The 57077-nt window shown below is 68.1% G+C and carries 47 protein-coding genes and 2 pseudogenes (1 of these 49 running past the window's edge); 22 read left to right on the top strand and 27 right to left on the bottom strand.

Annotated features, from left to right (window positions below; all coding sequences use genetic code 11):
- The 3 genes from GLA29479_RS17235 to GLA29479_RS17225 form a co-directional block, all read right to left on the bottom strand.
- On the bottom strand, window positions 1–767 hold the 5' portion of the coding sequence (locus tag GLA29479_RS17235; RefSeq protein WP_082638774.1) for an endonuclease/exonuclease/phosphatase family protein. 487 nt of this gene lie to the left of the window's left edge; 767 of the gene's 1254 nt are visible here — the first part of the coding sequence; the start codon lies at window positions 765–767; its stop codon lies off the left edge, out of view.
- 166 nt (window positions 768–933) lie between these two features.
- Window positions 934–1365: a hypothetical protein gene (locus tag GLA29479_RS25610; RefSeq protein ID WP_211264998.1), complete on the bottom strand. Its 432-nt coding sequence runs from the start codon at window positions 1363–1365 to the stop codon at window positions 934–936.
- 126 nt (window positions 1366–1491) lie between these two features.
- Window positions 1492–2256 carry an arginyltransferase gene (locus GLA29479_RS17225; RefSeq protein ID WP_425478837.1) on the bottom strand — a complete coding sequence of 255 codons (765 nt, stop codon included), beginning with the start codon at window positions 2254–2256 and terminating at the stop codon, window positions 1492–1494.
- Between the two features lie 131 nt (window positions 2257–2387).
- On the opposite strand from GLA29479_RS17225, the gene GLA29479_RS17220 reads away from it, so the two are divergent.
- Complete coding sequence (locus tag GLA29479_RS17220; protein ID WP_057972325.1) at window positions 2388–3008, top strand: EF-hand domain-containing protein; 621 nt, start codon at window positions 2388–2390, stop codon at window positions 3006–3008.
- Between the two features lie 84 nt (window positions 3009–3092).
- On the opposite strand, the gene GLA29479_RS17215 is transcribed toward GLA29479_RS17220, so the two are convergent.
- The 4 genes and pseudogenes from GLA29479_RS17215 to GLA29479_RS17200 all read right to left on the bottom strand — a co-directional run bounded on the left by GLA29479_RS17215 (window position 3093) and on the right by GLA29479_RS17200 (window position 7244).
- Window positions 3093–4376 (bottom strand): RNA polymerase sigma factor, encoded by a 1284-nt coding sequence (locus GLA29479_RS17215; protein WP_057972324.1) that lies wholly within the window; start codon window positions 4374–4376, stop codon window positions 3093–3095.
- A 214-nt stretch (window positions 4377–4590) separates the two neighbouring features.
- Window positions 4591–5442 (bottom strand): hypothetical protein, encoded by an 852-nt coding sequence (locus GLA29479_RS17210; RefSeq protein ID WP_057972323.1) that lies wholly within the window; start codon window positions 5440–5442, stop codon window positions 4591–4593.
- A 127-nt stretch (window positions 5443–5569) separates the two neighbouring features.
- Window positions 5570–6433, bottom strand: a pseudogene (gene tesB, locus GLA29479_RS17205) (acyl-CoA thioesterase II); the annotation flags it as partial.
- A gap of 250 nt (window positions 6434–6683) precedes the next feature.
- A complete protein-coding gene (locus GLA29479_RS17200; RefSeq protein ID WP_082638771.1) occupies window positions 6684–7244 on the bottom strand; it encodes an N-acetylmuramoyl-L-alanine amidase in 561 nt (186 codons plus the stop codon).
- A 39-nt stretch (window positions 7245–7283) separates the two neighbouring features.
- Between GLA29479_RS17200 and GLA29479_RS17195 the strand changes: the two genes are divergently transcribed.
- The 6 genes from GLA29479_RS17195 (at window position 7284) to GLA29479_RS17170 (ending at window position 13859) form a co-directional block, all read left to right on the top strand.
- Window positions 7284–7823: an MOSC domain-containing protein gene (locus tag GLA29479_RS17195; protein WP_057972321.1), complete on the top strand. Its 540-nt coding sequence runs from the start codon at window positions 7284–7286 to the stop codon at window positions 7821–7823.
- Between the two features lie 22 nt (window positions 7824–7845).
- Complete coding sequence (locus GLA29479_RS17190; protein ID WP_057972320.1) at window positions 7846–8376, top strand: alpha/beta hydrolase; 531 nt, start codon at window positions 7846–7848, stop codon at window positions 8374–8376.
- A 12-nt stretch (window positions 8377–8388) separates the two neighbouring features.
- Complete coding sequence (gene rlmKL, locus GLA29479_RS23860; RefSeq protein WP_082638770.1) at window positions 8389–10701, top strand: bifunctional 23S rRNA (guanine(2069)-N(7))-methyltransferase RlmK/23S rRNA (guanine(2445)-N(2))-methyltransferase RlmL; 2313 nt, start codon at window positions 8389–8391, stop codon at window positions 10699–10701.
- A gap of 58 nt (window positions 10702–10759) precedes the next feature.
- Window positions 10760–11353 (top strand): class I SAM-dependent methyltransferase, encoded by a 594-nt coding sequence (locus GLA29479_RS17180; protein WP_057972319.1) that lies wholly within the window; start codon window positions 10760–10762, stop codon window positions 11351–11353.
- Between the two features lie 1130 nt (window positions 11354–12483).
- Window positions 12484–13344, top strand: coding sequence for a pirin family protein (locus tag GLA29479_RS17175; protein WP_057918669.1), 861 nt, complete (start codon window positions 12484–12486; stop codon window positions 13342–13344).
- Window positions 13345–13598: 254 nt separating this feature from the next.
- Window positions 13599–13859, top strand: a complete 261-nt coding sequence (locus GLA29479_RS17170) for a hypothetical protein (RefSeq protein WP_057918668.1) — start codon at window positions 13599–13601, stop codon at window positions 13857–13859.
- Window positions 13860–13936: 77 nt separating this feature from the next.
- On the opposite strand, the gene aqpZ is transcribed toward GLA29479_RS17170, so the two are convergent.
- From aqpZ to GLA29479_RS17130, 8 genes are all read right to left on the bottom strand, one after another.
- Window positions 13937–14647 carry an aquaporin Z gene (gene aqpZ, locus GLA29479_RS17165; protein WP_057918667.1) on the bottom strand — a complete coding sequence of 237 codons (711 nt, stop codon included), beginning with the start codon at window positions 14645–14647 and terminating at the stop codon, window positions 13937–13939.
- Window positions 14648–14864: 217 nt separating this feature from the next.
- Entirely contained in the window at window positions 14865–15332 is a 468-nt protein-coding gene (locus GLA29479_RS17160; RefSeq protein ID WP_144436587.1) for a hypothetical protein, read from the bottom strand.
- A 95-nt stretch (window positions 15333–15427) separates the two neighbouring features.
- Window positions 15428–16288 carry a pirin family protein gene (locus GLA29479_RS17155; protein ID WP_057918665.1) on the bottom strand — a complete coding sequence of 287 codons (861 nt, stop codon included), beginning with the start codon at window positions 16286–16288 and terminating at the stop codon, window positions 15428–15430.
- A 127-nt stretch (window positions 16289–16415) separates the two neighbouring features.
- Window positions 16416–16823, bottom strand: coding sequence for a hypothetical protein (locus tag GLA29479_RS17150; RefSeq protein ID WP_057972318.1), 408 nt, complete (start codon window positions 16821–16823; stop codon window positions 16416–16418).
- 89 nt (window positions 16824–16912) lie between these two features.
- The gene (locus GLA29479_RS17145) at window positions 16913–17431 is read right to left on the bottom strand and encodes a SixA phosphatase family protein (RefSeq protein WP_057972317.1); all 519 of its coding nucleotides are present in this window, start codon (window positions 17429–17431) and stop codon (window positions 16913–16915) included.
- Window positions 17432–17450: 19 nt separating this feature from the next.
- Window positions 17451–17939 (bottom strand): GlcG/HbpS family heme-binding protein, encoded by a 489-nt coding sequence (locus GLA29479_RS17140; RefSeq protein ID WP_057918662.1) that lies wholly within the window; start codon window positions 17937–17939, stop codon window positions 17451–17453.
- A 183-nt stretch (window positions 17940–18122) separates the two neighbouring features.
- Window positions 18123–21605, bottom strand: a complete 3483-nt coding sequence (gene mfd / locus GLA29479_RS17135; RefSeq protein WP_057972316.1) for a transcription-repair coupling factor — start codon at window positions 21603–21605, stop codon at window positions 18123–18125.
- Between the two features lie 341 nt (window positions 21606–21946).
- Window positions 21947–22567, bottom strand: a complete 621-nt coding sequence (locus GLA29479_RS17130; protein WP_082638769.1) for a GNAT family N-acetyltransferase — start codon at window positions 22565–22567, stop codon at window positions 21947–21949.
- A gap of 444 nt (window positions 22568–23011) precedes the next feature.
- Here GLA29479_RS17130 and GLA29479_RS17125 point away from each other — a divergent pair, with 444 nt between their 5' ends.
- The 4 genes from GLA29479_RS17125 (at window position 23012) to GLA29479_RS17110 (ending at window position 27843) form a co-directional block, all read left to right on the top strand.
- Entirely contained in the window at window positions 23012–25069 is a 2058-nt protein-coding gene (locus GLA29479_RS17125) for a TonB-dependent siderophore receptor (protein ID WP_248842752.1), read from the top strand.
- 215 nt (window positions 25070–25284) lie between these two features.
- Window positions 25285–26199 carry a cation diffusion facilitator family transporter gene (locus GLA29479_RS17120; RefSeq protein ID WP_057918660.1) on the top strand — a complete coding sequence of 305 codons (915 nt, stop codon included), beginning with the start codon at window positions 25285–25287 and terminating at the stop codon, window positions 26197–26199.
- A 151-nt stretch (window positions 26200–26350) separates the two neighbouring features.
- On the top strand, window positions 26351–27358 hold the full coding sequence (locus tag GLA29479_RS17115; RefSeq protein WP_057972314.1) for a YwqG family protein: 1008 nt from the start codon (window positions 26351–26353) through the stop codon (window positions 27356–27358).
- Complete coding sequence (locus GLA29479_RS17110; RefSeq protein ID WP_211264997.1) at window positions 27355–27843, top strand: GNAT family N-acetyltransferase; 489 nt, start codon at window positions 27355–27357, stop codon at window positions 27841–27843. The genes GLA29479_RS17115 and GLA29479_RS17110 overlap by 4 nt, the downstream gene beginning before the upstream one ends.
- A gap of 94 nt (window positions 27844–27937) precedes the next feature.
- Here GLA29479_RS17110 and GLA29479_RS17105 read toward each other — a convergent pair whose 3' ends face one another.
- Entirely contained in the window at window positions 27938–28144 is a 207-nt protein-coding gene (locus GLA29479_RS17105; protein WP_031373318.1) for a hypothetical protein, read from the bottom strand.
- Between the two features lie 296 nt (window positions 28145–28440).
- Window positions 28441–29301 (bottom strand): 23S rRNA (adenine(2030)-N(6))-methyltransferase RlmJ, encoded by an 861-nt coding sequence (locus GLA29479_RS17100; protein ID WP_057972313.1) that lies wholly within the window; start codon window positions 29299–29301, stop codon window positions 28441–28443.
- A 220-nt stretch (window positions 29302–29521) separates the two neighbouring features.
- On the opposite strand from GLA29479_RS17100, the gene creB reads away from it, so the two are divergent.
- From creB to GLA29479_RS17075, 5 genes and pseudogenes are all read left to right on the top strand, one after another.
- Window positions 29522–30196 (top strand): two-component system response regulator CreB, encoded by a 675-nt coding sequence (gene creB, locus GLA29479_RS17095; RefSeq protein WP_057972312.1) that lies wholly within the window; start codon window positions 29522–29524, stop codon window positions 30194–30196.
- A 12-nt stretch (window positions 30197–30208) separates the two neighbouring features.
- On the top strand, window positions 30209–31651 hold the full coding sequence (gene creC / locus GLA29479_RS17090; protein ID WP_057972311.1) for a two-component system sensor histidine kinase CreC: 1443 nt from the start codon (window positions 30209–30211) through the stop codon (window positions 31649–31651).
- A gap of 121 nt (window positions 31652–31772) precedes the next feature.
- A pseudogene (gene creD, locus GLA29479_RS17085) lies at window positions 31773–33137 on the top strand (cell envelope integrity protein CreD); the annotation flags it as partial.
- Between the two features lie 461 nt (window positions 33138–33598).
- Window positions 33599–34207 (top strand): GNAT family N-acetyltransferase, encoded by a 609-nt coding sequence (locus tag GLA29479_RS17080; RefSeq protein ID WP_057918655.1) that lies wholly within the window; start codon window positions 33599–33601, stop codon window positions 34205–34207.
- Window positions 34204–35091 carry a carbon-nitrogen hydrolase family protein gene (locus GLA29479_RS17075; RefSeq protein WP_057918654.1) on the top strand — a complete coding sequence of 296 codons (888 nt, stop codon included), beginning with the start codon at window positions 34204–34206 and terminating at the stop codon, window positions 35089–35091. The genes GLA29479_RS17080 and GLA29479_RS17075 overlap by 4 nt, the downstream gene beginning before the upstream one ends.
- A 718-nt stretch (window positions 35092–35809) precedes the next feature.
- On the opposite strand, the gene GLA29479_RS17070 is transcribed toward GLA29479_RS17075, so the two are convergent.
- Together GLA29479_RS17070 and GLA29479_RS17065 are read right to left on the bottom strand one after the other, a co-directional pair.
- Window positions 35810–36361: a phosphatase PAP2 family protein gene (locus tag GLA29479_RS17070; RefSeq protein WP_057918653.1), complete on the bottom strand. Its 552-nt coding sequence runs from the start codon at window positions 36359–36361 to the stop codon at window positions 35810–35812.
- Window positions 36358–37542, bottom strand: a complete 1185-nt coding sequence (locus GLA29479_RS17065) for a glycosyltransferase family 4 protein (RefSeq protein WP_057972310.1) — start codon at window positions 37540–37542, stop codon at window positions 36358–36360. The genes GLA29479_RS17070 and GLA29479_RS17065 overlap by 4 nt, the downstream gene beginning before the upstream one ends.
- Before the next feature lie 235 nt (window positions 37543–37777).
- On the opposite strand from GLA29479_RS17065, the gene GLA29479_RS17060 reads away from it, so the two are divergent.
- Together GLA29479_RS17060 and mdoH are read left to right on the top strand one after the other, a co-directional pair.
- Entirely contained in the window at window positions 37778–39301 is a 1524-nt protein-coding gene (locus GLA29479_RS17060; protein WP_144436586.1) for an OpgD/OpgG family glucan biosynthesis protein, read from the top strand.
- Window positions 39298–41217 carry a glucans biosynthesis glucosyltransferase MdoH gene (mdoH, locus tag GLA29479_RS17055; protein WP_057972309.1) on the top strand — a complete coding sequence of 640 codons (1920 nt, stop codon included), beginning with the start codon at window positions 39298–39300 and terminating at the stop codon, window positions 41215–41217. Before GLA29479_RS17060 ends, mdoH begins: the two co-directional genes overlap by 4 nt.
- 590 nt (window positions 41218–41807) lie before the next feature.
- Here mdoH and GLA29479_RS17050 read toward each other — a convergent pair.
- The 6 genes from GLA29479_RS17050 to GLA29479_RS17025 all read right to left on the bottom strand — a co-directional run bounded on the left by GLA29479_RS17050 (window position 41808) and on the right by GLA29479_RS17025 (window position 50220).
- The gene (locus GLA29479_RS17050; protein WP_144436585.1) at window positions 41808–42086 is read right to left on the bottom strand and encodes a hypothetical protein; all 279 of its coding nucleotides are present in this window, start codon (window positions 42084–42086) and stop codon (window positions 41808–41810) included.
- A gap of 305 nt (window positions 42087–42391) precedes the next feature.
- Complete coding sequence (gene ppx, locus GLA29479_RS17045; RefSeq protein ID WP_057972307.1) at window positions 42392–43921, bottom strand: exopolyphosphatase; 1530 nt, start codon at window positions 43919–43921, stop codon at window positions 42392–42394.
- A gap of 15 nt (window positions 43922–43936) precedes the next feature.
- Complete coding sequence (ppk1, locus tag GLA29479_RS17040; protein ID WP_057972306.1) at window positions 43937–46021, bottom strand: polyphosphate kinase 1; 2085 nt, start codon at window positions 46019–46021, stop codon at window positions 43937–43939.
- 18 nt (window positions 46022–46039) lie between these two features.
- Window positions 46040–47398 (bottom strand): phosphate regulon sensor histidine kinase PhoR, encoded by a 1359-nt coding sequence (phoR, locus tag GLA29479_RS17035; protein ID WP_057918648.1) that lies wholly within the window; start codon window positions 47396–47398, stop codon window positions 46040–46042.
- A gap of 9 nt (window positions 47399–47407) precedes the next feature.
- The gene (phoB, locus tag GLA29479_RS17030) at window positions 47408–48115 is read right to left on the bottom strand and encodes a phosphate regulon transcriptional regulator PhoB (protein WP_031373561.1); all 708 of its coding nucleotides are present in this window, start codon (window positions 48113–48115) and stop codon (window positions 47408–47410) included.
- Window positions 48116–48582: 467 nt separating this feature from the next.
- Window positions 48583–50220, bottom strand: a complete 1638-nt coding sequence (locus tag GLA29479_RS17025; protein ID WP_057972305.1) for a M48 family metalloprotease — start codon at window positions 50218–50220, stop codon at window positions 48583–48585.
- A 363-nt stretch (window positions 50221–50583) separates the two neighbouring features.
- Between GLA29479_RS17025 and grxC the strand changes: the two genes are divergently transcribed.
- The 4 genes from grxC to GLA29479_RS17005 all read left to right on the top strand — a co-directional run bounded on the left by grxC (window position 50584) and on the right by GLA29479_RS17005 (window position 54481).
- Window positions 50584–50865, top strand: a complete 282-nt coding sequence (gene grxC, locus GLA29479_RS17020) for a glutaredoxin 3 (RefSeq protein ID WP_057918646.1) — start codon at window positions 50584–50586, stop codon at window positions 50863–50865.
- Window positions 50866–51157: 292 nt separating this feature from the next.
- Window positions 51158–51493, top strand: a complete 336-nt coding sequence (locus tag GLA29479_RS17015; protein ID WP_082639039.1) for a carboxymuconolactone decarboxylase family protein — start codon at window positions 51158–51160, stop codon at window positions 51491–51493.
- A gap of 389 nt (window positions 51494–51882) precedes the next feature.
- Window positions 51883–52896: an isocitrate dehydrogenase gene (locus GLA29479_RS17010; RefSeq protein ID WP_057972304.1), complete on the top strand. Its 1014-nt coding sequence runs from the start codon at window positions 51883–51885 to the stop codon at window positions 52894–52896.
- A gap of 235 nt (window positions 52897–53131) precedes the next feature.
- Entirely contained in the window at window positions 53132–54481 is a 1350-nt protein-coding gene (locus GLA29479_RS17005) for a Na+/H+ antiporter NhaC family protein (protein WP_057972303.1), read from the top strand.
- 188 nt (window positions 54482–54669) lie between these two features.
- Here the strand turns inward: GLA29479_RS17005 and GLA29479_RS17000 are convergent, their stop codons facing one another.
- A complete protein-coding gene (locus GLA29479_RS17000) occupies window positions 54670–55923 on the bottom strand; it encodes a lytic transglycosylase domain-containing protein (RefSeq protein WP_057973243.1) in 1254 nt (417 codons plus the stop codon).
- Window positions 55924–55976: 53 nt separating this feature from the next.
- Entirely contained in the window at window positions 55977–56762 is a 786-nt protein-coding gene (gene gloB, locus GLA29479_RS16995) for a hydroxyacylglutathione hydrolase (RefSeq protein WP_057918642.1), read from the bottom strand.
- Between the last annotated feature and the right edge of the window lie 315 nt (window positions 56763–57077).

Here is a 57077-nt window from a genome sequence, read left to right as displayed (position 1 = left end):
ACCGGCGGGGTCGGATGCGCGGCGAGCAGATGCAATACGCCGAGCGGCGTGCGCACCGGCACGTCCCAGTGGGATTTCGACGACAGCCGCATCTGCGGCCATGCGGCGGCCGAATACCACGGTTTGCCGGTGTCGGGATGGCGCGGCTGGCGCGCGCCGGGCAGGGCGCTCCATTTGAAGGTCTGGAACGTGCGCACCGCGGCGGCGTCGATCGGATAGCGCGACAACACCAGCATGCCGTATTGGCCCGGATGCAGGCCGTAGCCCCAGGCGTCGTTGCCGCGCGCGCGGTCGCCGCGCTGGGCGTCGCCGGCCAGGCCGTCGCCGTCGAGGTCCAGGCCGCTCGGCACGCCGGTGTTGACCGGGGCCAGATAGCGGTACGGGTAAGACAGCGCCGCGCCGCCGCCGTCCTGCGCCACTTCGAGGTAGTCGCGCTGGAACAGCTCGGCCGCGCGCTGCGGCGCGTCGTAGTCGAATTCGTTGAGCAGCACCACGTCCGGACGCACCCGTTGCAGCACTGCGGCGATCTTGCGCGCGTTGCCGTCGCCGGCTTCGAGGCGGCGGATCAGGCCGCCGTCGGCGTCGTCGTAGAGCGAGGTGTTATAGGTCGCCACGCGCAAGGGCGCGGCGGCCGACGCGTCTGCCTGGTCGCGGACCCAGGCCTTGGGATCGCCGTGTACGTTCACCTGGGTGCAGGCCGTCATGAGCAGCGCGGCAAGGGCGGCGCCAGCGTGGAAGGGAAGTCGGGAGGCGGGGAGTCGAAGCATGCGCGCATGATGGCATGGCCTCGCCGCGGCATCGTTACAGGCTCGGGCGGAATCGTAGAGCGTAGCGGGCCCGGTCTGTGCATCGGTCGCACCGACCTGCACCGCAAACAACGACGCCCCGGCGAGCCGGGGCGTCGTGTCGAAACGAAGAGCGTGTTGCGAAGTATTACAGGGTGCAACCGAACGCGGCGTACTGAGCCTTGCTCTGGTCCAGCGCGGTCTTGCACGCGGTGGCCAGGCTGGCCTTGCCTTCCGGCGTGCCGGCGGCCTGCTTCCAGGCGCTGCGGCTCGAATCGATGCCGCTCTGGAACGCGGCGCGCTGGGCTTCCGGCACCTTCTCGGTCAAGCAGGCCGAGATCTTGTTGAGGTAATCGTCGCACTCGGCCACGCCGACGCTGTCGACGGTCGGAGCGGCAGCGGCCGGATCGGCCGGTGCAGCGGCCGGATCGGTCGCCGCCGGAGCGGCGGTATCGGCCGGCGCGGTGGCAGCCGGTGCGTCGGCCGCCGGAGCGGCGTCGGCGGGCTTGTCGGCCGGCTTGTTGCAAGCGGCCAGCGCGAGGGTGATCGCGGCAGCCAGGAACAGGGTGTTCAATTTCATTGCGGACTCCATGTGGCGGTGAGTTGAATGGGTGGCGGCTCCATTGCCATGCCTTGAGCGGCGCCGTTCCCGCACGTCGTTGGTTACGACCGGGCTACGAGATACACGACCTGAACGAGACGAGTGTTACAAATGTGTAAAAACCCGCCAATCGCGACCATCGAAAGCTTCGAGCGGACGGAAACGGCGCTTGTAATCCATCTTCGGATGCCCGGCGATCCAATAACCGAGATAGAGATGGCTGCGGCGCTCGCGGCGGGCCCATTCGATCTGGCGCAGGATCGCCAGGGTGCCGAGGCTGCGCTCGGCCAGGTCGGGGTCGTAGAAGGTGTAGACCGCCGACAAGGCGTGGTCGACCACGTCGGTGACCGCGACGGCGAGCAGGCGGCCATGGCCGCGCGGCGCGGGTTCGCGTAACTCCAGGAAGCGGTTTTCGCTCCAACTGCCGATCAGGAACTGGTCGAACTCGATCGCGCCGTGGCCGTCCATGCCGCCGCCGGCGTGGCGGGAGGCGAGGTAGCGCTTGTACAGGTCGAGCTGCTCCTCGTTGCGTTCGGCCGGATGCACGCGCATCTCGACCTGCGCATTGCGCGCCAGGCAGCGGCGTTGGCTGCGGTCGGGCACGAATTGCTCGACCGGGATGCGCACCGCGACGCAGGCCCGGCAGCCGCTGCAATGCGGCCGGTAGACGATGTCGCCGGAGCGGCGGAAGCCCCAGCCCAGCGCATGCGGATACCACTCGCGCAGGCGCGGATCGCGCGGGTCCAGGACCAGATCGCGGGCGACGCGCTCGGGCCAATAGCCGCAAGCGTGCTCGCCGGTGTGAAACAGGCGGAGGTCGTCGCTGTCCGGCTGCGGTTGCGTGCCCATGGGGCCAGCATAGCGCCGCATCCGTGCCCTGCGCATGGGGTCCGGTCGCTGTCTTGCCACTGAACCGGAACAGGGGCTTGTCAACCGCCCCGGGCCGGGGGCGTTGATCCGGTCATCGGCGCCACGGTGGCGCCTGCCGCAGGAGTCAACGCATGAACCGTTCCCCCCTTTATGCCGCCTTGTTCGCCGCGGTCGCGTTGGCCGGCACGGCCACGGCCTCGCCCCCGGACGGCACCGCGACACCGCGCACGCACCTCAAGATCGACGCCAATCAGGACGGTGCGATCAGCCGTGAGGAAGCCGCCAAGCACCCGCGCCTGGCCGAAAAATTCGACAGTCTCGACAAGAACCGCGACGGCAAGCTCGACGCCAGCGAGCGCCCGCAGCATCGCGGTGGCCGCGAGCACGGCGGCGGTCGCGGCGGCATCGCCGGGCTCGACAGCGACGGCGACGGACGCATCAGCGCGGCCGAAGCGGCGAAGTCGACGCGTATCGGCGAGTCCTTCGCCAAGATCGACCGCAATCGCGACGGTTATCTGGTGCGCAGCGAATTGCGTGCCTACCACGAGAGCGAGCGCCCGAAGCGCGAAGCCGAGCGCGCCAAGCGCTTCGACGAGCACTTCGCCGCCGCCGATCTCAATCGCGACGGTAAGTTGAGCAAGCTCGAAGTCGAGGAGAAGATGCCGCGGCTGGCGCGCAACTTCGCCTTCCTCGACGAGGACCGCGACGGCTTCCTGAGCAAGGCCGACCTCAAGCCGATGCCGCATCGCTGAGCGAGGCTCGGTCCGGCTCGCGCTGGACGAATCACGAAAGGGCGCACTTCGGTGCGCCCTTTTCGTTTCGGTGGCGCAGACGACTTAGCCGAAGCGGCCTTCCCAATGCAGGATGCAGGCCACCAGGGCGACCATCAGCAGCGAACTCCAGACCATCGCCTGCGTGCTGAGCAGCCAGCGATAGGCGGTGGACGCGCGCGGGTCGCGGCCGGTCTCGCGCTGGATGCGGTCCAGGCTCGGGCCCAGACGGCGCGGCGCGGTGATCATCCATTGCGACACTGCCGCTACGGCGATCATCAGGCTCACGGCCATCGGCACCTGCCAGCCGCGGCTGAGTTCGAACGCCAGCAACAAAGCGATGTTCATCAGCGCGCCGCAAATGGCGGTCAAGCGCAGCAAGCCGGCGATAGCGCGGTGCTCGGCCGGCGTGCCGGCGAACGACAGCAGGTAGCGGCCGAACAATAGGAAGACCACACCGCCGCCGATAGTGCCGCCGACGATGCCGCCGAGCACCAGTCGCATGTTCGAGACGAACGCGACGGTATCCATCGGCGCGCCGATGACCGCCTCGGAGACCGGCGACAGCACGCGCTCGGCGATGAAGGCCAAACTGCCGCCGAACACGCCGCCGGAGGCGCTGGCGGTGCCCAGGCCGCCGGCGCCGAACTTGCCGGCCAGGCTCGAACCGATCGAGCTCGCCGCGACCACGGCGGTGGTGGTGCCGGTCGGCGCGATCACGCCGAGCGCGCTGGCGACCATGGTGGTGAAACCGACCGACGGCGCGCTGGCGCGGGCGAACACGGCGAAACGATCGAGCAGTTCGCTGCGCACCGTGCTGCGCGCACGCGACAGACGCTTGCGCACGGCGGCGTCGCTGAGGCCCAGCAAGGCCGCGACCTGCTGCGAGCTCTGGCCTTCGCGGTAATACAGCAACAGCACTTCGCGGCTTTCGTCGGGCAGGGCCGAGATCAGTTCGGCGGCAACTTCGGTGCGCTCGGCTTCGATCAGTTGTTCGACCGTGCTGGGCTCGGGATCGGCCGCGGCGGCGATCGCCGCCTCGACGTCGTCGACGCCGCGCGGCTGGCGCTGGCGCGAGCGCAGATGGTCGTTGGCGAGGTTGCGGGTGATCTGCCGCAACCAGGGCAGGAAGCTCGATGGGTTCTGCAGTTTGCGGATGTTCTGCCAGGCGCTGAGGAAGGCCTCCTGGGCGATGTCCTCGCTGGCGTGCACGTCGCGCACCATCGCCAGGGCGATCGAGGTGACCGAGTTCTGGCAGGCCGAGACGATGCGCGAATACGCGGCGCGGTCGCCGCCGGCCGCGGCCGGCAGGTCGTGGTCGATGATCGAGGACAGGACTTCGGCGTTCATGCGGCGCTCCGCTGCCGGCGAGAAATCGGTCTGGAGGAGGTCGTGGGGCCTGCGGCTGGACCACGGGACAGGCATCGGGCGGGACGTCATGCGGGCTCTCCGGGCGGCGGCATCGTGGCGATGCCTATCGACCAAGACGGCGCGCCGCCGGAAATGTGACCGGACTGGGCGCGACAGTCCGCGAGCCGCCCGGGGCCGCCCGGACTGGACGGCCTCAGCCCATCGCGCGCACGGTCTTGAGCACTTTCACCACCGTCCACTGGCCGCCGACCCGCTTGACCTCCAGGGTCTTGTACACCGCCGCCAGGCGGTGGTGATAGGCGGTGTATTCGATGGTGCCGCCGTCGATGCTGGTGGGCCGGAAGGCGTGGACCTGGATCAGCTCGGCCGGTTTGCCGTCGCGGGCGCGGCTGCCCTGGTCCTCGTCGGCGATCTCCACGCACTGGCTCATCGGCAGTAGGCGCAGGCCCGGGCGGGCGAGGGCGGTCAGCAGCTTGCGCGGGGCGTCGCGGCGGTCGATACGCAGGCACTGGGTGGGCTGGTCGGCTTCGGCCAGTTGCTGGGCGAACACCGCGCTGGCGAGCGCGTCGGGCACCGCGGCGACGCTGCCGTCGAACTTGTGTTTCTGCAGCGCGACTTCGGCCGCGTCTACCGGCGGTGCGGCGGCCGGGCGGTTGCGCAGGTTATGGATCATCGCCAGGCCCAGGACGATGGCGATGCACAGCAGCAGGCCGATCTTGATGCGGAAGGCGCGTTTCTGCCCGGGCGTGCGGGTCTGGTCGATGCGCGACTCGAAGCGGAACGGCGCGTGGCTGGGTTCCTCGGCGCGGGTGCTGTCGATCAGCCCGGCCTCGCGCAGCAGGTCGCGCGCGCGCAGCTGATCGCTGGAGCGCACAACCCACACCGCCGGACGCTCGGCGCCGGGTTCGCTGTACTTGAAACTGGAGCGGCGATTGCCCTTGTACGAGCGATCGTTGGTGACGCGCACTTCGATGCCGGCGTCGCGCAACAGCTGCGCCACGCCTTCGACGTTTTCCAGACGCGGACTGCTGAATACCTGTCTCATGTCAGTCCTTCGCCGGGACGTTGCGGGCCGCGGCGGCGGCGTCGCTCGCGCCTGCCGCATCCTTGGGTTGATCCGCTACCACGCGTGCATCTTTGTTGCGATCCGCTACCACGCGCACATCCTTGTTCTGATCCGCGACCACGCGGATCAGGCCTTCCTGCGCGCTGCTCGCGACCAGGCGGCCGTGGCGATCGAAGATCTGCCCGCGCGCCAGGCCGCGCGCGCCCTGCGCGCTGGGGCTGTCGATCGAATACAGCAGCCAGTCGTCGGCGCGGAACGGGCGGTGGAACCACAGGGCGTGATCGAGCGAGGCCATCTGCACGTTCGGCTGGTAATAGCTGATGCCGTGCGGAAAGGTCGCGGTGCCGAGCAGATGGAAATCCGAGGCGTAGGCGAGCAGAGCGCGATGCAGCTCCGGCGCGTCGCCGACCGGTTCGCTCAGGCGGAACCAGACCTGCTGATACGGCGGGCGCTTGGGCGGGTTGAGCTCGTCGCGCGGATAGACGTGGCGGAACTCGAACGGCCCCTGCCGCGACAGCCAGCGCTGCACCTTGGTCGGTAAGGTCGCCATGACTTCGGCCGGCACCGCCGGTGCGGGGTCGATGTCTTCGGGCTTGGGCACTTCCGGCATCGACAGCTGATGCTCGCCGCCTTGCTGCGCTTCCTGGAACGAAGCGGCGAGGAAGAAGATCGGTTGGCCGTGCTGGATCGCGGTGACCCGGCGCACCGAGAAACTGCCGCCGTCGCGGGTGCGGTCGGCCTGGTAGACGATCGGCGCTTCGATGTCGCCGGCCTTGAGGAAATAGGCGTGCAGCGAGTGCGCGTCGCGGGCGCTGTCGAGGGTCGCCTGAGCGGCCGACAGCGCCTGGCCCAGCACTTGCCCGCCGAATACGTATTTGGTGCCGATATCGCGGCTCTGGCCGCGGAACAGGTTGTCTTCCAGCCGTTCCAGCGACAGCAGTTCGATCAGTTCGGAAACGGGGGAACTCATGCGGCCGGACCTGCGAAAAACGAGGGCGGCAGTATAGCGGAGGGCCGCAGGGGGCTTGGACGGGCGCCGAAACGAAGGGCCTGCAGCCGGGCACTTCGGGGTCGTCTCGCCCTTGAGCAGGCTGAGGGCGGAGCGCTCGGGCGGGCGTCGGAGAGGTAGGCCCCGGTCGGACGCGCCCGCGATCGGCTTGCCCGAGCCGCGGCTGCGATGGCCGGCCGGTTCCTGCCGGCTCGGGGCAGCGCTCAGGCGCTCAAGGCAGGCGTTGCAGCCCGCAGGCGTCGAGCACCTGCGGCCACGGAAAGCGCGGGCCGGGGTCGAGTTTGCGGCGCACCTGGCGCGTCGGGTCGTCGCTGGCCTCGACCTGCGTCGTGTCCAGGTCTTCGTGTCCGGCGATCAGGCTTAGCGAGGGCAGTTGTGCGCGCAGAGCCGCCAGCAAGGCCTGCAAGGCGTCGATCTGCGCCGGCGTATAGGCCTCGTCCATGGCCTGGTGGCGCGAATCCAGCCAATTCGGATAACGCCCGGTGTTGACCAGTTCGATACCGATCGAACGTTCGTTGTAACCGCGGGTGTGGTGGGCGATGCGCTCCGGCGCAACGTAGCGCGAGACGCTGCCGTCGCGGTCGATGTAGTAGTGGCCGCTATTGCCGGTGCCGGACTGCGGGTAGAGCACGCGTTCGCCGTATTCGCGCGCGGTGGCCAGGTCCGGCAGCTCGGTGCAATGGATCACGACCAGATCGATCGTCGCGGGGTCGCGCGCCTGCAACCGCGCTTCGTAGGGCAGGGGGGCGAGGACGAGGTTCAGGGGCGGCATGAGGGCGGATGCTACCATTCGCCCTCACACGGAGCCCCCATGACCCTGCCGCCCGCCGACTCCGCGCTAGGAAAACTCATGGCTACGCTGCCGCGTCCGGGCCGCGTGGAATGGATCGGTATCCGCCCCGCGCGGGGCACCGCGATGCAGGCGCTCGAGGAAGTCCTGGCCCAGGCCGGCGCCGGTCTGGCCGGCGATCGCTACAAGGGCAGCAGCGGCGAGCGCGGCATCACTCTGATCCAGGCCGAACACCTGCCGGTGATCGCGGCCCTGGCCGGGCTGGACGCGGTCGAACCGGCGCGCCTGCGCCGCAATATCGTCGTCTCCGGGTTGCCGTTGATCGCCCTCAAGGGCCGGCGTTTCCGTATCGGCGAGGTCTTGCTCGAAGGCACCGAGTCCTGCGATCCGTGCTCGATGATGGAAGCCGCGCTCGGCGCCGGCGGTTTCAATGCGATGCGCGGCCACGGCGGCCTGTGCGCGCGCATTCTCGAAGGCGGCACGATCCGGCGCGGCGATGCGCTGGTCGCCTTGACCGATGCGCAAGCGCTCGCGGCCGCGAACGATCGCGCAGCGGTCTGATTTTCTCTCTCGATCTGAGCGCATGGCTACTTCCGGACACTGCATCCTTTCCCATGGCTTCGAAAGCGGCCCCGACGCGACCAAGGTCACCGCCCTGGCCGAGGTCGCCGCGCGTTACGGCTGGACCCACGAACGTCCGGACTACACCGACCTGGACGCCAATCGCGAAGTCAGCGAACTTGGCGACGTGCCGGCGCGCATGCAGCGCCTGCTCGCCCTGACCCGCGCCGCGGCCGCGCGCGGCCCGGTGCTGCTGGCCGGCTCCAGCCTCGGCGCCTACATCTCCGGATGGGTGTCGCTGCAGGTGAAGCCGGCCGGCCTGTTCCTGATGGCGCCGCCGATCCGCATGGGCCACGCCGAACCGATGCAGGCCGCCGACGTACCGATCAGCATCATCCACGGCTGGGACGACGAATTGATCCCCGCCGCCGACGTCGTCGCCTGGGCCCAGCCGCGCCGTGCGCGCCTGCTGCTGGTCGACGACAGCCACCGGCTTTCGGCGCATGTCGAAGGCAGTGCGGAAGCCTTCGCGCGTCTGCTCGAACGAATCTGAGTAAGCACCACCATGAGTAAGTTTTACGCAAGCTGCGGCAAGGGCCTGGAATACCTGCTCGCCGACGAATTGATCGCGCTGGGCTGCCAGCGCGCGACCGCCGCGACCGCAGGCGTCAACGTCGAAGGCGAACTGGCCGACGCCCAGCGCGCAGTGCTGTGGTCGCGTTTGGCCAGCCGCGTGCTGTGGCCGATCGCCGAATTCGATTGCCCCGACGAACATGCCTTGTACGCCGGAGTCGCCGCGGTCGAGTGGCCGGAGCACATGGAGAGCGTGCACACGCTCGCGGTCGATGCGCACGTCTCCGGCGAAGCCATCACCCATGCGCGCTACGCCGCGCAGCGGATCAAGGACGCGGTGGTCGACGTGATGCGCGCGCGCACCGGCGCACGCCCCGACGTCGACACCGACGCACCCGACCTGCGCCTGAATTTCGTCCTGCGCAAGGGTCGCGGCATCCTCTCGATCGATCTCGGCGGCGGCTCGCTGCATCGGCGCGGCTGGCGCCAGAAGCAGGGCGAGGCGCCGCTCAAGGAAAATCTCGCCGCGGCGGTGTTGCTGCGCGGCGGCTGGCCGAAGGTCTACGCCCAGGGCGGCAGCCTGTTCGACCCGATGTGCGGCAGCGGCACCTTGCTGATCGAAGGCGCGCTGATGGCCGCCGACGTCGCGCCGGGCCTGCTGCGTCATGGCGCTTTGCCGCCGACGCGCTGGCGCGGTTTCGATTTCGCCGGCTGGCGCGCGCTGTGCGAGGAGGCGCGCACGCGCGAAGCCGCCGGCCGCGCCGCCCTGCGTCCGGCCTTCGCCGGCAGCGACGTCGACCCGCATGCGATCCGCTCGGCGCGCGACAACGAGGTCATGGCCGAACTCGCCGGCGTGATCGCATGGAACGTGTCCGCGGTCGAATCCCTGCAGTCGTTGCCCTTGGCGCAAGCGCCGACGCAACCTGTCCACCATCATCCTCGTGAAAGCGGGGATGCAGGGCTGCATCGTGACGAGGCTTCAAGCATTGATGAGAGCGGGGCCGGGCAGGAGCACGGCTCCGGTCCGGGTGGCTCGGCGGTTGCGGACGCTGCTACCCCAAGTGGCCTCGTAGTCTGCAATCCGCCCTACGACGCGCGTCTCGCCGCCGATCCCGCGCTCTACCGCGCGCTCGGCGAGGCGCTCAAGCGCCTGGTGCCGAGCTGGCGCGCGAGCCTGTTGTGCGGCGACGCCGCGCTGGCCCAGGCCACCGGCCTGCGCGCCGGCAAGAAGTACCAGATCTTCAACGGTGCGATCGAATGCGCGCTGATCGTCTGCGATCCGATCGCCCGCGTCGGCCACGCCGAACAGCGCGCCAAGGCCGAGGATGCCGCGCCGCAGCCTTTGTCGGAAGGCGCGCAGATGGTCGCCAACCGGCTGCGCAAGAATCTGCGCAAGCTCAAGTCTTGGCGTGAGCGCGAGGGGGTCACCTGTTTCCGCGCCTACGACGCCGACCTGCCCGAGTACTCGGCCGCGATCGACGTCTACGCCAGCGACGAAGCCGCGCCGCGCACGTACCTGCATATCCAGGAATACGCCGCGCCGGCGGATATTCCCGAGGCCGATCAGCGTCGCCGCCGCAACGAGCTGTTCGCCGCCGCGCGCGAAGTATTCGCGGTGCCGCGCGAACGCGTCGCGCTGAAGACCCGCAGCCGCGGCAAGGGCGGCAGCAAGTACGGTCAACTCGACCAGCGCGGCGAAGTGCTGGTCGTGCGCGAAGGCGCCGCGCGCCTGCGCGTGAACCCGTTCGACTACCTCGACACCGGCCTGTTCCTCGATCACCGCCCTATGCGTCTGCGCATCGCCGCCGAGGCGCGCGGCCGCCGTTTCCTCAACCTGTTCGGCTACACCGGCGCGGCGACCGTGCAGGCCGCGGTCGGCGGCGCCAACGAAACCACCACGGTCGACCTGTCGGCGACCTATCTGCAGTGGTGCGCCGACAACCTGCGCGAGAACGGCATGGGCGGCGCCCAGCACCGCCTGGTGCAGGCCGATGCCTTGGCCTGGCTGGAAGCCGACCGCAGCCGCTTCGACCTGATCTTCTGCGATCCGCCGACGTTCTCCAATTCCGCCCGCGCCGACGACTTCGACATCCAGCGCGAACACGTGCGCCTGCTGCGCGCCGCCGTCGCGCGCCTGGCCGATAACGGCGTGCTGTATTTTTCCAACAACTTTCGCCGCTTCCGCCTCGACACCGAGGCCGTGGCACAGTTCGCGCAATGCGAGGAAATCAGCGCCGAGACCATTCCGGCCGATTTCGCCCGCGATGCACGGATTCATCGCTGCTGGCGAGTGGAGCCGCGTTGATGCGGTTGTCGGTGGTCCTGATCGCAACAGGCGGACGCTCCGCTGTGGAGTTCCAGCCATGAAGCCGCATCGCAAAGTCGGAGCCTGGACGTTTTTCCGCCAGTGGCTCAAGAACCCGCTGCGCGTCGCCGCGGTGGCGCCGTCCAGCGCCGAACTGGCCGCGGCGATGATCGCCGAGCTGCCCGACGACGTTACCCGCGTGATCGAGCTCGGCGGCGGCACCGGCGCGATCACCCGCGCCTTGCTCGAGGCCGGCATTCGCGACGAAGACCTGCTGGTGCTGGAGCTCAACGAAGAGCTGCACGCGCATCTGCACCTGCGCTTCCCGCGCGTGCCGGTGCTGCTGGGCGATGCGCGCGAGCTGCCGCAGCTCGCGCGCGGGCACGGCTATCTCGAAAAGGGACCGGCCGATGCGATCGTGTCCGGGCTCGGCCTGTTGACCATGCCGCACCCGCTGCAGCGCGACATTCTCAAGGCCGCGTTCGCCTGCCTGAAGGAAGGCGGCGTATTCGTGCAGTTCACCTACGGCCCGGCCGCGCCGGTCGCCGATGCCGTCGCCCGCGCGCTGTCGCTGCAGGTGCGCCGCGGCGACTTCGTGCTGCGCAACGTGCCGCCGGCGACGGTGTTCGTGTACTCGCGCATCCGGCGCTGAGCCGCAGATCCGGGGTAGGAGCGGCGCGAGCCGCGGCCACGCTGTGTCCGGCTGCGGCGCTTCTCACCGCAGAGCGTTGAAACAACATCAACATCTTAAGCTTCCGTCCGCTGACGCGGCCGGGTTACTTTCTTTTGCTAAGCCCAAAAGAAAGGTAACCAAAGAGAGGGCTCTCCTTGCAAGGGCACAGGCCACGAGTGCGGTGCTGTCGCCGGGATTTTTCGATAAGACGTCCCTGTCTTATCGAAAAACGGCGCACGTCCTGTGCGCCGCCCTCCGGGTCTCCAGGTGTTCTCGCGAGCTAGGTGCTGCGCCAAGCTCTTTACGGCAACGGCAACGGCAACGGCAACGGCAACGGCATGGCATGGCAGTCGCAGGGCAGCCGCAGGGCTGCCTTTGGGGTAGGAGCGGCGCGAGCCGCGACCGCGTCATGACGGTAACGGCGCAGCATTCCGGTGGTCGCGTGGTCGCGACTCACGTCGCTCCTACAAGGATCATGGCGTCGCACGTGTGTCAGCTGTTTGCGGCTGCGGCTGCGGCTGCGGCTGCAGCCATGTCTTTCGCTTAGCTGTGCGTCGCTTCGCACTAGCGAAGGCAATAGAAGACCCGGAGGGCGGCCCGCAGGGATGCGGGCCGTTTTTCATCGGGACAGGGATGTCCCGTATGAAAAAGCCCCGCGGAAGCACCGCTCGTGCGGGCCTGTGATTCAAAGGAAAAGCATTTTTCTTTGGTTACCTTTCTTTTGTTGCTTATGACAAAAGAAAGTAACCCGCCGCTTTAGTGGCGGAAGCTTTTGGCGTTTGATCTAGATCAAGATCTAGATCTAGATCTTGATCTTGCTTGAGAGAAACGCCGCAAGAACGTCGCAGCGCGGTCGCGGCTGGCGCCACTCCTACCCTGCGACGGCACGCCGCTTCGATGAGCAACATCGGCGTTGGTGTTTCTGCGCGTCCCTTGGTCGCGACTTGTGACCGAAGGAAATCCAGCAGGACGCCGCTCCTACCCTGGGTCTTCGTTCAATATTGTTCTAATTTTGTAACTGATGTTTGCAATTTAATCAGTATTGTTCCATGTTTGCGGTGTCATCCTAACGCCCATCGCCGATACGGCGTTCCGTTTGGAGAAGCATCATGGCCACCGCCACCCACACCGATTACGCCCGCGTCGGCCGCAAATTGCGCGGCCAGGCGACTTCCGACGGCGCCGGCGTCCGCCTGACCCGGGTCATAGGCGGCCCTCAGCTGCCCGAGCTGGATCCGTTCCTGCTGCTCGACGAATTCGGCACCGACCGACCCGAGGACTACCTCGCCGGTTTTCCGGAACATCCTCATCGCGGTTTCGAGACCGTCACCTACATGCTCGACGGGCGCATGCGCCACCGCGACAACCACGGCAACGAAGGCGTGCTCGTGCCCGGCAGCGTGCAGTGGATGACCGCCGGCCGCGGCCTGGTGCATTCGGAAATGCCGGAGCAGGAGGCCGGGCGCATGCGCGGGTTCCAGCTGTGGGTGAACCTGCCGGCGCGCGAGAAGATGACCGAGCCCAAGTACCAGGAGTTCGCGCCGGATCGCATCGTGCAACTGCGTCCCGCGGAGGGCGTCGAGGTCAAGCTGATCGCCGGCCGCGTCGGCGAGGTCAGCGGCCCGATCGCGCAACCCGCGACCGATCCGGTGTATCTCGATATCGCCCTCGATGCCCATGCGCAGTGGGAGTACGAACTGCCCGAAGGCCACAATGCCTTCGCTTATGTCTACGAAGGCGGCATCGCCGTCGGTGACGGCGAGGATGCGCGCGGGATCGATGCGCAGGAGCTGGCGGTGCTGTCCGGGGGCCGCGTGCTCAAGTTGCGCGATGCCGGCCGCGGTAGCCGCCTGATCGTGGTGGCCGGGCGTCCGCTGCGCGAGCCGGTCGCGCGCTACGGCCCGTTCGTGATGAACACCAAGCAGGAAGTGATGCAGGCCTTCGTCGATTTCCAGGAAGGCAAGTTCTGACGGCGGCGCATCGTCGCAGCGGATCGAAGGGCCGCGCGCGAGCGCGACCTTTCGCTTCGCGCGGCCGGACAGGCGTCGGCGCCGGCGAAATACGCCGCAACGGCGCGATGTATCAGGATTGAACTGGCCGCAGCGCGGCGGCGTACGCGTTATCTGTCAACGCAACGCATCATCGCTGCAAGCCCGCGGCGACGGGCGAAGACACGCGCGTCGCCGCCCAAAGCCGCGGCGCGCGTCGGACAAGGAGCTCAGTCATGGCCACCAGAATCGATCCCAAGCAGTTCACCATCGTCGCCACCTTCGTATCGGCCGGCGTCGCCGCCGGCGCAGGCGGCTTCGTCATCGTCGGCGGCAAACTCAAGAAGGTGCCGCCGCGCGGCATCAAGCAGTTGCAGGCGGTGTATCAGATGCTCGAAGCCGCCGACGGTGTCGGCAATACCCGCCTGGCCGCGCAACTGCAGCAGCTCGCGATCGACGTCGCCGAGCAGGCGGTGAATCAGAAAGTCGCACGCTGACCGTAGCCACGAGCGATTGCGTCGAAAAAAAGCCGCGTCTTTCGACGCGGCTTTTTGTTACAGCATGAGCGGGCGACTCAGTCCTTGCCGAGCCAGCGATACACCGCGCCGCCGAGCAAGCCGCCGACGATCGGCGCGACCCAGAACAGCCACAGCTGGCTGATCGCGGCGCTGCCGGCGAACAAGGCCACGCCGGTCGAACGCGCCGGGTTCACCGAGGTGTTGGTGACCGGGATGCTGATCAGGTGGATCAGGGTCAGGCCCAGGCCGATCGCGATCGGCGCGAAGCCGGCCGGTGCGTTCTTGTGGGTGGCGCCGAGGATGATGATCAGGAACATCGCCGTCATGATCACTTCGGTCAGCAGGGCGGCGTGCATCGAATATCCGCCCGGCGACATCAGGTCGAAGCCGTTGCTGGCGAAGGTGCCGGCCGCGTTCGGGTCGTGGACGAAGTTGGGGCTGCCGCTGGCGATCTGCCACAGGATGAAGCCGGCGAGCAGGCCGCCGAGCACCTGCGCGACGATGTAGGGGATCAGGTCCTTGGCCGCGAAACGGCCGCCGGCCCACAGGCCGAAGCTCACCGCCGGATTGAAGTGGCCACCGGAAATATGGCCGAGGGCGTAGGCGCCGGTCAGCACGGTCAGGCCGAACGCCAGCGAGACGCCGAGCAGGCCGATGCCGAGCGGATTGCCGTCGCCGCCGAAATTCGCTGCGAGCACGGCGCTGCCGCAACCGCCGAGCACCAGCCAGAACGTACCGATGAACTCCGCACCGAGTCGCTTGATCATGATCGTCTTCCTTTTGAGTTATGGGCTTGCACGCGGCCCAGGGTCGGACGAACGCCCTGTTCAGCCAGGGAACGATACGCCACGACCCCATTCAGCCAGGCCGATTCTCATGCTGGCTGACAACTCAAAAATGCGCAACCCATCACAAAACAGTCGCGGGGCCAGCAAACCGCGACCGCAGTCAAATCGGTTCGTAGACAGACCCCGCGACGTGTTCCTACTTAGTGCTGCTCAGTCGCGTCGAGGGAAATCGCAGACCCTCGGTCTGGCCGATGACCTCCCGCAGTTGCTCGGGCGACGTCGCCTGCATCCAGATATGCGCATGCTTGCCGTTGCCGATATCGAGCAAGGTCTCGCGCACTTGGATGTTGGGCTTGCCGGCGAGTTCGCCGCGGTACCAATGCATGGCCTTGCCGTCGATCGTGCTGGCTTCGGCGCGATCGCTGCGCTTGGGCTCGAACGGCGACTTGGAGGCTATGTAGAGGCCGAAGGCTTCCGACTGGTCGGCACGCAGTGCGCGACAAAAGTCGGAATCGGCGCCGGCACGGTGTTCCCAGTGCAGGCCCGAATCGGCCGGTAGAAACGGACAGGCGCCTGGAGCGGCGGGTTCTTGCGCAGACGCACACACGACGAACACCAACGCCAGCCACGGCAATGCGTGCTGGCTCTTTACCCTTGACTTCACGATCGTCCCCCTGGAACCCGATTAGGTCAAAACGGTGCTGGAGCCTTTCAGCCCTGTGACCATAGTCCACTTCGGAGGCGTTGACAAACGTTACGTCATCGTTCAGGTAGAGGAATAAATTCGTGCTCGCCGGGGATCTCGCCGAATCGTCCCTCGGCCCAGTCCAGCTTGGCTTGCTCGATCCGCTCACGCGAACTTGAGACGAAATTCCACCACAGGTGGCGCGGCCCATCCAGCGGTTCGCCGCCCAGCAACATGGCCTTGAGCGGGGTCTTGGCGCGCAGGCGCGGGCGGCTGCCCGGGTCGAGCACGACCAGGTGCCGCGCCGGCAGGTCGGCGCCGTCGAGCTGGGCCTCGCCTTCGAGCAGGTACAGCGCGCGCTCGGCGTGGCTGTCCTCGATGTCGAGCTCGGCGCCGGGGTCTAGGTCGATGGCGACGTAGAGGGTGTCGGCGAACACCCGCACCGGCGACTCCTCGCCGAAGCCGCGCCCGGCGACGATGCGCAGCCAGGCGCCGTCGCGGCGCTGCTGCGGCAGGGTCGCGGCCGGATGGTGATGGAAAGCCGGTGCGGTCTCCTCGAACGAGCGCGGCAGCGCGACCCAGGTCTGCATGCCGTGCAGCGGGTGGCCACTGGCGCGCGGCGCCTGCGGGGTGCGTTCGGAGTGGGCGATGCCGCGGCCGGCGGTCATCCAGTTGACGTCGCCGGGGTTGATGTCCTGGATGCTGCCGAGGGTGTCGCGGTGGCCGATCGAACCGGCCCACAGGAAGGTCACCGTGGCCAGGCCGATATGCGGATGGGGGCGCACGTCGATGCCTTGGCCGGGCTCGAACACGGCCGGGCCGATGTGATCGACGAACACGAAGGGGCCGACCGACCGCGCCTGGATGCTCGGCACGGCGCGGCGGACTTCGAACCCGCCCAGGTCGTGTACGCGCGGGGCAACGATCTTGGTCATGGCACGGACTCCTGCAGGTCTAAGCCGGCAGGTTCGCATGTCTTTTATGCAATCAGACGCACGGTGCTGAAACTCGGTGTTGCACGAAAGAGGCTGGGAATCGCGCTCGCCTCAGCGCGCTTCGCGGTTATTCGGCGTCGACCTTGAGCGTCGCATTCGGCGGCTCGGCGAAATCCAGGCCTTGTACTTCGATGCGCCAGCCACCGGCGTTTTTACCCGCATCGCTGACGGTGTTGAAGCTCAGCGCCGACTTCGCCCCGTCGGCGCCGGTCCACTCGAACTCCAGCACGGCATCGCCGGCCCAGACGCATTGCACCTTCGGCGGGCAACGCGAGTCGGCGCTGATCGCGACGAAGCGCAGCTGCGAACGGTCGGGCAGGCTGGCCGACTCGCCTCGCGCCAGGCTGAAGGCCTGGCCAGGCGTTGCGGTCTTCGATGAGCCGGCGTTCTGGCCGGCATGGGCGCAGGCGGTCAGGGCGAGCGCGCCGCTCAACAGCGCGGCGGCAAGCGGGGCGGCAGGGAGCAAGGGACGCATCGGCGACTCCGTCGAATCACAGGGCGGTCCGGCGGAACCGCGGTCGATGCAGTCTAGGCCGCCGCGGGCGGGCGCCCAAGCGAGCGGCGTCACCGATCCTGGGTTTGCTCGAAGCTCGTTCGTCCTTGTGCGTCGATACGCACGACCATGCGGCGGTCGAATTCGGTTTCGGGCATCGGCGCGACTTCGCAGGCGCACAAGGCGGCGGCGATCGCGGGTGCGGTATTGCTGTGGCCGACTACCAGGACCGTGCCGTCGCGATGATCGCGGCGCAGGGCCGAGGCGAACTCGGCCGCGGCCTGCTTGGCGTCGTAGCGGGTCATCGTGAGCCCGTGCGCGCGCGCGGTCGGCTCGCCGGTCTGCTGGGTGCGGCGGTACTCGGTGGCATAGACCGCGCGCATCGGTGCCTTGGCCAGCGAGGTGGCGAGACGTTCGGCGCGCGCCTGTCCGGCTTCGCTGAGCGAGGGGTCGCGCGGGTCGTCCGCGCTCTTTTCGGCATGGCGCACGATCACGTAGGTGAGCAGCGTTTCCGGTTCGGCCGGACGGGTGGCGCAGCCGCCAAGCGCAAGGCTCAGGGCGAGGGCGGCGGTGCAGGTGATCGAACGCATGGCGTGTCCTCGCTGGGATTCAATCGTGGAGCAGGTCGGCGCCGGCCTGGGCGACCACGCCGTCCTGCGCCGCTTGCGCGCCGGACACGCCGATGCCGCCGATGACCTGATCGCCGAGCAGCAAGCGTACGCCGCCTTCGATCGGAGTGATGCCGGGCAGACCGAGCACGACCAGGTTGCCGTCGCCGAGCAGTTTCTGATGGAACGCGGTGTCGCGGCGATAGTTGGCCGCATGCACGGCCTTGCCGATGGCGACCTCGACGCTGGAGTTCGGGCTGCCGTCCATGCGCTGGAAATGCAGCAGGCGGCCGGCCTCGTCGACGATCGCGATGGCGACGTTAAGGCCGTCGGCGCGCGCCTTGTCCTCGGCCGCGGCGGCGATCCGCTTGGCTGCGGCGAGGTTGAGCACGCTGCGCTGGGTCAGTTGCGTCTTCAGCGGCGGTGCCGCAGCGGCTGGGGTGGCGAGGACGAGCAGGAGCGGGGCGAGCCAGTAGGTTAGACGAGACATGAGACGCTCGGGCCGGGGCGATAGGCGCAGCCTAAGAGGTGCGCGGGTATCGCGGGAGTGTCTTTTGTACTGGCGTGGATTGGGCGCTGGAAATGTTCTCGCTACGTTTGCTTGGAAGAGCTAAGGCCAAAGCTTGCGGCTCTCCCAAAAACGGCGGAGAGCCATCTTCCAGGCAACGCCCGCTCAGTGCTTCTTGTCGAGCAGCATCAGCAAGCCCTTCGCCGCCGCCAGGCGCGCCGGCGCGTCCGGCAGGTCCAGCTTGAGTTTGAGTTTGTCGGGGCCGTCCATCTGGTACAGCTTCGGCTGGCCCTGGATCAGCTTGATGATCGACATCGGGTCGACGTTCGGGCGCTCGACGAACTGCACCCGGCCGCCCTTTTCGCCGAGGTCGAGTTTGCGGATGCCGAGCTCGGTGGCGATCAGCTTGAGTTCGGCGACCGCGAACAGATGCTTGGCCGCATCCGGCAGCAGGCCGAAGCGGTCGATCATCTCGACCTGCAACTCGCGCAGTTCCTCGTCGCCGCGCGCGCCGCTGACGCGCTTGTACAGGGTCAGGCGGGTGTGCACGTCGGGCAGGTAGTCGTCCGGGATCAGCGCGGGGATGTGCAGCTCGACTTCGGCGCCGCGCGCGTCGGTCGAGTCGACGTCGGGCAGCTTGCCCTGGCGGATCGAGCGCACCGCGCGTTCTAGCAGCTCGGTGTACAGGCTGAAGCCGACCTCGGCCATCTGCCCGCTCTGGTCCTCGCCGAGCAACTCGCCGGCGCCGCGGATTTCCAGGTCGTGGGTGGCCAGGGTGAAGCCGGCGCCGAGTTCGTCCATCGAGGCGATCGCTTCCAGGCGCTTTTGCGCATCGGGCGTGATCGAGCGCTTGTCCGGAATCACCAGATAGGCGTAGGCGCGGTGGTGCGAACGGCCGACCCGGCCGCGCAACTGGTGCAACTGCGCCAGGCCGAACTTGTCGGCGCGGTTCATGATGATGGTGTTGGCGTTCGGGATGTCGATGCCCGATTCGATGATGGTCGTGCACAGCAGGACGTTGAAGCGCTGCTTGTGGAAGTCGAGCATCACGCTTTCGAGTTCGCGTTCGGCCATCTGGCCGTGGGCGACGCCGATGCGCGCCTCCGGCACCAGCTCTTCGAGCTGGCGCTTCATGCGGCCGATGCTCTCGACGTCGTTGTGCAGGAAATACACCTGGCCGCCGCGCGCGAGCTCGCGCTGGAAGGCCTCGCGCAGCTGCATGTCGTCCCAGGGCACGACGAAGGTCTGCACCGCCAGGCGATGCGCCGGCGGGGTCGCGATGATGCTCAGATCGCGCAGCCCGGCCATGGCCATGTTGAGGGTGCGCGGGATCGGCGTGGCAGTCAGGGTCAGCAGATGCACGTTGGCGCGCAGCGCCTTCAGCGCCTCCTTCTGGCGCACGCCGAAACGCTGCTCTTCGTCGACGATGACCACGCCGAGGTCCTTGAAGCGCACGTCCGGCTGCAGCAGGCGATGGGTGCCGACCACGACGTCGATCTTGCCCTCGCTGACCTTTTCCAACTCGGCCTTGATTTCCTTGGTGCTCTTGAAACGCGACAGCACTTCGACCTTCAACGGCCAGTCGGCGAAGCGGTCGCGCATGGTGCGGTAGTGCTGCTCGGCGAGCAGGGTGGTCGGCACCAGCACCGCGACCTGCTTGCCGGCGGTCGCGGCGACGAAGGCCGCGCGCACCGCGACTTCGGTCTTGCCGAAGCCGACGTCGCCGCAGACCACGCGGTCCATCGGCTGGCTGCTGCTGAGGTCGCGGATCACCGCCTCGATGGCCGAGTGCTGGTCGGGGGTTTCCTCGAACGGGAACCCGGCCGCGAACGGCTCGTACATCGAGCGGTCGACATCCAGCGCGAGGCCGGCGCGGGCCTGGCGCTTGGCCTGGATTTCCAGCAGTTCGGCGGCGACGTCGCGGACTTTCTCGGCGGCCTTGCGCTTGGCCTTGGTCCATTGCTCGCCGCCGAGCGAGTGCAGCGGCGCGGTTTCGACTGAAGCACCGGAATAGCGGCTGATCAGATGCAACTGCGCGACCGGCACGTACAACCGGTCGCCCTTGGCGTATTCGATTTCGAGGTATTCGCCCGGCTGGCCGCCGGCCTCGAGCACGATCAGGCCGCGGTAACGGCCGACGCCGTGATCCTCGTGCACGATCGGCGCGCCTTCGGACAACTCGCCGAGGTCGCGGATGATCGCTTCGGGTTCGCGGCCGACCCGCTTGCGCCGGCGCGGCTGCGCGGCGCGTTCGGGAAACAGCTGGCGTTCGGTCAGGATCGCCAGCGGCGGCTCGACCACGGCGAAGCCATCGTCGAACGGCGCCACCGCGATGGCGAAGCGGCTCGGCGAGGCGCCGTTCGCGAACGCGTTCCAGTCGGCGACCACGTCCGGCTTCAGGCCTGCGGCCTGCAACACTTCGAGCAAGGCCTCGCGGCGGCCGGCGGTGTCGGAGGCGATCAGCACGCGTCCGGGATAACTGCTCAGGAACGACTTCAGCGCTTCGGCCGGGGCGGCGTCGCGCGCCGCGACCGGCAGGGTCGGCGCCGGCTGGTCGCCGAGCGCGAGCGCCTTGGCGCGTTGCGGATGCTGTTCGCCGCACAACTCGATGCGCGCGCCTTCGTTGAGCTTTTCGCGCAGGCCGACCGGGGTCAGGTACAGCGTGTCGGGCGGCAGCAGCGGGCGTTCGAGATCGTGCCGGCGCTGCTCGTAGCGCTCGCCGGTCTGGGCCCAGAACGCGTCGGCGGCGTCGAGCGCGCCGTCGGCGATCACCGGCAGCATGCGTTCGTCGAGGTAGTCGAACAGAGTCGCGGTCTGCTCGAAGAACAGCGGCAGGTAGTACTCGATGCCCGACGGCGCGATGCCCGACTTCAAGTCCTGATAGAGCGCGCTGCGCCGGGTGTCGAGGTCGAAACGCTCGCGCAGCGCGTCGAGCGCGCGCTTGAGCGAAGCATCGTCGAGCGGCACTTCGCGGCCCGGCAACAGCCGCACCGCATCGATCTTGTCGAGCGAGCGCTGCGACTCGGGATCGAAGGCGCGGATGGTCTCGATCTCGTCGTCGAGCAACTCGACCCGGAACGGCGAGTCGGCGCCCATCGGATAGACGTCGAGCAGGCCGCCGCGCACGGCGAAGTCGCCCGGGTCCAGCACTTGCGGCACGTGCCGGTAGCCGGCCGATTCGAGCCGGCGTTTTTCCGCGTCCAGGTCGAGGCGTTGGCCGACCGCGACGTCGAAGCTGCCGCCGACCACGTGGCGCAGCGGCGCGAGGCGCTGCAGCAAGGTCTGCACCGGCACCACGACGATGCCGCGCTTGAGCGTCGGCAGGCGATGCAAGGCCGCCAGACGTTGCGAGACGATGTCCGGGTGCGGGCTGAACAGATCGTAGGGCAGGGTTTCCCAGTCCGGGAACGGCAGCACCGGCATAGCGCCGTCGCTGGCGCCGTCGCGGCCGAGCAGGGTGCGCAGATCGGATTCGAGCTGGTGCGCGCCGTGGTTGTCGCGTGCGATCGCAAGCAGGGGGCCGTCGTGTTCGGCGGCGGCGCGGGCGATCGCCCAGGCCAGGGCGGAAGGCGAGGCCGGCGCACGCCACCAGGCGCGCTGCTGGCCGATCTTGGGCAGCAGGGACACGGGAGAGAGAGATGATTTCATGGAGTCGGCTAGTTTAGTGGATCGGCCGCGCGTGCCGGGCGGGCGGCTGCGCGCTTTGCGCAGGCGATCTGTGCGAGCTTGTTTTTCTGCGTGATCGGCGTCGCTGCGCGGGTTGCGTCAACCGAGTGGATGATCGGCCGGACAACGCGATCGGCCGCAGGCGTCGCTGCGGTTGCCGCTATCGAGTGCTGTGCCGTTTCTGGCCGTTGGCTCAGTCCGGGGTGCGATCAGGGGCGGGGCGGCGAACGGATCGATCGCGACGGGCGTGGACGATCACCGGCACGAGGAGGCGGCGCGCCGGGCGATGGCACCGGCGGTGTCGTTGGACAGCCCTTGGGTGCTCAGGGCTCGTTGCTGTCGTCGGTCGGGTTGTCGCCGATCTTGCGGTCGGCGGCCTGCTGCTCGGCCGCGCGTGCGGCTTTCGAACGTAGATCCAGCACCACCCGGATCAAGCCCGGGGAATCCTGCTGGAACTCGCGCTCGAAGCCGAGCGACTGCGCCAGCGACAGCATCGGGGTGTTGTGCTCGAACACCTCGCCGTACAGGCGATGCACCTTCTTGCCGCGCGCCCATTTGACCAGGCGCGTCATCAGATAGCGGCCTAGGCCCATGTTGGCGATGTAGCGGCTGACCAGGATCGCGAACTCGGCGTCATGGCTGCGTTCGTCGATGGCGACGCGGGCGACCGCGCCGACCAGGGCTTCGCCGGGAGGCAAGGGTTCGGCCGCGACCAGGGCGAACTCGGTGCGCGGATCGATCCGAGTGAAGCGCTCGGCCATTTCCGGCGTGAGTTCTTTCAGCGCGTAGAGGAATCGCTGCCGCACCTCATCGGGTTGCAGCAGAGTAAAGCCCGCTCGCAAGGGCTCGGCATCTTCCGGACGCACCGGACGAATCAATACTTCGCGTCCGTTGGGAAGACGCTGGCGTTCATGCCAGGGCGGCAAACGTTCACGCGTGGCCATGGTCGGATATTGGCACATTGTGACGGACTTCGCCCTTCATCTTTAGGCTCGGTTGACGCCGGTCCGACCGGCGGCATGCCATAGCCCGCAATTCCACGGTCGAGAGGCGAAAGGCGGGGCCCTCGCGACAATGTGCCTGACTGTTCTTTTTCTTGACGCAATCGATGCTTGAAATGAGAATTGCTCGCATCATGCCGCCGACTCGCCGGCCTGACAACCGCCTCTAAGGCCAGCCAGACGCCCGCGCCGCCGGGCTCAGCCAAATGCCGCCTGCCGCCGCCCGACCGGACGATGCCTCGCCCGTGTCTGCGGCCGTGTTGCGCCTGTGCGCAGGCGGCCGGGGCGCCGCCGATCCCTTCGCCCAGCTTTGGAATACCCCTGATGACGTTTTCGCATTCGTTGCGCCCGCTTCCGCCTCGTCCGCACTGTCTCGCCCGGGGCTTGTTGGCCGCGTTGACCGCACTGGCCGCGGGCACGGCCTTCGCCGACGCCGCCGAGCGCGAGGCCAAGCGCCTGGACTCGGTGGTCGTGGTCGCCGACCGCGCCACCACCGCGACCAAGACCGATACGCGCCTGATCGAAACCCCGCAGGCGATCAGCGTGATCACCGCCGAGCAGGCCGCCGACCGCGGCGTGCAGAACCTGCAGGAGACCCTGCGCTATTCGGCCGGCGCCTACAGCGAGGCCTACGGCCTGGACACGCGCAGCGACGGCTCGCTGGTGCGCGGCTTCTCGCCGGTGTCCTTCCTCGACGGCATGACCCGGCAGATCGGTTCCAGCCTGGTGCCGCGCCCGGAGGTCTACACGATGGAACGCGCCGAGCTGCTGCGCGGGCCCTCGTCGATGCTGTACGGCGCCGGCGGTTCCGGCGGCGTCTTCAACCTGGTCAGCAAGCGCCCGCAGTTCCAGCGCGCCGGCGAAGTCGGCCTGAGCTACGGCACGAACCAGCGCAGGCAGCTGCAGTTCGACCTGACCGGCCCGCTTAACGAGGCCGGCACCGTCGCCGGCCGCATCGTCGGCGTGGCGCGCGACGCCCAGCAACAGACCGATCGCATGCCCGACGACCGCCTGGTGCTGGCGCCTTCCTTGACCTGGCGCATTTCCGACGCGACCCAGCTGGCCTTCCTGGGCCTGCTGCAGAAGGACGAGAGCGGATCGAGCCAGCAGTTCCTGCCGGTGGTTTCGACTTTGCGCGCGGCGCCGGGCCGGCGCCTGCCGAACCATCGCCTGCTCGGCGAGCCCGATGCCGACCGCCTCGACAGCCGCCAGGCCAGCGCCACCGTGTTGTTCGAGCACGCCTTCTCCGATGCGCTGCGCTTCAACAGCAGCCTGCGCTACGCCAAATCACGCACCGATTTCACCGAGATCTATCCGGACGTCTACTCCAATCCGGGCAATCCCTTCCTCGATGCCGAAGGACGGGTGCTGCCGCGCTCGGCCTACATCAACAACCCGCGCATCGACACGCTGACGGCCGACAACAACGTCCAGATCGATTTCGCCACCGGCGCGCTGCGCCATACCGTGTTGGCCGGTGTCGACTACCTGCGTTTCCGCCAGACCGCGATGACCGGCTTCGGCGCGACCACGCCGATCGACGCCTATGCGCCGGTTTACGGCCACTTCGTGCTGCCCGGGCTTGCGCCGCAGCCGCGCCAGGACCAGACCCAGGTCGGTGTCTACGTGCAGGACCAGATCCGCTGGGGCGAGCGCGTCACCGCCGTGCTCGGCGCGCGCCGCGACCGTGCCCGCACCCAGGTCGGCGATCAGCCGCGCATCGAGGACTACGCCACCAGCTACCGCGCCGGCTTGATCGTCGATGCCGGCCGCGGCTTCTCGCCGTACCTGAGCTACAGCGAGTCGTTCCTGCCGATCGGCAGCCTGGATTTCTTCAGCCAGCCGTTCAAGCCGCAGCAAGGGCGCCAGTACGAGATGGGCGTTAAATGGCAGCCGCGCGAGCAGACCCTGGTGACCCTGGCGGTGTACGACATCCGCGAAAAGAACCGCCAGACCAACGACCCAGAAAACGTGCTCAATTCGGTGCAGACCGGCGAGGTCAGTTCCAGGGGCGTCGAGCTCGAGGCCACCCACACTCTGGCCAACGATTTCTACGTCACCGCGAGCTACAGCTACAACGAAGCCGAAGTGACCCGCAGCAACTTCGCCCCCGAGGTCGACCGCCAGCTCGCCGACGTGCCGAAGGAACTCGCCTCGGTCTGGGGCGTGAAGCAGTTCGACTGGGGCGACAGCGGCCGCATCCGCCTGGGCGCCGGCGTGCGCCACGTCGGCTCGACCCTGTCGATCGGCGGCAACGGCAGCCTGCGCACGCCGGGCTATACCCTGGCCGATGCGTTGGTCTCCTTCGATCTGCCGCAGTGGTCGTTCACGCTCAACCTGACCAACCTGGCCGACAAGCAGTACTACGCACCGTGCCGGGCGTTCGGCGACTGCTTCACCGGCAACGGCCGCAATGTCACCGGCACGGTGACCTACCGCTTCTGACCCGGGCCGCGCGACCGCCGGGGTCGCGCGTTGAAGCGGCGGCCCCGCGAAGGCGGGGAGGCCGCGGCCCGTCCCGGTCGCCGCAGGCGCGGCCGAGGGCGACGAGGCCGGCCCCAACCGCGGCGCAGCGGCTTGGGTGCGCCGGTTGCGGCTGCGTATCGGCCTTAATCGGCAATGCTAGACTTCGCCGCTGAACCTCAAGGAGCAACGTTGTCATGGCCGGTGGTGGCGATTCGACCCGCGCAATTCTGTTCGCACTTGGTGCCAATTTCGCCATCGCGGTATCCAAGGGCGTGGCGGCGTACTTCACCGGTTCCAGCGCGATGCTGGCCGAGACCGTGCACTCCCTGGCCGACTGCGGCAACCAGGGCCTGTTGATCCTGGGCCTGAAACAATCCAAGCGGCCGCCGTCGCCGGACTATCCGCTCGGCTACGGCAAGGCCATCTATTTCTGGTCGTTCCTGGTCGCGGTGATGTTGTTCACCGTCGGCGGCATGTTCTCGCTGTACGAGGGCATCCACAAACTGCAGCACCCCGAACCGCTCAAGCAGTGGTGGTGGGCGGCCGGCGTGCTGACCTTCGGCATCGTCGCCGAGGCGGTATCGATGCGCGCCTGTCTGCAGGAAGTCGCCAAGGCCCGTGGCCAGCGCTCGTTGTGGCAGTGGTTCCGCGAGAGCCGCCAGGCCGAACTGGTGGTGATCTTCGGCGAAGATCTGGCCGCCTTGTTGGGCCTGGTGCTGGCGTTGGCGGCGGTGCTGCTGGCGGTGGCCACAGGCAACCCGATCTGGGACGCCATCGGCACCATCAGCATCGGCGCGTTGCTGATCATCGTCGCGGTGTTCGTGGCGATCGAGGTCAAGGCGATGCTGATCGGCCAGAGCGTCGATCCGCAGCGTCAGTTGCAGATCCGCGAGTTCCTCGACGGCCGCCCGGAAATCGCCCGCGTGATCAGCCTGATCACCCTGCAGCTCGGCAACGAGGTGATGGTTTCGGTGCAGGCGCAGATGCGCGAGGAGCAGAGCGTGGCGGCCCTGACCGACCAGATCAACACGGTCGAGCGGGCGATGAAGCAGGCCTTCCCGGAAGTGCGCTGGAGCTTCTTCGAGCCGGATTCGAAGTCCGGCGATTGAGCCGAGGCAACGGCGCCAGGCCGTGCCGCAACCACCACGATCAAGCCGGAAGCGTTCGCGCTTCCGGCTTTTTCTTGGCCGCGATCTTCGCCCTGACCGTTCTCGGCGATACTCTGCGCAGGCGACGTAGCCGAGGGATGGCGGGCAGGCGATGAAGACGGGAACCGCGGTGTTGTTGTCGATGGCGATCGTGGTCGCGGGCCTCGCCGCGACCGCCGGCGTGGGCTACGCCGTGTATCGCAATATCGAAGGCCAGATCGAAAAGGGCGCCGCGCAAACTGGGGCCGACGCCGGCCTGCCGGACAGCGGCGCACAAACGCCGGGCTGCGCCAAGGCCGACGACGACGCACAGGCCAAGGCGGTGCTCGCGCCGGCCGACGAGGCGCTGCGCAAGACGCAACGGCCGGTGGCGCGGATCGAGTTGAGCGCATTGGCGCGCGACGACGCCGGGATCAGCAAGGTCGGCGGCCAGGCCTATTGGGCGGCCGGGCGCGACTATCCGCGCGATGGCAAGGGCCAGCCCTTGTTCCTGCTGGCCCAGGTCAATCTGGCCGAAGTGCCGAAGATGCCCGGCTACCCCGAGCGCGGCATGCTGCAGTTCTTCATCTCCGGCGACGATTACTACGGCGCTGCGCTCGACGACGCGCACGGCCAGGGCCGCATGGACGCGCTCGCCAAGCAGACCGGCTTCCGGGTGATCTATTGGCCGGAACTGGCGGCCGCGGCGATCGCGCCGCCGAAGGCGACGGCCGGGGCCGATTCGCTGCCGTTCGACCCGGCTAAACCGCAGCGTATGCGCTTCATCGCCGACCACGAGATCATCGGCGCCAACGATGCGCATTTCGAGCAGGCGCTGGAAGGCGGGGTCGAGCCGTTGATCGAGCGTTATCGCGGCGAGCATCCGGATGCGACCGAGGAAGACCTGCAGGACGCGCTCAGCGATTACCTGTCGCGTTCCGGGCACAAGCTCGGCGGCTACCCCGACTTCACCCAGAGCGACCCGCGCGAGTCCTCGGACCGGCGCCTGTTGTTGTTCCAGCTCGACAGCGACGACGCGCTGATGTGGGGCGATTCGGGCATCGCCAATTTCTTCATCGACCCCGACGACCTCGCCCGCGCCGATTTCAGCCGCGTGTCCTATCACTGGGACTGCTATTGAGCGCGCCAAGCCTGCGCCGTTATCGGGCCGAGGATCGCGCCGCCTGCCTGGCCTTGTTCGACAGCAACGTGCCGGATTACTTCGCCGAGCTTGAACGCGCCGATTTCATCCGGACCCTCGACGAAATCGACGACGAGATCGTTGGCTATTGGGTGATCGAGCTCGAAGGCGAGGGCATCGTCGCCTGCGGCGGTTATGCGGCCAGCGATGGCGACGCCAGCATCGCGGTGCTGTGTTGGGGCATGGTCCGGCGCGACCTGCATCGGCGCGGGCTCGGCGAGCGCCTGTTGAGCGAGCGCCTGCGCCGCATCGATGCCGAGCCGGCGTTCGCCTGGAGCGTGCTCGAGACCACCCAGCACAGCCGGGCCTTCTACGCCCGCCATGGCTTCCGGGCGATGTGCGAACAGCGCGACGGTTTCGCGCCGGGCTTCGACCTGGTCGAGATGCGCCGACCCCGCAACGGCGTGGTGGACGGCGAAGGCTGAGCCGCCGCGGCTCAGTCGTCTTGCTGCTTCGCAGGCCGCTTGCCAGGGCCGGAGACCGGAGAGAGCGGACTCTCCCCGGTCGTGCCGTGATCGATCAGGGCAGGATGCAGCCGCAGCGGCGATAGCACTGCGAGTAGGTCACGTAGCACTGGGTGCCGCCGTTGTTCTCGCAGTTGGTCAGTGCGGTCTCGCAGCCGAGCCGGCAGGTGTTGTTGCAGCCGGCGGCGCCGGCGGTCGACGCCATGCCGATGCCGAACGCGAACGCGCAGATCGCAAGGAACGAAATCTTCTTCCTGGACATTCGAACTCCCTCTCCATTCGCCCTTCAGTGGGCCCGGGAGTGATACGCCGGGATCCAAGCGCGTCGCAAGCGGCCAATCGCGGCCAGGCGGGCACGACGGCGAATGACGCCGCCGTCGATTCGGCCGGGTTTTACCGAGGTTTCGGCGTTTGCCGGCCAGCGTTCGCGGCCCGCGCTCGGCGGGCGGCGATGCGGCGAATGCAATCGCAGGTGGTCATCGAAAGCCAGCGCGCCTCGGCGTCTCGCTGCATTGCAGCGAGGTATTGCAGGGAGCTTGCGCGATGCTTCGGTACGGCTCAGTCGGCCTGCTTGAGCCAGCTCACCGCCGCCGATGCATCCGCGGTTTCGGCCAGCGTGCGTGCCAGCACCGGCAGCGCGGCCCCCAGGGTCTGGTCGAACTGCCACGGCGGATTGAGCAGCAGCAGGCCGCTGCCGTTCATGCGCAGCGGCGAGTCGTCGGCGCGCACCAGCAGTTCGGCGGTCAGGATCGACTTGGCCGGCAGGGTGGCGGCGCGGCGGTAGAACGGCTGCAGGGCGCGGCGGCGCTTGATCGGGTACCACAGCACGTAGCAGCCCTGCGGCCAGCGGGCGAGGGCGTCGCGCAAGGCGCCCAGGGCGGTATCGAATTCTTCGAGCTGGGCTTCGTAGGGCGGGTCGATCAGGACCAGGCCGCGGTTGTAGCGGGTCGCGCCGATCTTCGGCGGCAACATGGCCTTCATCGCCGCGTAGCCGTCGCGCGCGTGCACTGCGACGCGCGGATCGGCCTTGAAGTGATGCTCCAACTGGCTAGCTTCTTCCGGCTGCAGCTCGCAGGCGGCGATGCGGTCGTCCTCGCGCAAAGCATGCGCGAGCAGCCAGGGCGAGCCGGGATAGGCCGAGGGGCCGTGCTCGTTGCGGCAGGCGCGCACCGCGGCCAGGTAACGGCTGATCGCGGCCTGTTTCGGCGCCTCGGCCAGCAGGCGGCCGATACCGCCCTCGGCTTCGCCGGTGCGCAGCGCCGAATTGCCGTCGAGCGGATACAGGCCGCGCCCGGCATGGGTGTCCAGGGCGAACAGCGGCGCGGGCTTGACGGTCAGGGCATCGCACAGGGCCAGCAAGGCGACGTGCTTGAGCACATCGGCGTGATTGCCGGCATGGAAGGCGTGGCGATAGTTCATTGAGGCCGGGATTCGAGATTCGGGAGAGGGGATTCGGAGAGAAGACGCGCCGGCATAGGGGGCCGAGGGACATGGCGCCGACGGGCAAGACGCCGGGGGCATTATGGGGCCATAGCGGTCGCGGCGTTTTCCGGGGCGGCAACCGGAGGCCCGGCAAGGCATCATGGGCGGCATTACTGCGTTACCGATTCCCCATTCCCGACTCCCGATTCCCGGCCCCATGCGCATCCTGCTCGTCGAAGACGAATCCGCCATTGCCGATACCGTGCTCTATGCCTTGCGCGCCGAAGGCTTCGAGGCGGTGCACTGCCTGACCGGCGGCGAAGCCCTGCGCGAGGCCGCGCGCGTGGCCTTCGACCTGGCCGTGCTCGATATCGGCCTGCCCGACATCGGCGGCTTCGCCCTGTGCCGCGAGCTGCGCCGCGGCCGCGACCTGCCGGTGATCTTCCTGACCGCGCAGAACGCCGAGGCCGACCGCATCCTCGGCCTGGAAATCGGCGCCGACGACTACGTCACCAAGCCGTTCTCGCCGCGCGAGCTGGCCACCCGCGTGCGCGTGGTGCTGCGGCGCGCGCGCGCCGGCGCGGCCGAGACGGCCGCGGTCGAGGACGGCTTCGTCCACGACCTGGAAGGCAAACGCATCCGCTACCGCGGCCAGGCCCTGGACCTGACCCGCTACGAATACGGCCTGCTCGCGGCCCTGCTGCAGCGCCCGGGCGCGGTGTTGTCGCGTGCGCAGCTGATGGACCGGGTCTGGGGCGACGCCCTCGACAGCGGCGACCGCACCGTCGACACCCATATCAAGACCTTGCGCGCCAAGCTGCGCGACGTCGCCGCCGACCGCGACCCCATCCGCACCCATCGCGGCCTGGGCTATTCGCTCGAAGCCTCGTAAGCGGGCGCCCCGATGCGGATCGGCCTGCGGATCTTCCTGGGGTATTTCCTGATCGTGGCGGTGGCCGCGCTGCTGCTGGCGCGGGTGTTCGTCGCCGAGGTCAAGCCGGGCGTGCGCCAGGCCATGGAAGACACCCTGGTCGACACCGCCAACGTGCTGGCCGAGCTGGCGACCGACGATTTCGTCGCCGGCCGCATCAACCAGGGCGATTTCGCCAAGCGCGTGCGCGCGCTCGGCCAGCGCGACGTCGGCGCTGCGATCTGGGGCTTCCGCAAGCGCGCGGCGAACTATCGCGTCTACATCACCGACGCGCGCGGCATCGTCGTGTTCGACAGCAGCGGCCAGGATGTCGGCCAGGACTACTCGCGCTGGAACGACGTTTATCTGACCCTGCGGGGGCGCTACGGCGCGCGTTCCAGCGCGACCGACCCCGGTCATCCGGAAACCACGATCATGCACGTGGCCGCGCCGATCCGCGCCGACAACGGCCAGGTCATCGGTTCGCTGACGGTGGCCAAGCCGAACAGCGCCATCGCGCCCTTCATCGCCCGCAGCCAGACCGTGGTGACGCGCTGGGGCTTCGTGCTGATGGGCGCGGCGCTGGCGATCGGCCTGGGCGTGTCGTGGTGGCTGTCGCGCCAGATCGGCCTGCTGCGCCGTTATGCGCATGCGGTCACCGCAGGCGATCGCGCCACGCCGCCGCGCGCGGCCGGCGAGTTCGGCGAGCTGGGCCGTGCACTGGAGACGATGCGCACGCGCCTGGAAGGCAAGCAGTACGTCGAGCAATACGTGCACACCCTGACCCACGAGATGAAGAGCCCGCTCGCGGCGATCCGCGGCAGCGCCGAACTGCTCGAATCGCCGCCCGGCGATGCGCCGATGCCGGATGCCGACCGCGCCCGTTTCGCCGCCAGCATCCGCGGCCAGGCCGAGCGCCTGGCGCAGATGATCGACAAATTGCTGGCGCTGGCCGCGGTCGAACACCGCCAGCGCCTGGAGCGGCCCGAGCCGGTCGCCTTGGCGGCGATCGTGCGCGAGGCGCTCGAACAGTGCAGCCAGCGCCTGGACCGGTCCGGCGCCAAGCTGCTGCTGGATCTGGAGCCGAACCTGCCGCCGGTGCGCGGCGACGCCTTCCTGCTGCGCCAGGCGCTGATCAATCTGATCGATAACGCCGCCGATTTCTCGCCGCGCGGCGGCGAGATCGTGCTGCGCCTGCAACGCGAAGGCGAGTACCAGCGCGTCGACATCAGCGACCGCGGCCCCGGCATTCCCGACTATGCCTTGAGCCGCGTGTTCGAACGTTTCTATTCGCTGCCGCGTCCGTCCGGCGGCAGCCGCAGCAGCGGCCTGGGCCTGTGCTTCGTCGCCGAGGTGGCGTCCTTGCACGGCGGCGAGACCGAGCTGGTCAACCGCGAAGAGGGCGGCGCCCGCGCCAGCCTGATCGTGCGCGGCTGAGTCCGCTGCGGCGCCGGAACCGCGCTTCACCATTGCTTCACCGATGCCACACGCATACGCCATCGCGCCCCCGCACAGGCGGCGCAACCTGCCGTCCAACGTCGCGGACAGGGAGTACGACATGCGTGTGTGGTTGAAGATGCTGATGGTGCTGGGGATGACCCTGGCGATACTGATTCCGCTGCTGATGATCGGCGGCGTCATCGATGAGAGACAGACTTACCGCGCCCAGGCGGTGGCCCGCATCGCGCGCAGCTATGCCGGCGCGCAGGCGTTCTCGGGGCCGGCCCTGGTGGTGCCGTACGAAGATTCCTGGGTCGAGACGGAGAAAGACCTCGACGGCACGGTCAAGCGCGTCCAGCGCCGCGAGCAAGGTCGCTGGACCTTCTTCCCGAACAAGCTCGACGTCGAAGGCGAGATCGTCCCGAAGGTGCGTAAGCTCGGCCTGCACCAGGTTCGTGTCTACGAATGGAAGGGCAAGGCCAAGGCCGACTTCGCCGCGACCATTCCGGCCGACCCGGTGCTGAGCGCGGACCAGGTCGAATCCGGTCGTCGCCGGGTGATCGGCCGTCCCTGGCTGAGCTACGCCTTCGCCGACGTGCGCGGCCTGCGCAATCCGAAACTGCGCCTGGACGGTGCCGAGACCACCATCGAGGACGGCCTCGGCGCCCGCGACGGCGGCGGCATCCATGCGCGCCTGGCGGTGCCGGCGCCGGGCAGCTCGTTGCGCTTGCAGACCGATCTCGACTTCGCCCTGGGCGGCACCGAATCGCTGGCGCTGGTGCCGTTGGGCAAGAACAACCGCTTCGCCCTCAGCTCCACCTGGCCGCATCCGAACTACGGCGGCAGCTTCCCGCCGCATTCGGACGACATCGGCGACCAGGGCTTCCGCGCCGAATGGCAGGTCTCGTCGGTGGCGACCAATGCCCAGCGCCAGTACCTGGCCGGTTCGATCCTGCCGACGGTGGTGGTGGCCGGCGACGACGAAATCGGCAACGAGCCCGGCGGCGACATCAACGCGGTGCAGGTGACCTTGAAGGATCCGGTCAACGTCTACTCGCAGGCCGATCGCGCGACCAAGTACGGCCTGTTGTTCGTGCTGCTGACCTTCGTCGGTTTCTTCATGTTCGAGTTGATGAAGCAGTTGCGCATCCACCCGATCCAGTACGGCCTGGTCGGCCTGGCCCTGGCGATCTTCTTCCTGCTGCTGGTCAGCCTGAGCGAACACTTCGCCTTCGGCCTGGCCTATCTGGCCGCGAGCGTGGCCTGCATCGGCCTGCTGGTGTTCTATCTGAGCGCAGTCTTGCGCAGTCTGGTTCGCGCCCTGGGGTTCGGTGCCATGTTGACCACGCTCTACGGCGCGCTGTACGGCCTGCTGATCTCGGAAGACAACGCCTTGGTGCTCGGCGCCGGCCTGCTGTTCCTGATCCTGGCGGTGTTGATGATGGTGACGCGCAAGGTCGACTGGTACCAACTCGGCGGTTCGGCGCCCAAGCGCGTGCCGGATCCGCCGAAGGCCGAAGCCCTGCGTACCCCGGTGGCCCAGGCCGCGGGCAACCCGCCGGACCTGCCGCCTCACCGCGGCGAGTAAGCGAGCGATGCGGCGCGGCGACGGGCAGGGAGGCCCGCCGCCGCGCCGTTTTACCATCGGGATAACCTTGGTTGGCGCACACTGCGATCGCACAGGGAATACGGACGCTTGCGTCGAGACTCTGGATCCCCGCTTTTGCAGGGCTGACGATTCAAGAGTCGTAGCGCTGCTTCCTACCGTCGTTCCCGCGAAGGCGGGAACCCAGGGCTTCACAGCGACATGGCGCTGAAGTCTCTGGATCTTCACGTTCGCGGGGATGAGGGACCGAGGAGTCGCAGGAACCGTTCGCGTCGACGGATCGACGCTCCAGGGCCCGGCCACTGCCGGCCCGTTCACGCGTTGACTAAGATGCTCACATGAAGACTCCCATGCCCGAGATCCACACCTACAGCGGTGCCGAGATCACGCCTTATCTGGGGGCCATCGCCGCCCTGCGTATGCAGGTGTTCCGCGATTGGCCGTATCTTTACGACGGCGATGTCGCCTACGAGGCGAACTACCTGCGGACCTATCGCGAATCCTGGCGCAGCATCGCGGTGCTGGCTTTCGACGGCGGTCGCATCGTCGGCGCTTCGACCGGCTTGCCGATGGCCGACGAAACCGCCGAGCTGCGCGTCGCTTTCGAAGGCGGTCCGATCGATGTCGAGCAGGTGTTCTACTGCGGCGAATCGGTGTTGCTGCCCGAGTACCGCGGGCGCGGCATCGGCCATCGTTTCTTCGACGAACGCCAAGCGCACGCGCGCGGGCTCGATGGATTCCGCTGGACCGCGTTCTGCGCGGTCGAACGCAACGCCACCGACGGCCGCAAGCCGGCGTTCCATCGCGGTAACGAGGAATTCTGGAGAAAACGCGGCTACGTCCATCGCCCGGAGCTGCAGGTCTCGCTGCCATGGCGGGAGCTCGGGCGCGGCGAATGCCCGCATACCTTGAGCTTCTGGCTGCGCCCCCTGGAACGCGTGCAATGAGGGTGGCGGTCGCGAAATACACGATCGGCGCGCCGCGCAGCTTCGCCGAGTTCGCCGACAAGCAGGCCCAGTGGCTCAGCGAAGCGCGCGCCAGCGGCGCCGAGGTGGCGGTGCTGCCGGAGTACCTGGCGCTGGAGCTCGGCGCGAGCTTCGGCGCGGCGACCCAGGGCGACCTGCATGCCTCTCTGGTCGCGATCCAGGCCTATCGCCGGGCCTGGCTGGACCTGTTCGGCCTGCTCGCGCGCGAACTGCGCCTGCACGTGATCGCCGGCAGCTTCCTGCTCGATCTGGGGCAGGGGCGGTATCGCAACCGCAGCGACGCCTTCGCCCCCGACGGTGGGCGCTTATGGCAGGACAAACTGCAACTGACCGGCTTCGAGAAACAGGCCGGTGTGATCGAAGCCGGCGATGCGCTCAAGACCTTCGAGATCGGCATGCAGCGCGCCGGCATCGCGGTCTGCTACGACATCGAGTTTCCGCTGCCGGTGCGCGCGCAATGCGAAGCCGGCGCACGCCTGTTGTTGGCGCCGAGTTGCACCGACACCGAAGCCGGTGCGACCCGTGTGCGGGTGGGCTGCCTGGCGCGTGCCCTGGAGAACCGCAGCTTCGTCGCGCAAGCGGTAACGGCCGGCGAAGCCTTATGGAGCCCGGCCCTGGACACGAACACGGGCGAGGCGGCGATCTATGCGCCGATGGACGTGGGCCTGCCGGCCGATGGCGTCCTGGCGCAGACCCGTGCGGGCCAGCGCTGGGCCTATGCCGACCTGGATTTCGCCGCGCTCGAAGCGAGCCGCGCACGGGCGCAGGTGGCGAACGATCGCGATTGGACGGGGCAGGGCGCGCCGGCGATTGCGCGGGCGCGAGTGGAGGGGTGGGAAAGGTAGGTGGGGTTCGTTAGACCAGTTTTGCTCTGGCCTTGCTTTTGCTTTTGTATTTCGGGTTTTGCTGTGCGTCGTGTCGAACTTGCGAAGGCAATGGAAGACCCGGAGGGCGGCGCGCAGGGATGCGCGCCGTTTTTCATCGGGACAAGGATGTCCCGTATGAAAAAGCCCCGCGGAGGCACCGCTCGTGCGGGCCTGTGATTCAAAGAAAAGCATTTTTCTTTGGTTACCTTTCTTTTGTTGCTTATGACAAAAGAAAGTAACCCGCCGCTTTAGTGGCGGAAGCTTTTGGCGTTTGATCTTGGTCTTTGAAAAGCCTGAAGCAAGAGCAGAGCTTCCGTCCGCTGACGCGGCCGGGTTACTTTCTTTTGCTGGCCCAAAAGAAAGATAACCAAAGAAAAGGCCTTCCTTGACAAAGCTCCCCTGCGAGTACACCGCTCGCGCCGAGATTTTCCGATAAGACGTCCCTGTCTTATCGGAAAACGGCGCACGTCCTGTGCGCCGCCCTCCGGGTCTACGATCGCATCGCGAGTTCGCTACCGCGCCAAGCTAATGCGGCAACGGCAACGGCAACGGCAACGGCTGCCTGTCGCTCGGTTCGGGCCGATGCCGGGCGCGGAACCAACGCGGTCGCGGCTTGCGCCGCTCCTACCCTGAAGCCGAAGCACTGGGGTAGGAGGGCGCAAGCCGCGACGCGAAAGCCGCCGGTCGCCGCGAACGATCAACCGAACAGCGAAACCCCAGGCACCAGCCATAGCGAAAATCCGGCCAGGCTGGATCCGATCACCGTCGCGGCCAGTACGTCGCTGGGGTAATGCAAGCCCAGCACCACGCGCGAGGCGGCGACGCTCGCGGTGAAGGGGATCAGCAACCACGCCAGCATCGGGTAGTGCGCCATCGCCACCAGGCTGAAGGCCACCGCGTGCAAGGTGTGGCCGGACGGGAAACTGAACTCGTCCAGCGGCGCGACCCAGGCGTGGATGCGCTGGTCGGAGGCGAACGGGCGCGGGCGCCGGGTCCAGCGCTTGAGCAGTTTGTACAGCGCCAGCGCGATCACCCCGGTCGCAGCCAGATGCGCGGAGGCGCGCAGGCCGTCGTAGCCGTCGGCCAGGATCAGCGCGGCCATCAGCGCGTACCAGAACACGCCGTCGCCGAGGCGGCTGACCGCGGCGAAATAGGCGCGCGAGCCGCTGCGTTCGCCGAGGCGATTGGCGCGCAGGCACCAGCCGGACTCGCCGGCGATCAGACGTTTGCGCAACGGCAGACGGTTCATACGACCTCCTGGGTCGGTTTGCTTTCGTCGTTGATGCGGCGGGTCGTGCGGTTGTGCGGGTTGCGTTCGGCCAGGCCGTGCAGCAAGGCATCGAAATCGGCCGCGACTTGTTCCGGGCGCAGGCCGCTGATCGCTTCGCGGCCTGCGCGGGACATTCCCGCGCGCAAGGCGTCCTCGCTGCCGATGCGTACTGCCGCAGCGACGAAGCCGGCGTCGTCGCCGTCGGCGATGGCCGCGCCGTGGACGCCGTCGCGCAGATGTTCGTGGGCGGCGCCGTAGTCGAAGGCGACCGTCGGTACGCCGCTGGCCATGGCTTCCAGGGTGACGTTGCCGAAGGTTTCGCTGTGGCTCGGAAACAGGAACAGGTCGCCGCTGGCGAAATGCTCGGCCAGGGTCTCGCCGCGCTTGAGTCCGCAGAAGATGAAATCCGGGTTGTCGCGCTGCAGCTTCTCGCGCGCCGGCCCGTCGCCGACCCAGACGAAGCGCGCTTCCGGGCGCATCTGCTGCAACGAGCGGAACGCGCGTACGGCCAGCTCGAGGTTCTTCTCCGCAGCGATGCGGCCTACGTAGATCGCGGCCAGGCCGCTTTCGTCCAGGCCCCATTCGCGGCGCAGTTCGGCGCGGCGGCGGCAGGGGTCGAACAGCACGGTGTCGACCGCGCGCGGCAGCCGTACCACGTCCTCGAAGCCCTGGCCGCGCAGAAATTCGACGAGTTCGCGGGTGGGTACGAGGGTGGCGTCGGCGCCGTTGTGGAAGCGGCGCATCCAGCGCAGGGCGGTGCCGACCAGGAACGGCGCGCCGTAGTCGCGCATGTACTCGTCGAAGCGGGTGTGGAAACCGGTCGCCGCGGGGATGCGCAGGCGCCGGGCCGCGCGCAGCGCCGACCAGCCGAGCGGGCCTTCGGTGGCGACGTAGACCGCATCGGGGCGATGGGCGCTCCAGGCCTGGGTCAGGCGCCCGGCGCAGGGCAGGCCGAAGCGCAGGCCCGGGTAGCGCGGCAGCGGCAGGCCCTTGACCAGCAACTCGTGGGCGGCGCCGTCCTGGGCTTCGCCGTGCTGGCGCGGACGCACCAGGCCGACCTCATGGCCGCGCGCACGCAGACCCTGCTCCAGACCCTGTACGGTCAGGGCGACGCCGTTGATTTCCGGCGGATAGGTCTCGGTGACGATCGCGTAGCGCATGCGCGGCTCCCGGTTTGGGCAAGCCTGGGTGCGGTCCATGTCCCGGCCGTGGCGGGGCGATGACAGGGCGGTGACGTGGTCGGAGCGGCCGCGTTCATGTGACGCAATCGGCGTTTTGGCGTGTGTTCGGAGCTGAAAACCCGCGAGTCAATGCCGTCATGCAAGGGCCATGTTCCGGAGTGTTAACAACCCGATCCCTACAATCGCCCGGTTTATCCCCCTTCGAAGGTGGCGTGTGCACCGACGCGAATTGATCAAGGCCGGGCTGTCCCTGCCGCTGGCCGGCCTGGCCGGGGGCGGGCTGCCGTGGGCGGCGATGGCTGCGGCCGGCCCCGGCCGGGCTTTCGACGCCGCCACGGTGCCGGGCCTGGCGCGCGCGCTGGCGGCCAAGCCTTATCGGCCGGCCGATGCCGACCTGCCCGAGGCGCTGGCACGGATCAAGTACGACACCTACCGCGATATCCGTTTCGATCCCAAGCAGGCCTTGTGGAAAGCCGAAGGCCTGCCGTTCCAGTTGCAGTTCTTCCATCGCGCGTTCCTGTTCAAGCATCGGGTCGACATTCACCGGGTGCACGGCGGCCTGGCCACGCCGGTGGTGTATCGGCCGCAGATGTTCGGCTTCGGCAGCGCGCCGAAGCCGACCCAGGACGACCTGGGCTTCGCCGGCTTCCGCGTGCACGCGCCGATCAACCGCGGCGATTACTTCGACGAGGTTTGCGCCTTCCTCGGCGTGAGCTATTTCCGAGCGGTCGCCAAGGACCTGCTGTACGGTCTGTCGGCGCGCGGCCTGGCGCTGAACACCGGCGCCGGCAACAGCGAAGAGTTTCCGGTGTTCACCGGCTTCTGGATCGAACAGCCGGCAGCGGGCGCCAAGCAGATCATCGTGCACGCGCTGATGGACAGCCCGAGCGTGTCCGGGGCGATGCGTTTCGCGATCACGCCCGGCACCGAGACGGTGTTCGACACGCAACTGCGTCTGTACCCGCGCGTCGCCCTCGATCGGGTCGGCATCGCGCCGCTGACCAGCATGTATCACTTCGATGCCACCGATCGCGTCGGCGTCGACGACTTCCGCCCGGCGGTGCACGACTCCGATGGCCTGGCCCTGCACAACGGCGCCGGCGAACAGATCTGGCGCCCGCTGCGCAATCCCAAGACCTTGCAGGAAAGCGCGTTCCAGGACCGCCGCCCGCGCGCGTTCGGCCTGATGCAGCGCAAGCGCGGCTTCGCCGATTATGCCGACAGCGAAGCGCACTACGAGCGCCGCCCGAGCCTGTGGGTCGAGCCCGTCGGCGATTGGGGCGAGGGTGCGGTGCATCTGATCGAAATCCCGACCGGCGACGAGTACCACGACAACATCGTCGCCTTCTGGCGGCCGCGCGCGCCGCTCGCGGCCGGGCGCGAACATCGCTACGACTACCGCCTGCACTGGTGCGCGAAACATGCCTGGAAGCCGGCGCAGGCGACGGTCAGCCGTACCCGCATCGGCGCCGGCAACGGCGCGGCGCGGCGGATCGTCATCGATCTCGACGGCGGGCGCCTGGGCCAGCTCGCCGCCGACGCCAAGCCGCGCGCGGTGGTTTGGGCCTCGGCCGGGCGCATCGCCAACGCGATCGCCCATCCCAACACCGGCACCGGCGGCTGGCGAATGTCGTTCGAACTCGAACCGGGTACTGCCCGCTCGGTCGAGTTGCGTGCGGTGCTCGAAGACGGCGACGGCCCCCTTTCCGAAACCTGGCTTTATCGTTGGACTGCATGAACTCAACCGTCGCTCCCCCGCAACGATCCCTCTCCGTGCCGTTCGAAGCGCTGCCCCCGGAATCGCCCCTGGCGATGCCGGTGCAATCGCTGAGCAGCGGCGAACGTTCCGGCAACGCCTTGCCGAGCGAGCCGAAGGGCATGGCCCTGCGCCGCCTGTACGTGATCGGCGGCGCAGCGCTGCTGACTCTGGTCGCGGCCTACCACATCCTGCGCGTGCTCTACGTCGGCGGGCTGAACCTGCTCGAAGGCGTGCTGTTGCTGCTGTTCGTGGCCTTGTTTGCCTGGATCGCGCTGGCCTTCACCAGCTCGCTGGCCGGGTTCGCCCTGATCCTGTCGCGGCGACGTTGGCGCCTGGGCCTGAAACAGGGCGGCGAACTGCCGGCGCTGGGCGAGCGCACCGCCCTGCTGGTACCGACCTATAACGAAGACCCCGAGCGGCTGATGGCCGGCCTGCAGGCGATCTACGAATCGGTCGCCGCCACCGGCCAGCTCGATCGCTTCGATTTCTTCATCCTCAGCGACACCACCAAGGAACCGATCCGCCAGGCCGAGATCCGCGCCTTCCATTCCTTGCGCGAGCGAACCGGCGGCCAGCAGCGCATTTTCTATCGCCGGCGCAAGAACAACGCCGAACGCAAGGCCGGCAACATCGCCGAATGGGTGCGCCGCTTCGGCGCCGCCTATCCGCAGATGCTGATCCTCGACGCCGACAGCCTGATGACCGGCGAAGTCATCGTGAAACTGTCGAGTGCGATGGAACGCCACCCCGACGTGGCGCTGATCCAGACCCTGCCGATGATCGTCAACGGCCAGACCTTGTTCGCGCGCATGCAGCAGTTCGCCGGCCGCGTGTACGGCCCGGTGATCGCCTACGGCATCGCCTGGTGGCATGGCGCCGAGAGCAACTACTGGGGCCATAACGCCATCATCCGCACCCGCGCCTTCGCCGAACACGCCGGCTTGCCGGAACTGCGGGGCCGCAAGCCGTTCGGCGGCACCGTGTTGAGCCACGATTTCGTCGAGGCCGCCCTGATGCGCCGCGGCGGCTGGGCCTTGCACATGCTGCCGGGCCTGGTCGGCAGCTACGAGGAAGGTCCGCCCTCGCTGACCGACATGCTGGTGCGCGACCGCCGCTGGTGCCAGGGCAATCTGCAGCACACCGCGGTGCTGCCGGCGAAAGGCCTGCACTGGATCAGCCGCATGCACCTGCTGATGGGCATCGGCCATTACTTCACCGCGCCGATGTGGGCGGTGATGATGCTGATCGGCCTGGCGATTCCGCTCGACAAGGCCGGTTTCTTCAATTGGGAAAGCGCGCGCCTGCCTGGCTTTTCGCCGAGTGATTACTGGCGCGACCAGGACCCTCAGCGCGCGCTGTGGGTGTTCGTGGCGACCATGGCGGTATTGCTGACGCCGAAGGTGATGGGTTTCATCACCATGTTGCTCGACGGCAACACCCGGCGCGGCTGCGGTGGTGCGATCCGCGCGTTCTTCAGCATGATCCTGGAGACCCTGCTGGCGGCGTTGATGGCGCCGATCACGATGTACGTGCAGTCGCGTGGCGTCGCCGAGGTGCTGTCGGGCAAGGACTCGGGTTGGGAGTCGCAGCGTCGCGACGACGGCAGCCTGCCGCTGTCGGGATTGATCCGCAGCTACGGCGGCCTGACCCTGTTCGGCCTGCTGATCGGCGCGATGGCCTATGTGGTGTCGCCGCCGCTGGCGGCGTGGATGTCGCCGGTGATCATCGGCCTGGTGGTATCGATCCCGGTGGTGGCGCTGACCTCGGCGCGTGGGCCCGGTCTGTGGCTGCGTCGGATCGGGATCTTCCGCATTCCCGAGGAGATCACCCCGCCGCCGGTATTGGTGAGGGCGAAGCAGTTGCGGGCCGAGGCGGCGCAGCGTTCGGCGGGGTGATTGCTGTTCTGCGTTGTATATCGTTGGCGTCAGAAGCTGCGCTTTCGCGGCGATCTGCTTCGTCGTTTCCCTGTAGGAGTGGCGTGAGCCGCGACCACGGGACGCGCAGCAGTTGCATCGCTGTGGTTATCCATCGAAGCCGCGTGCTTTCGCGAAGGGTAGGAGCGGCGTCCTACTGGATTTCCTTCGGTCACAAGCCGCGACCGCGCTGTGATGGTCTTGCGGCGCAACGCTCAAGCAAGACCAAGATCTAGATCAAACGCCAAAAGCTTCCGCCACTAAAGCGGCGGGTTACTTTCTTTTGTCATAAGCAACAAAAGAAAGCTAACCAAAGAAGTTGCTTTTCTTTGAATCACCAGCCTGTACGAGCGATGCCGACGCAGGGATCTACATACGGGACATCCCTGTCCCGATGAAAAACGGCGCGCATCCCTGCGCGCCGCCCTCCGGGTCTTCGATTACCTTCGCTAGTTCGAGACGTCGCACAGCAACATCCAAAGCCAAAGTAGGGCTGAGGTCGACGCCATCTACGGATCATCGCCGCCCGAATTCACGGTCGCGGCTCGCGCCGCTCCTACCCAGCGACGGTTTCAGGCTTCGATCGGCAGCGACGGCGGCGGAATCTCCGTGCGTTCCGTGGTCGCGGCTCGCGCCGCTCCTACAGTGGTCGTGTCGGCGAGGTTGCGATCTCCGATGACCTTGCCGTTGCCGTTGCTGTTGCTGTTGCTGTGCGTCGCTTCGTACTCGCGAAGGATTATAGAAGACCCGGAGGGCGGCCCGCATGGATGCGGGCCGTTTTTCATCGGGACATGGATGTCCCGTATGAAAAAGCCCTGCGTCGGCATCGAACGCGCGGGCTTGTGATTCAAAGAAAAGCATTTTTCTTTGGTTACCTTTCTTTTGTTGCTTATGACAAAAGAAAGTAACCCGCCGCTTTAGTGGCGGAAGCTTTTGGCGTCTGATCTGGACCTGGACCTGGACCTGGACCTGGACCTGGACCTGGATCTTGATCTTGCTTGAGCGATGCGCTGCAAGAACGAAACGGCGCGGTCGCGGCTTGTGACCGAAGGAAATCCAGTAGGACGCCGCTCCTACCCTGCGGAAGCACGCCGCTTCGATGAGCGACATCGGCGTTGTTGCCTCTGCGCGCGCCGACGCAGCACGCGCAGCCGACTCATGCCCCCAGCAGCTTCAACGAAATCCCCAGCCCCGCCATATCCTGAGGCTCGCCTTCGAGGTCGGCATGGATCAAAGGCCGCGACTCAAGCCAGCGGCGGGACACGGTCAGGGTCAGGGTGTTGCCGTCGCCATGGGCATCGAGCTGCGGGATGGGATCGGATTCGTGGGCGCGGTGCAGCAGCACCGCCAGGCGCAACAAGGCCGAGCTGCGGCGTACCGCCGACAGCAGGCGGTCGGGCAGGGCGTCGAAGGCGGATTTGGGGATGCCGCGGCGGTGGGTGCGTACCAGAGCAGCGAGGAACTGCTGCTGCTGGCGCGAGAAGCCGGAAATGTCGGAGTTCTCGATCACGTACGAGCTGTGCACGTGGTACTGGCTGTGGGCGATGGCCAGGCCGAGTTCGTGCAGGCGCGCGGCGCGTTGCAGCATAAGGCGGTCGTCGGCATCCAGGCGCCAGCTTTCGGCGACCTGGTCGAACAGGCGCAGCAAGGTCGCTTCGACGCGCGCGGACTGCTGTTCGTCGATGCCGTAGCGGTTGACCATCGCCTTGACCGCGGCATCGCGCGGGTCGTCGGCGCCGCCGCGGCCGAGCATGTCGTAGAGCACGCCTTCGCGCATCGCCGCCTTGCTGATCGCCATGCGCTGCAGGCCGAGCACGTTGAACGCGGCTTCCAGGATCAGGATGCCGCCGGCGATGATCGGGCGGCGGTCGGCCGACAGGCCGGGCAGGTCGATTTCGTCGATGCGGTCGGCCTGGAGCAGGCGCTCGCGCAAGTGCGGCAGGGCATCGGCGATCACCGCGCCCTTGGTCAGCTTCATCGCCGCGCAGATCTCGCCGATGGCCTTGTTGGTACCGGACGCGCCCAAGGCCTCGTGCCAGCCCAGCGAGCGGTAGGTGCCGGCGAATTGCTGGAATTCGGCCGAGACCTCGGTCAGCGCATCGCGCCATTTCTTCTTCGACAGCTTGCCGTTCTCGAAGAAGCGGCGGGTGGTGGCGACGCAGCCGACCTGCAGGCTTTCGCGCTCGATCGCCTCGAAGCCGCTGCCGATGATGCACTCGGTCGAGCCGCCGCCGATGTCGATGACCAGACGGCGTTCGCCGGGCTTGGACGGTTGCGCGTGGGCGACGCCGAGATAGATCAGGCGGGCCTCTTCGCGGCCGGACACGACTTCGATGGCGTGGCCGAGCGCGGATTCGGCCGGCATCAGGAAGGCCTGCGGCGCGGCCAGGCGGCGCACGGTGTTGGTGGCCAGCGCGCGCACGCGCTGCGGCGGCACGTCGCGGATGCGCTGGCCGAAGCGCGACAGGCAGTCCAGGGCGCGCTGGCGGACCTCAGGGGCGAGGCCGCCCTTGCGGTCCAGGCCTTCGGCCAGGCGCACGGTCTCGCGCAGCCGGTCGACGGTGCGCAGCTGCCCGAGCACGTAGCGGGCGACCACCATGTGGAAACTGTTCGACCCCAGGTCGACGGCGGCGAGCAGGTCGCCGTCCTGGAGCGGCAGGCGGGTGGTCGGGAAAATATTGTTCATGTGCGGGATTTTCGTTTATCCGCACAACTTGGCCAACAGGGTCGCCTGTGCCGAGTGGGGCATTGCGCCTTCCTCGGGTACGACGCGCAAATATTGACCGCTGGCTTGCAGCTCCCAGGCGTTGAGGTTGTCGGCGAGGTAATTGGACAGCGCCTCGTCGAAGACGCGGGCGCGCAGGTCGTGATCGAGGATCGGGAAACCGGTCTCGACCCGGCGCAGCAGGTTGCGTTCGAGCCAGTCGGCGCTGGAGCAGAACAGGTCCGGCGCGCCGTCGTTGGCGAACCAATAGACCCGGTGGTGCTCGAGGAAACGGCCGACGATCGAACGCACGCGGATGTTGTCGGAGATGCCTTCGACGCCCGGGCGCAGGGTGCAGGCGCCGCGCACGATCAACTCGATCTGCACGCCGGCCTGCGAGGCCTGGTAGAGCGCACGGATCACCTGCGGCTCGTTCAATGCGTTCATCTTGGCGACGATGCGCGCCGGCTTGCCGGCGCGGGCGTGCTTGGTTTCGCGGTCGATGCGCTTGAGCACCCCGGCGTGCAGGGTGAACGGCGATTGCAGCAGGCACTTGAGCTTGAGCGACGGCGCCAGCCCGGACAGCTGCTGGAAGATCAGATGCACGTCGTTGCCGATGTCCGGATCGGCGGTGATCAGGCCGAAGTCGGTGTAGGCGCGCGCGGTGCCGCTGTGGTAGTTGCCGGTGCCCAGGTGCACGTAGCGGCGCAGCTTGCGGCCCTCGCGGCGCACGATCAGCAGCATCTTGGCGTGGGTCTTGTAGCCCACCACGCCGTACACGACCTGCACGCCGGCCTCCTGCAGGCGGTCGGCGAGGCCGAGGTTGGCCTCTTCGTCGAAGCGCGCGCGCAGCTCGACCACCACGGTCACGTCCTTGCCGTTGCGCGCGGCCTGGACCAGTTGTTCGACGATCGGCGAATCCTTGCCGGCGCGGTACAGGGTCTGCTTGATCGCCAGTACGTGCGGGTCTTCGGCGGCCTGGCGGATCAGCTCCAGCACCGGCGAGAACGCATCGAAGGGGTGGTGCAGCAGCACGTCGCCGTCGGCGACGGTGTCGAACATGCTGTCCACCCCCGGCAGCACGCGCTGCTGGTAGGCCGGGAACTTCAGTTCCGGGCGCTGGACCAGGTCGTACACCTGGATCACGCGGTTGAGGTTGACCGGGCCGTTGATGCGGTAGACCGCGTTCTCGGGCAGGTCGAAATTCTCCAGCAGGGTGCGCACGATCGGCTTCGGGCACTGTTCGGCGATTTCGAGCCGCACCGCGCGCAGATAACCGCGGCCGATCAGCTCGTCGCGCAGCGCCAGAGCGATGTTGTCGACCTCTTCCTCGTCGACCAGCAGCTCGGAATTGCGGGTGACGCGGAACTGGTAGGCGCCCTTGACCTCCATGCCCGGGAACAACTCGTCGACGAAGGTCGACAGCACCGAGGACAGGAACACGAAGTCGTGCTTGCCGCCGGAGACGTTCTCGGGCAGTTGGATGATGCGCGGCAGCGAGCGCGGCGCGCGCACGATGGCCAGGTTACCGGCGCGGCCGAACGCGTCCTTGCCTTTCAGCACGACGACGATGTTGAGCGACTTGTTGAGGATCTTCGGGAACGGGTGCGCCGGGTCCAGCCCGAGCGGCGACAGCACCGGCATGATCTCGTCGCGGAAGTAGGCGCGCAGCCAACGGGTCTGGCGCGCATTCCAGGAATTACGGCCGAGCACGCGCACGCCGGCGTCGCTGAGCGCCGGGCGCAGCACGTCGTTCCAGCATTCGTACTGCGATTTGACCAGTTCGGCGGCGCGGTCGTGGATGCGCGACAGCACGGTGGCGGGGGCCAGGCCGTCGGGGCCCGGCGCCAGGCCGAGGTCCTGGGCATGACGCATGGTGCCGGCGCGGATCTCGAAGAATTCGTCGAGGTTGGTGCAGGAGATGCACAGGTACTTCAGGCGCTCCAGCAACGGCACCTGCGCATCCTGGGCCTGCGCCAGGACGCGGAAATTGAAATCCAGCTGGGACAGTTCGCGATTGAAGTACAGGGCGCTGTCGCGCAGCGGATCGGTGTCGAGCGGGGTGTCCGTCATCGCATTCATGGCGCTGCTGCAGATTTCCTAAGGCAGGACGTCGGGGAGAGTATCGGCGAATGCATCTTGGTAAGCGTCGCGGCGGCGGATCCGGTCGATGCCGAAGTGACAGGCGAAGGTGCTGCCGCGGCCGACTTCGCTGGCGATCTCCAGCCGCGCCTGGTGCAGGTTCAGCACGTGCTTGACGATCGACAGGCCCAGGCCGGTGCCGCCGCTTTCACGCGAGCGGCTGGTCGAAACGCGGTAGAAACGCTCGGTGATGCGCGGCAGGTGCGCGGCCGGGATGCCGTAGCCGCTGTCGACCACTTCGAGCACCGCGCCGCGGGCGATGCCGGCGCTTTCCGGGCGGAAGCGGATGCGGATCGTGCCGCCGGCGGGGGTGTAGCGGATCGCGTTGCTGACCAGGTTGGAGAACGCGCTGTGCAGTTCCTTGTTGGAGCCGAACAGGTCGACCCCGGCCAGATCGTCCATCGCGATCTCGTGCCGACCCTGGCTCAGCGCATTGGCTTCGCGCTTGAGCGTGGACAGCATCGAGGCCATCGCGACGATTTCCTCGGCCGGCAGGCTGTCCTGCGATTCCAGCCGCGACAGGGTCAGCAGGTCTTCGACCAACTGAGTCATGCGCTGCGACTGGCGTTGCATTTCCGCCAGCATCGGCGCCCAATCCGGGTGTTCTTCCGGATCGAGCAGGTCCAGATAGCCGTGCACCACGGTCAGCGGCGTGCGCAGTTCGTGCGAGACGTTGGCGACGAAGTCGCGGCGCATCTGCTCGAGTTGCAGCAGGCGGCTGACGTCGCGCGCGACCAGCAGCCAGAGGTTTTCCGAGTACGGGATCAGGCGCAGGCTCAGGGTGATCGCCGGGTTCCACGGCGAGGCCGCTTCCAGCGGCTCGGCGTTGCGGCCCGAGGCCAGCCAGTGCGCCAGTTGCAGCGGCTGCAGGCGTTGCACCACCGGCGCGCCGATGTCGCGCGGGTAGCGCAGGCCGAACAGGCCGGTGGCGGCCTCGTTGAACCACTGGATGCGCTGGCTGTTGCGTTCGACCACGACGATGGCGTCGGGCATGGCCGCGGCGGCGGCGCGATAGGCGCGCAGCATCTCGATCAGGCGGCGCTTGCGCCCGCGCATCTCGGCCTGGCTGCGGTGCAGCAGGCGATCGAGTTCGTTCCAGATGCCTTCGCCGAGCGGCGGGGTGAGGCGCTGGCGCGCGGTCAGGCGGATCAGCACTCGGCGCAGCCGCCAGTAGTGCCAGGCGACGACGCCGAGCGCGGCGAACGTGACCACCGGCCAGGGATAGCCGATCAGCACGCCGAGCACGGCGGCGCCGACCAGGATCAGGGCGAGCTGACCGAGGGTGCGGAACCAGGCGGAGCGTGCGCGGGGAGGCATACCTCCAGCTTACGCGGCGAGCGAGGCGGAAAAACGATACCCCGCGCCGCGTACGGTCTGGACCATGCCGTCGAGGTGATGCGGCTCGAGGGTCTTGCGCAGGCGTCGGATGTGCACGTCGACCGTGCGCTCTTCGACGTAGACGCTGCCGCCCCAGACGTGGTCGAGCAACTGGGTGCGCGAGTACACGCGTTCGGGGTGGGTCATGAAGAAATGCAGCAGTCGGTACTCGGTCGGGCCGATCTGCACCGGCTGGTCGCCGCCTTCGCCGTGGGCGAAGACGCGGTGGGCGGCGCCGTCGATGCGCAGCGGGCCGACGCCGACGCTGCCGTCCTCGTCGTCTTCGCGCGAGCGTCGCAGCACGGCGCGAATGCGGGCCAGCAGTTCGCGCGCGGAGAACGGTTTGACGACATAGTCGTCGACCCCGGCTTCGAGGCCGCCGACGCGGTCGTTCTCTTCGCCGCGCGCGGTCAGCATGATGATCGGGATCTCGCGGGTCAGCGATTCCTTGCGCCAGCGTCGGGCCAGCTCCAGGCCGCTGGTGCCCGGGAGCATCCAGTCGAGCAGGATCAGGTCGGGGACGCGATCGGCGATCGCGGCCTGGGCCTCGCGGGCATCGCCGGCATGGACCGGGTCGTATTCGCCCTTACGCAGGGCAAAGGACACCATGTCGCGGATGGCGGGTTCGTCTTCGACTATCAAGATGCGCTTCTGCACACGGTCACCGAGGGGGAGGCGGGAGGGCTCGTCCTTGAAACGGCGCCAGTACACTACCGTTTTATGACTACTCCATGACAAGGCCCCGGCTGCATTACCGGCTTTGTGATGCGCCGCGCTTCCCCAGCGCGTTTTCGCGATATTCGGGGCAAATGGCGCTTACGCTGGATTGGCGGCGCTTTCGCCGCCGTTGCCGTCGTAATGCGCGACGCTGAAGTTTGGCGTTCAGATGACATCGCGATGGCAGGCTGTGGCCCGATGGCCCGCAGATGGCGGCCCGGCGACGCTGCCGTGGCGCTACCGTGGCGGCCGCATGGCGGCTGGTTCCGTACGGGCCGACTCCTTAGCGCACGGCTGAAACTCGCCCGCTTTGGCAAAGGGAGCTGCGCCTCGAGCCTGCCCGAAGCCTGGCCTGGACCGGCGGTGCGGGGGAGTGCCGTTGCTGTCGCAGCGGCCCCCAGGCAGGCCTAGCGCCGCTTAAGGTCCTCGTCGCGCACGCCCTGGCGCTTGAGCTCCAGCACGGTCGGGGTGATCGCGGCGATGCGGGCCTCGATGCGGGCGCGGGCGTAATAGTCGAGGTCCGGATTGCGCTTGAGCGTGTTCAGCTGGACCAGGGCCTGCTCCGGGCGGCCGCGCAGATAGGCGGCTTCGGCATAGGCCTCGCCGGCCCGGATCGAGTCGCCGGCGATCTCGCAGGCACGGGCGAACAACTGCTGCAGCAGCGGGTCGTCGCCGCCCTGGCCGAACAGCGGCCGCAGCACGGCCTGGGCACGCTGGCCGCCGGCCGGTGTGTTGCGGTCGGTCAGGACCTTGGCGTAGCCCAGGGCGATGGCGCGGTTGTTCGGGGTCTGGCGCAGCAATGCCTCGAAGCGGACGTCGGCCGCGGCGGTCTTGCCGGTCTGGGCCTCGGCTTCGGCCAGGGCCAGGCTCAGCCAGACCTGGCCGGGGTGCTTCTGCAGCAATTCGTTCAACACCGGCACGGCCGCGCCGGACTGGTTGGAGCGCATCCGCGCCAGGGCCATGCCGTAGCGGCGGGCGTCGCTGTCGCCGCCGAGGCGCTCGTACTCGCGCACCGCTTCGCGCGGGGAGACCGCGCTGAGCACGCGCAGGCGCTCGCGGGCGAACTCGAACACGCCGGTGCTGCCCGAAGTGAGCGATTGATCGAGCAGCTTCAGCCCGCTCGGCAGCAAGGGGTTGTCGGTGCCGCTGGCGTTGTCGGGCAGGGTGAACGGCGCCTTGGGGATGCGTTCGACCCGGGTCGCGTTCGGCGTGGCGGTGACCGCGGTCAGGCTGTTCTTGCCGGCGATCTGTTCGGCGCGTTCCTTGGCTTCGCCGATGCGGGTGGTGGTGACCGGGTGGGTCATCAGGTAGTCCGGCGTTTCGCCGTACCAGTTGGCCGCGTTGCTGCGCGAAACCACCTGCATGCGGGCGAAGAAGTCCGCCATCGCGGTCGGGTCGTAATGGCTGCGCGACAGGGTCTGGATGCCGATCCGGTCGGCCTCGGATTCGTTCGAGCGGGTGTAGTTGATCTGGCGCTGCTGCATCAGGCCCAGGCCCGAGGTGATCGCGGCCATGGTCGCGTCGTCGGTCGAATTGGAACCGGCGCTCTGCGCGGCGACGATCGCGCCGAGCATCGCCAGCAGGATCGGCAATTGGTCGCGCTGGGCGCGCTCGACCCCGCGCAGCACGTGCTGCTGGGTGACGTGGGCGACTTCGTGCGAAATCACCGCGGCGACCTCGTCCTCGCGTTCGGCGGTCAGCACTAGGCCGGAGTTGACGCCGATATAGCCGCCGAGGGTGGCGAAGGCATTGATCTGGCGCTCGCGCAGCATGAAGAAGGTGAAAGGCTGGGTCGGCTTGTCGCTGTTGGCGGCGAGGCGGGTGCCGAGGGTATCGAGCCAGCTGTCGATGAGCGGGTCTTCGAGCAGGTAGTCGTAGTGGCGCAACTGCGCCAGCATCATCGCGCCGTACTGGCGCTGTTTGGCCGGCGTCAGCAGTTCCGCCGCCGACGAGCCGATGTCGGGCAGCTTGGAGTCCTGCGCGCTCGCGCAGACGCTGCCGAGGGCGAGGGTGACAGCGGCGGTGAGCAGGGCGATGCGACGCAAGCGGTGAGTCCTCGGGAGCAGACGGATGATGGCGGGCGGATGACGGGGTGCGAAAGCTTGGATTGCGAAAGCCGGGGCATTCGCGGCGGATGCATGGCAGGATGCCGCCCGGGCCGCGGGACGGCGTGAATGCGTCGTTAACTCAGGGGTTCAACGCCCGATCGCCGCATTCGGGGTCGTCCTGGACGCCGGGTGGCAAGGGGGTCGAGCGCTCGACCCGACGCCGCCGTATTGGCTGGCGTACTGGTTTGGCGTATCGGGCCGCGCGGGACTGCGTTCCATCGACGAACTTTAAACTCCCCGCTGACGTATCCATATTCGACCGCAAGACCACCCCAGAGTTCAGGCCGCAGGAGAACCGTTTTGAGCGACACCGCCCCCCAACCGCCGTCGATCGTGATCTATACCACCGCGATCTGCCCGTATTGCGTCGCCGCGAAGAATTTCCTCAAGAGCAAGGGCCAGGAGTGGACCGAGGTCCGCATCGACCTGGACCCGGCCGAGCGCGAGAAGATGATGGCGCTGACCAAGCGCACCAGCGTGCCGCAGATCTTTATCGGGCAGACCCACGTCGGCGGCTACGACGACATGATCGCCCTGCATCGCGCCGGCGGCCTGGAGCCCTTGCTGGCGGGGGTGAGCTGACGCGCCAGGCGGCACTGCCGCCTGCGTCAGCGAACGCCCGGCCAAGGATGGCCGGGCCGGACGATCCGCAGCCGAGGCCGTACCGCCATGGACGGCAGCCGCGTACCCCTTAAGCGACCCTGCCGCCTGCGTCTGCGAACGCCCGGTTAAGGACGGCAGCCGCGTACCTCTTATTCAAGGAACCCGTGTGAGCAACGACCGTACCGACGACACCGCCGCCCCGAACGACAGCGACCGAGTCGCCCCGAGCGACAGCGACCGAGTGGCCGAGTTCACCGCGTTCCGCAAGCGCATGAACGAACGCATCCTGGCCGAACCGAACCAGGTCGTGCGCCGTTTCTTCGCCCTGGATACGCAGACTTACCAGCCCGGCGCGCTCGACCTGAAGACCAAGGAACTGCTCGGCCTGGTCGCCTCGATGGTGCTGCGTTGCGACGACTGCATCAGCTATCACGTCGCCCAGTGCAAGGACGCCGGGGTTAATCGCGACGAGATGTTCGAAGCGTTCTCGGTCGGCCTAGTGGTGGGCGGTTCGATCGTGATCCCGCATCTGCGCCGCGCGGTCGATTTCCTCGACAAGCTCGAACAGGGCGAGGCCGCTGCGCCGGCCGGCCACGACCACGGCTGAGCGGGCGCTATTGCTGTAGGAGCGGCGTGAGGCTCGACTGAGGGTGGGGCGGGGGAGATGCGCTGGGCCAAAGCGGATGGTGGCGGTGGTCTTTCGTGTTCGGCGCTTGGGGGCTTCGGGCTTCGGGGGCTGCGCTTGCGTGCACTTCTTCGGTTGGTCGCGGCTTGCGCCGCTCCTACCCTGAGGAGCAGGGGCAGGGCGGCCGTTGCTGAACGCGCGGCCGCTGCGCCGAGTCGCGCCGCCGGCTGCGCCGAATCGGGCCGTTCGCCGCCCCCGACCAAGGTCCAGTACTCCCCCGAATGCAGCGGGGGGCCGCTTCCGGCATAATTACGGGGCTCACACCTCGTGCGCCGCGCCGCTTGCGCCGCGCCCTACTGCTGGAAATTCTCATGACGCAAACCATTACGGTCATCCGTGGCGACGGCATCGGCCCCGAGATCATGGACGCCACCCTGCACGTGCTCGACACGATGAACCTGGGCCTGTCCTACGAATTCGCCGATGCCGGTCTGGTCGCGCTGGAAAAGCACGGCGAGCTGCTGCCGGCGGCGACGATGGACTCGATCCGCAAGAACCGCATCGCCCTCAAGAGCCCGCTGACCACGCCGGTCGGCGAAGGCTTCAGCTCGATCAACGTCGAGCTGCGCAAGCGCTTCGACCTGTACGCCAACGTGCGTCCGGCCAAGTCGTTCCCGAACACCAAGTCGCGTTTCCCCTCGGGCGTGGACCTGATCACGGTGCGCGAGAACACCGAAGGCGCCTACATCGGTGAAGGCCAGTCGCTGTCGGAAGACGGCGAGACCGCGATGCTGACCCAGAAGATCACCCGCCGCGGTTCCGAGCGCATCGTTCGCTACGCCTTCGACCTGGCGCGCCGCACTGGCCGCAAGAAGGTCACGGTGGTGCACAAGGCCAACATTCTCAAGTCGACCTCGGGCCTGTTCCTGAAGACCGCGCGCGAAGTGGCGCAGCAGTATCCGGACATCCAGTGCAACGAGATGATCGTCGACAACACCTGCATGCAGTTGGTGATGCGTCCGGAGCAGTTCGACATCATCGTCACCACCAACCTGTTCGGCGACATCATCTCCGACCTGTGCGCGGGCCTGGTGGGCGGTCTCGGCCTGGCGCCGGGCGCCAACATCGGCACCGACGCGGCGATCTTCGAAGCCGTGCACGGCTCGGCCCCGGACATCGCCGGCAAGGGCATCGCCAACCCCTGCGCCCTGCTGCTGGGCGCGGCGCAGATGCTCGACCACCTCGGCCAGCCGGAAAAGGCGACCGCGTTGCGCGAGGCGATCATCGCCACGCTCGAAGCCAAGGATTCGCTGACCCCGGACTTGGGCGGCGAAGGCAACACGATGTCGTTCGCCAAGGCCATCGCGGGCCGCATCGCGGCGTAAGCGGCGGGCCATCGCGAGACCTCTGCAGGGCGCCTTCGGGCGCCCTGTTTCGTTTGGGGAGGCCCTCATCCGCCCCTCGCCTTGGCGGGGCAGGCGCTGCCGGCCGGGGGAGGGCAAGCCAGGCCTCGGCATCCCCGCTAGCATGGCCTCGACGCAGCATTCCACCGCCAGCACTCGACAAGCGTGATGCTGCGCTGCAAAATCGCCAGGTTTTCTAATCCATTCGGATGAAGCGATGAATCAACCGCTCCGCCCCGGCGCTCCGCTGTCCCCCAGTGCCTGGGCGCTGACGCCGCTGCTGGTGTTCCTGGCCCTGTTCTTCGGGGCCGGGCTGTATTTCACCTCGCACGGCGACGCCATGGGCTTCTACCAACTGCACGCGCCGGTCGCGATCCTGCCGGCGCTGGCGTTGGCGGCGTTCATCGCCTGGCGGCGCGGGATCAAGCCGCTGGACACTCTGCTGTCGGGCATGGGCGATCACAACGTCGTGCTGATGTGCCTGATCTTCCTGCTCGCCGGCGGCTTCGTCGAAGTGTCCAAGGCGATCGGCGCGGTCGACGCGATCGTCGCCCTCGGTGTCGGCAACGTGCATCCGGCCTTGCTGCTGCCGGCGCTGTTCGTGGTCGCCGGTTTCATTTCGCTGTCGCTCGGCACCTCGATGGGCACGATCGCCGCGGTCGCGCCGATCGCGCTCGGCGTGTCCGACGCCTCCGGCCTGGATCGCGCGCTGGTGCTCGGCGCGGTGATCGGCGGCGCCACCTTCGGCGACAACCTGTCGGTGATCTCCGATACCGCGATCGTCGCCAGCCGCACCCAGGGCTGCACCATGCGGGAGAAATTCCGCGAGAACCTCAAGCTGGCGCTGCCGGCGGCGATCGGCACCCTGGTGCTGCTCGGCTTTCTCGGCGAAACCGCGCCGGTGACCACGCCCGACGCGGTGTCGCCGTGGCTGATCCTGCCGTATCTGGTGGTGCTCGGCCTGGCCATCGCCGGGGTCGATGTGATCATCGTGCTGAGCATCGGCCTGGTCATCGCCGGCTTGTTCGGCGTGTTCCTGGCCGAGGATTTCGGCTTCGCCGCCTACACCGCGCACATCTGGGACGGTTTCGAGAGCATGGTCGAAATCACCTTGCTGTCGTTGCTGGTCGGCGGCCTGGGCGCGTTGATGAAAGCCGCCGGCGGCCTCGCCTGGCTGGCGCAGGTGATCGGCAAATTCGCGCGCGGCCATCGCAGCCGCCGTGCCGGCGAGATCAGCATCGCCGCGCTGTCGGCGACCAGCGACGTGTTCACCGCCAACAACACGGTCGCGATCCTGATCAGCGGCGGCCTCGCCCGCGACGTCGCCCAGCAGCACGGCGTGCCGCCGGCGCGCGCGGCGAGCGTGCTCGACATCTTCGCCTGCGTGACCCAGGGCGTGTTGCCCTACGGCGCGCAGATCCTATTGGCTGCTTCGTTGAGCCAGGTCTCGCCGTTGGCCTTGGTCGGCAACGTCCACTACAGCTGGCTGCTCGGCGGCATCACCCTGTTGACGATGCTGTGGCCGTCGCGTCGGCGCAGCGGGGCCGACGCCACTGCGGCAACGTAAACGATCCGTCCGATCCCGCCGCGCGCTCAGCGCAGGCGCTCCGACAGAGCCCGGCATGTCCGGGCTCTGTGCGTTTTGGTGTCTGCACGTCGAATGGTCGAAGCGATTGGGGTCGTGCGTAACGAGCGATGGAGCGCCAGGGCGATGTCTCTACGCAGCAACCTAGTCGCGCGCGATGCCGCTGCCGATCAATCCGCGCCGTTCGGCGCATCGATCAACAAGGCCTGGCCGGGCTTGAGCACCGCTTTGGCGCCTAGGCCGTTGCGCTTGAGCAGGTCGGCGACGCGGATGCGGTAGCGCTTGGCGATGGTCCAGGCGTTGTCGCCGCGGCCGACGGTGTGGCGACGCGGGCTGGCGTTCGCAGCGGGTTCGTCGTTCTTGGCGACGGCGACTTCGGCCGAACCGGTGGTGACGGCGTCGGCGGCGGTTTCGCCGGCCTTGGTGCGGGTGCCCGGCGGCGTTTCGATGCCGGCGATGGTCAGATCGGACGCGACCGGAGCAGGCGCGTTCGCCGTGCCCGCGGCGACGGCAAGCAAGGGCGCGCGGCGGGCGCCGGAGCGGCCGACCGCGCCGTTAGCGAACACCGGGTTGAGGCGGCGCAGTTGCGCCGCGTCCTGGCCGGTGCGCGCGGCCCAGCTGTCGATGTCGCCGACTTCGGACGGCAGCGTCACTGCCTGCAGACGCGGCACCGGCCGATCCAGAGCCTGCAGCCATTCCTCGCGGTCGTCGGCTTGTTCCATCAGGCACGACAGCGCATGCAGTTTGCGTACGTAGGCCTGGGTGATGTCGGACAGGCCAGCGAGCTGGTCGGGGCGGGCATTGGCCGCGGTCTGGCCGTTGCGCTTGAGCGCGTTGAGGATGCGGTATTCGCCGGCGTTGTAAGCCATCACCGCCAAGCGCCAGTCGCCGCCGAACATGCCATGCAAGGTCTTGAGATAACGCACCGCGGCCTGGGTCGAATCGACCGGCGACAAGCGGCCGTCGTAACCCTCGCGCATCGGAACGCGATGGTTGCGCGCGGTCAGGGCGATCATCTGCCACAGCCCGGCCGGGCCGGCGGCGCTGCGCGCGCCGGGGCGGTAACCGCTCTCGACGAAGGGGATCAGGGCGTATTCGGTCGGCAGATGCGCTTCGCGCAAGGCATCGACCACGTAGCCGAACAGCGGCAGCAGGTCGTCGTCGGAACGGGCCAGGCGTTTGGGCGCGGCGGCGAAGTGTTGGCGCCAGCGGGTGCTCGCACCGGGTTCGCAGCTCGGGTCGGCCAGGCCCTCGCGGAAGCGTTGATAGATGTCGCGACCGTTGCGGGTCGGCTCGGCGGCTGGGTCGGCTTGCGGGGCCGTTGCGACTGGGGTCGTCTTGGCTGCCGGCGCTTCCGCCGCCGCCGCTCGCGCGGTGCCGGCCGCGCTCAGCCACAACGCGGCGGACAGGCCCGTGAACAGCAGGCCGGCGGACAGCGCCGCACGCAACGGTGCGCGGCGCAGGGCGTGACCCCGCTTCAAGCGCGGAACCCGTCTTTCCAACGCCGCAACTCGGCGAAGGTCTGGACTTCGTCCTCGGGCGGGTGGCCCAGGCGCGAGGTGATCGCGCGCAGCACCCCGGCTTCGCGGGTGCGCAGGAAGGGGTTGGTCGCGCGCTCGTCGAGGAGGCTGCTGGGAACGGTGGGACGACCGGCGTTGCGCATGGCCTGAGCCTGTTCTATGCGGCGCCGCAGCGCCGGGTTGTCGGGTTCCACCACGCTCGCGAAGGCGGCGTTGGACAGGGTGTATTCGTGGCCGCAGCAGACCCGGGTCTCGTCCGGCAGGGCCGCCAGGCGGGTCAGCGAGACCAGCATCTGGGCGGCGGTACCTTCGAACAGGCGGCCACAGCCCAGGCTGAACAAGGTGTCGCCGCTGAACAACAGGCGCTCGTCGCCATGGGCGCCGCGGTCCAGGTAATAGGCGATGTGGCTGCGGGTATGGCCCGGCACGGCCAGGACGTCGAGGGTCCAGCCGGCGACGTGCAGCTTCACGCCCTCGTCGACGCGGGCGGTCGCGCTGAGGATGCGTTCGTCGTCGGGGGCGAACACCGGGATCTCCGGCCAGCGCTCGCGCAGGGCGGTGGTGCCGCCGATGTGGTCGTCGTGGTGGTGGGTCAGCAGGATCCCGACCGGGCGCAGGCCGTGCGCGGCCGCGGCCATCACCGGCGCGGCGTCGCCGGGGTCGACGATCAGCGCCGATTCGTCGTCGCCCGACAGGGCCCAGATGTAGTTGTCGCTGAGAGCGGGCAGGGCGAGCAACCGCATCGTCGGTCTCCTGGCGGGCGCGGGCGGGACGGACCGCTTCGCGGGCTGGGTGGGCCGGGAAGGCCCGGGCAGGGCCGGATAACGATTTGCCTGACGCGGCCCGGGGGCGCACAGTCGGGGTATTCGCAAGCCCCGTGCCGTCCTGGCCCGATGCCTTCCGAGACTCCTGTCGAGAACCGCGACCATGCCCGCCCTGTCCCACGGCCGTCAACCCGACCACGACCCCGACTGTCCGCTCAACTGGTTCGGCGAGGTGGTCGGGCAGGGGCTGCTCGAGGTCGAGGCCGCGGCCATGGCCCGGGTGCTCGCGGCCAG

This window comes from Lysobacter antibioticus (assembly GCF_001442535.1).
In the GTDB taxonomy this organism is placed as follows: Bacteria; Pseudomonadota; Gammaproteobacteria; order Xanthomonadales; family Xanthomonadaceae; genus Lysobacter; species Lysobacter antibioticus.
This window is presented reverse-complemented; position numbering and strand designations above follow the sequence as displayed.

Excerpts from the sequence above, each read along its gene's own strand:
- GLA29479_RS17215 (WP_057972324.1), bottom strand. The coding sequence starts at position 4,376 with ATGAACGCCGAAGTCCTGTCCTCGATCATCGACCACGACCTGCCGGCC.
- GLA29479_RS17120 (WP_057918660.1), top strand. The coding sequence starts at position 25,285 with ATGGCCGGTGGTGGCGATTCGACCCGCGCAATTCTGTTCGCACTTGGT.
- GLA29479_RS17180 (WP_057972319.1), top strand. The coding sequence starts at position 10,760 with ATGAAGCCGCATCGCAAAGTCGGAGCCTGGACGTTTTTCCGCCAGTGG.
- GLA29479_RS17155 (WP_057918665.1), bottom strand. The coding sequence starts at position 16,288 with ATGACCAAGATCGTTGCCCCGCGCGTACACGACCTGGGCGGGTTCGAA.
- mfd (WP_057972316.1), bottom strand. The coding sequence starts at position 21,605 with ATGAAATCATCTCTCTCTCCCGTGTCCCTGCTGCCCAAGATCGGCCAG.
- GLA29479_RS17195 (WP_057972321.1), top strand. The coding sequence starts at position 7,284 with ATGACCCTGCCGCCCGCCGACTCCGCGCTAGGAAAACTCATGGCTACG.
- GLA29479_RS17100 (WP_057972313.1), bottom strand. The coding sequence starts at position 29,301 with ATGAACTATCGCCACGCCTTCCATGCCGGCAATCACGCCGATGTGCTC.
- GLA29479_RS17105 (WP_031373318.1), bottom strand. The coding sequence starts at position 28,144 with ATGTCCAGGAAGAAGATTTCGTTCCTTGCGATCTGCGCGTTCGCGTTC.
- gloB (WP_057918642.1), bottom strand. The coding sequence starts at position 56,762 with ATGCGGTTGCTCGCCCTGCCCGCTCTCAGCGACAACTACATCTGGGCC.
- aqpZ (WP_057918667.1), bottom strand. The coding sequence starts at position 14,647 with ATGATCAAGCGACTCGGTGCGGAGTTCATCGGTACGTTCTGGCTGGTG.
- GLA29479_RS17200 (WP_082638771.1), bottom strand. The coding sequence starts at position 7,244 with ATGCCGCCCCTGAACCTCGTCCTCGCCCCCCTGCCCTACGAAGCGCGG.
- GLA29479_RS17130 (WP_082638769.1), bottom strand. The coding sequence starts at position 22,567 with ATGGCCACGCGTGAACGTTTGCCGCCCTGGCATGAACGCCAGCGTCTT.
- GLA29479_RS17170 (WP_057918668.1), top strand. The coding sequence starts at position 13,599 with ATGGCCACCAGAATCGATCCCAAGCAGTTCACCATCGTCGCCACCTTC.
- GLA29479_RS17005 (WP_057972303.1), top strand. The coding sequence starts at position 53,132 with ATGAATCAACCGCTCCGCCCCGGCGCTCCGCTGTCCCCCAGTGCCTGG.
- ppk1 (WP_057972306.1), bottom strand. The coding sequence starts at position 46,021 with ATGAATGCGATGACGGACACCCCGCTCGACACCGATCCGCTGCGCGAC.
- GLA29479_RS17010 (WP_057972304.1), top strand. The coding sequence starts at position 51,883 with ATGACGCAAACCATTACGGTCATCCGTGGCGACGGCATCGGCCCCGAG.
- creB (WP_057972312.1), top strand. The coding sequence starts at position 29,522 with ATGCGCATCCTGCTCGTCGAAGACGAATCCGCCATTGCCGATACCGTG.
- GLA29479_RS17210 (WP_057972323.1), bottom strand. The coding sequence starts at position 5,442 with ATGAGACAGGTATTCAGCAGTCCGCGTCTGGAAAACGTCGAAGGCGTG.
- GLA29479_RS17080 (WP_057918655.1), top strand. The coding sequence starts at position 33,599 with ATGAAGACTCCCATGCCCGAGATCCACACCTACAGCGGTGCCGAGATC.
- GLA29479_RS17190 (WP_057972320.1), top strand. The coding sequence starts at position 7,846 with ATGGCTACTTCCGGACACTGCATCCTTTCCCATGGCTTCGAAAGCGGC.
- GLA29479_RS17145 (WP_057972317.1), bottom strand. The coding sequence starts at position 17,431 with ATGCGTTCGATCACCTGCACCGCCGCCCTCGCCCTGAGCCTTGCGCTT.
- GLA29479_RS17070 (WP_057918653.1), bottom strand. The coding sequence starts at position 36,361 with ATGAACCGTCTGCCGTTGCGCAAACGTCTGATCGCCGGCGAGTCCGGC.
- GLA29479_RS17075 (WP_057918654.1), top strand. The coding sequence starts at position 34,204 with ATGAGGGTGGCGGTCGCGAAATACACGATCGGCGCGCCGCGCAGCTTC.
- phoR (WP_057918648.1), bottom strand. The coding sequence starts at position 47,398 with ATGCCTCCCCGCGCACGCTCCGCCTGGTTCCGCACCCTCGGTCAGCTC.
- GLA29479_RS17220 (WP_057972325.1), top strand. The coding sequence starts at position 2,388 with ATGAACCGTTCCCCCCTTTATGCCGCCTTGTTCGCCGCGGTCGCGTTG.
- ppx (WP_057972307.1), bottom strand. The coding sequence starts at position 43,921 with ATGAACAATATTTTCCCGACCACCCGCCTGCCGCTCCAGGACGGCGAC.
- GLA29479_RS17225 (WP_425478837.1), bottom strand. The coding sequence starts at position 2,256 with ATGCGGCGCTATGCTGGCCCCATGGGCACGCAACCGCAGCCGGACAGC.
- GLA29479_RS17115 (WP_057972314.1), top strand. The coding sequence starts at position 26,351 with ATGAAGACGGGAACCGCGGTGTTGTTGTCGATGGCGATCGTGGTCGCG.
- GLA29479_RS17015 (WP_082639039.1), top strand. The coding sequence starts at position 51,158 with ATGAACGAACGCATCCTGGCCGAACCGAACCAGGTCGTGCGCCGTTTC.
- rlmKL (WP_082638770.1), top strand. The coding sequence starts at position 8,389 with ATGAGTAAGTTTTACGCAAGCTGCGGCAAGGGCCTGGAATACCTGCTC.
- GLA29479_RS17065 (WP_057972310.1), bottom strand. The coding sequence starts at position 37,542 with ATGCGCTACGCGATCGTCACCGAGACCTATCCGCCGGAAATCAACGGC.
- GLA29479_RS25610 (WP_211264998.1), bottom strand. The coding sequence starts at position 1,365 with ATGAAATTGAACACCCTGTTCCTGGCTGCCGCGATCACCCTCGCGCTG.
- GLA29479_RS17175 (WP_057918669.1), top strand. The coding sequence starts at position 12,484 with ATGGCCACCGCCACCCACACCGATTACGCCCGCGTCGGCCGCAAATTG.
- creC (WP_057972311.1), top strand. The coding sequence starts at position 30,209 with ATGCGGATCGGCCTGCGGATCTTCCTGGGGTATTTCCTGATCGTGGCG.
- mdoH (WP_057972309.1), top strand. The coding sequence starts at position 39,298 with ATGAACTCAACCGTCGCTCCCCCGCAACGATCCCTCTCCGTGCCGTTC.
- GLA29479_RS17140 (WP_057918662.1), bottom strand. The coding sequence starts at position 17,939 with ATGTCTCGTCTAACCTACTGGCTCGCCCCGCTCCTGCTCGTCCTCGCC.
- GLA29479_RS17150 (WP_057972318.1), bottom strand. The coding sequence starts at position 16,823 with ATGCGTCCCTTGCTCCCTGCCGCCCCGCTTGCCGCCGCGCTGTTGAGC.